At 74.5% G+C, this 57,671-nt stretch carries 48 protein-coding genes and 4 tRNA genes (1 of these 52 running past the window's edge); 36 read left to right on the forward strand and 16 right to left on the reverse strand.

The window, feature by feature from the left end:
* The 15 genes from NF338_RS17475 to NF338_RS17545 form a co-directional block, all read left to right on the forward strand.
* Positions 1-2,672, forward strand: a 2,672-nt coding sequence (locus tag NF338_RS17475) for a fibronectin type III domain-containing protein (protein WP_264031957.1), incomplete at its 5' end; no start/stop codon positions are given.
* A gap of 46 nt (positions 2,673-2,718) precedes the next feature.
* Complete coding sequence (locus NF338_RS17480; protein ID WP_264031958.1) at positions 2,719-3,693, forward strand: AAA family ATPase; 975 nt, start codon at positions 2,719-2,721, stop codon at positions 3,691-3,693.
* Between the two features lie 110 nt (positions 3,694-3,803).
* Positions 3,804-5,141: a DUF58 domain-containing protein gene (locus tag NF338_RS17485; protein ID WP_264031959.1), complete on the forward strand. Its 1,338-nt coding sequence runs from the start codon at positions 3,804-3,806 to the stop codon at positions 5,139-5,141.
* Positions 5,141-7,642, forward strand: a complete 2,502-nt coding sequence (locus tag NF338_RS17490) for a transglutaminase-like domain-containing protein (RefSeq protein ID WP_264031960.1) — start codon at positions 5,141-5,143, stop codon at positions 7,640-7,642. Before NF338_RS17485 ends, NF338_RS17490 begins: the two co-directional genes overlap by 1 nt.
* A complete protein-coding gene (locus NF338_RS17495; RefSeq protein WP_264031961.1) occupies positions 7,639-9,303 on the forward strand; it encodes an RDD family protein in 1,665 nt (554 codons plus the stop codon). Before NF338_RS17490 ends, NF338_RS17495 begins: the two co-directional genes overlap by 4 nt.
* Complete coding sequence (locus NF338_RS17500; RefSeq protein ID WP_264031962.1) at positions 9,300-10,157, forward strand: PP2C family protein-serine/threonine phosphatase; 858 nt, start codon at positions 9,300-9,302, stop codon at positions 10,155-10,157. The genes NF338_RS17495 and NF338_RS17500 overlap by 4 nt, the downstream gene beginning before the upstream one ends.
* A complete protein-coding gene (locus NF338_RS17505; protein WP_264031963.1) occupies positions 10,154-11,812 on the forward strand; it encodes an FHA domain-containing protein in 1,659 nt (552 codons plus the stop codon). The genes NF338_RS17500 and NF338_RS17505 overlap by 4 nt, the downstream gene beginning before the upstream one ends.
* Entirely contained in the window at positions 11,809-13,617 is a 1,809-nt protein-coding gene (locus NF338_RS17510) for a serine/threonine-protein kinase (protein WP_264031964.1), read from the forward strand. The genes NF338_RS17505 and NF338_RS17510 overlap by 4 nt, the downstream gene beginning before the upstream one ends.
* Positions 13,614-14,315, forward strand: coding sequence for a hypothetical protein (locus tag NF338_RS17515; RefSeq protein ID WP_141388447.1), 702 nt, complete (start codon positions 13,614-13,616; stop codon positions 14,313-14,315). Before NF338_RS17510 ends, NF338_RS17515 begins: the two co-directional genes overlap by 4 nt.
* A 125-nt stretch (positions 14,316-14,440) precedes the next feature.
* Positions 14,441-18,925 carry an FtsK/SpoIIIE domain-containing protein gene (locus NF338_RS17520; protein ID WP_264031965.1) on the forward strand — a complete coding sequence of 1,495 codons (4,485 nt, stop codon included), beginning with the start codon at positions 14,441-14,443 and terminating at the stop codon, positions 18,923-18,925.
* 135 nt (positions 18,926-19,060) lie between these two features.
* Entirely contained in the window at positions 19,061-19,333 is a 273-nt protein-coding gene (locus NF338_RS17525) for a WXG100 family type VII secretion target (RefSeq protein WP_021482523.1), read from the forward strand.
* A 179-nt stretch (positions 19,334-19,512) separates the two neighbouring features.
* The gene (locus tag NF338_RS17530) at positions 19,513-19,986 is read left to right on the forward strand and encodes an LpqN/LpqT family lipoprotein (protein WP_087471279.1); all 474 of its coding nucleotides are present in this window, start codon (positions 19,513-19,515) and stop codon (positions 19,984-19,986) included.
* 219 nt (positions 19,987-20,205) lie between these two features.
* Entirely contained in the window at positions 20,206-21,618 is a 1,413-nt protein-coding gene (locus NF338_RS17535) for an FAD-dependent oxidoreductase (protein ID WP_264031966.1), read from the forward strand.
* A gap of 211 nt (positions 21,619-21,829) precedes the next feature.
* A complete protein-coding gene (gene htpX, locus NF338_RS17540; RefSeq protein WP_087471281.1) occupies positions 21,830-22,714 on the forward strand; it encodes a zinc metalloprotease HtpX in 885 nt (294 codons plus the stop codon).
* An 85-nt stretch (positions 22,715-22,799) separates the two neighbouring features.
* The gene (locus NF338_RS17545; protein ID WP_264031967.1) at positions 22,800-23,189 is read left to right on the forward strand and encodes a hypothetical protein; all 390 of its coding nucleotides are present in this window, start codon (positions 22,800-22,802) and stop codon (positions 23,187-23,189) included.
* Here NF338_RS17545 and NF338_RS17550 read toward each other — a convergent pair.
* From NF338_RS17550 to rarD, 3 genes are read right to left on the reverse strand one after another with little or no spacing between them, the layout of a single operon-like run.
* Positions 23,158-24,066 (reverse strand): HAD family hydrolase, encoded by a 909-nt coding sequence (locus tag NF338_RS17550; RefSeq protein ID WP_264031968.1) that lies wholly within the window; start codon positions 24,064-24,066, stop codon positions 23,158-23,160. The two genes, NF338_RS17545 and NF338_RS17550, sit on opposite strands and share 32 nt — an antisense overlap.
* Entirely contained in the window at positions 24,063-24,557 is a 495-nt protein-coding gene (locus tag NF338_RS17555) for a YajQ family cyclic di-GMP-binding protein (RefSeq protein WP_087471284.1), read from the reverse strand. Before NF338_RS17555 ends, NF338_RS17550 begins: the two co-directional genes overlap by 4 nt.
* A gap of 57 nt (positions 24,558-24,614) precedes the next feature.
* Positions 24,615-25,640, reverse strand: a complete 1,026-nt coding sequence (gene rarD, locus NF338_RS17560) for an EamA family transporter RarD (protein WP_264031969.1) — start codon at positions 25,638-25,640, stop codon at positions 24,615-24,617.
* Between the two features lie 142 nt (positions 25,641-25,782).
* Between rarD and NF338_RS17565 the strand changes: the two genes are divergently transcribed.
* From NF338_RS17565 to NF338_RS17595, 7 genes are all read left to right on the forward strand, one after another.
* Positions 25,783-25,864, forward strand: a tRNA-Tyr gene (locus tag NF338_RS17565).
* A gap of 207 nt (positions 25,865-26,071) precedes the next feature.
* Positions 26,072-26,144 (forward strand) — tRNA-Thr (locus NF338_RS17570).
* Positions 26,145-26,206: 62 nt separating this feature from the next.
* Positions 26,207-26,283, forward strand: a tRNA-Met gene (locus NF338_RS17575).
* An 86-nt stretch (positions 26,284-26,369) separates the two neighbouring features.
* Entirely contained in the window at positions 26,370-26,540 is a 171-nt protein-coding gene (gene rpmG, locus NF338_RS17580; protein WP_021482899.1) for a 50S ribosomal protein L33, read from the forward strand.
* Positions 26,541-26,568: 28 nt separating this feature from the next.
* Positions 26,569-27,030, forward strand: coding sequence for a MaoC family dehydratase N-terminal domain-containing protein (locus NF338_RS17585; RefSeq protein WP_087471286.1), 462 nt, complete (start codon positions 26,569-26,571; stop codon positions 27,028-27,030).
* The gene (locus NF338_RS17590; protein ID WP_087471287.1) at positions 27,027-27,461 is read left to right on the forward strand and encodes a MaoC family dehydratase; all 435 of its coding nucleotides are present in this window, start codon (positions 27,027-27,029) and stop codon (positions 27,459-27,461) included. The genes NF338_RS17585 and NF338_RS17590 overlap by 4 nt, the downstream gene beginning before the upstream one ends.
* A 237-nt stretch (positions 27,462-27,698) precedes the next feature.
* A complete protein-coding gene (locus tag NF338_RS17595) occupies positions 27,699-29,234 on the forward strand; it encodes a Tat pathway signal sequence domain protein (RefSeq protein ID WP_264031971.1) in 1,536 nt (511 codons plus the stop codon).
* A gap of 19 nt (positions 29,235-29,253) precedes the next feature.
* On the opposite strand, the gene NF338_RS17600 is transcribed toward NF338_RS17595, so the two are convergent.
* A complete protein-coding gene (locus NF338_RS17600; RefSeq protein ID WP_264031972.1) occupies positions 29,254-30,393 on the reverse strand; it encodes a LacI family DNA-binding transcriptional regulator in 1,140 nt (379 codons plus the stop codon).
* 72 nt (positions 30,394-30,465) lie between these two features.
* Between NF338_RS17600 and NF338_RS17605 the strand changes: the two genes are divergently transcribed.
* From NF338_RS17605 to NF338_RS17615, 3 genes are all read left to right on the forward strand, one after another.
* Positions 30,466-32,112, forward strand: coding sequence for an MFS transporter (locus tag NF338_RS17605; protein WP_264031973.1), 1,647 nt, complete (start codon positions 30,466-30,468; stop codon positions 32,110-32,112).
* Entirely contained in the window at positions 32,109-33,416 is a 1,308-nt protein-coding gene (locus NF338_RS17610) for an MFS transporter (RefSeq protein ID WP_264031974.1), read from the forward strand. The genes NF338_RS17605 and NF338_RS17610 overlap by 4 nt, the downstream gene beginning before the upstream one ends.
* 217 nt (positions 33,417-33,633) lie before the next feature.
* Positions 33,634-34,878, forward strand: coding sequence for a UDP-N-acetylmuramate dehydrogenase (locus NF338_RS17615; RefSeq protein ID WP_412847227.1), 1,245 nt, complete (start codon positions 33,634-33,636; stop codon positions 34,876-34,878).
* A gap of 80 nt (positions 34,879-34,958) precedes the next feature.
* On the opposite strand, the gene NF338_RS17620 is transcribed toward NF338_RS17615, so the two are convergent.
* The 3 genes from NF338_RS17620 to NF338_RS17630 all read right to left on the reverse strand — a co-directional run bounded on the left by NF338_RS17620 (position 34,959) and on the right by NF338_RS17630 (position 37,455).
* Positions 34,959-35,963 (reverse strand): L,D-transpeptidase family protein, encoded by a 1,005-nt coding sequence (locus tag NF338_RS17620; protein WP_264031975.1) that lies wholly within the window; start codon positions 35,961-35,963, stop codon positions 34,959-34,961.
* 129 nt (positions 35,964-36,092) lie between these two features.
* A complete protein-coding gene (locus tag NF338_RS17625) occupies positions 36,093-36,494 on the reverse strand; it encodes a GntR family transcriptional regulator (protein WP_264031976.1) in 402 nt (133 codons plus the stop codon).
* Positions 36,481-37,455: a hypothetical protein gene (locus NF338_RS17630; RefSeq protein WP_264031977.1), complete on the reverse strand. Its 975-nt coding sequence runs from the start codon at positions 37,453-37,455 to the stop codon at positions 36,481-36,483. Before NF338_RS17630 ends, NF338_RS17625 begins: the two co-directional genes overlap by 14 nt.
* A 128-nt stretch (positions 37,456-37,583) precedes the next feature.
* Here NF338_RS17630 and NF338_RS17635 point away from each other — a divergent pair, with 128 nt between their 5' ends.
* Together NF338_RS17635 and NF338_RS17640 are read left to right on the forward strand one after the other, a co-directional pair.
* Entirely contained in the window at positions 37,584-38,942 is a 1,359-nt protein-coding gene (locus NF338_RS17635; protein WP_264031978.1) for an aminoglycoside phosphotransferase family protein, read from the forward strand.
* Between the two features lie 64 nt (positions 38,943-39,006).
* On the forward strand, positions 39,007-39,411 hold the full coding sequence (locus tag NF338_RS17640) for a hypothetical protein (RefSeq protein WP_264031979.1): 405 nt from the start codon (positions 39,007-39,009) through the stop codon (positions 39,409-39,411).
* 137 nt (positions 39,412-39,548) lie between these two features.
* On the opposite strand, the gene NF338_RS17645 is transcribed toward NF338_RS17640, so the two are convergent.
* From NF338_RS17645 to NF338_RS17680, 8 genes are all read right to left on the reverse strand, one after another.
* Entirely contained in the window at positions 39,549-40,217 is a 669-nt protein-coding gene (locus NF338_RS17645) for a response regulator transcription factor (RefSeq protein ID WP_264031980.1), read from the reverse strand.
* On the reverse strand, positions 40,214-41,911 hold the full coding sequence (locus NF338_RS17650) for a sensor histidine kinase (RefSeq protein ID WP_264031981.1): 1,698 nt from the start codon (positions 41,909-41,911) through the stop codon (positions 40,214-40,216). The genes NF338_RS17645 and NF338_RS17650 overlap by 4 nt, the downstream gene beginning before the upstream one ends.
* Positions 41,908-42,219 carry a hypothetical protein gene (locus tag NF338_RS17655; protein WP_264031982.1) on the reverse strand — a complete coding sequence of 104 codons (312 nt, stop codon included), beginning with the start codon at positions 42,217-42,219 and terminating at the stop codon, positions 41,908-41,910. The genes NF338_RS17650 and NF338_RS17655 overlap by 4 nt, the downstream gene beginning before the upstream one ends.
* A gap of 51 nt (positions 42,220-42,270) precedes the next feature.
* Complete coding sequence (locus NF338_RS17660) at positions 42,271-43,290, reverse strand: adenosine deaminase (protein ID WP_264031983.1); 1,020 nt, start codon at positions 43,288-43,290, stop codon at positions 42,271-42,273.
* 102 nt (positions 43,291-43,392) lie between these two features.
* Positions 43,393-44,064, reverse strand: coding sequence for a response regulator (locus tag NF338_RS17665; RefSeq protein WP_264031984.1), 672 nt, complete (start codon positions 44,062-44,064; stop codon positions 43,393-43,395).
* On the reverse strand, positions 44,061-45,398 hold the full coding sequence (locus tag NF338_RS17670) for a sensor histidine kinase (RefSeq protein ID WP_264031985.1): 1,338 nt from the start codon (positions 45,396-45,398) through the stop codon (positions 44,061-44,063). The genes NF338_RS17665 and NF338_RS17670 overlap by 4 nt, the downstream gene beginning before the upstream one ends.
* Positions 45,385-46,257, reverse strand: coding sequence for an ABC transporter permease (locus NF338_RS17675; protein WP_264031986.1), 873 nt, complete (start codon positions 46,255-46,257; stop codon positions 45,385-45,387). Before NF338_RS17675 ends, NF338_RS17670 begins: the two co-directional genes overlap by 14 nt.
* Positions 46,254-47,270, reverse strand: coding sequence for an ABC transporter ATP-binding protein (locus NF338_RS17680; protein WP_264031987.1), 1,017 nt, complete (start codon positions 47,268-47,270; stop codon positions 46,254-46,256). Before NF338_RS17680 ends, NF338_RS17675 begins: the two co-directional genes overlap by 4 nt.
* 206 nt (positions 47,271-47,476) lie before the next feature.
* On the opposite strand from NF338_RS17680, the gene NF338_RS17685 reads away from it, so the two are divergent.
* From NF338_RS17685 to rplA, 5 genes are all read left to right on the forward strand, one after another.
* Positions 47,477-47,549 (forward strand) — tRNA-Trp (locus NF338_RS17685).
* A gap of 106 nt (positions 47,550-47,655) precedes the next feature.
* A complete protein-coding gene (gene secE / locus NF338_RS17690) occupies positions 47,656-47,937 on the forward strand; it encodes a preprotein translocase subunit SecE (protein ID WP_082141381.1) in 282 nt (93 codons plus the stop codon).
* 117 nt (positions 47,938-48,054) lie between these two features.
* Positions 48,055-48,900 (forward strand): transcription termination/antitermination protein NusG, encoded by an 846-nt coding sequence (nusG, locus tag NF338_RS17695; protein ID WP_264031988.1) that lies wholly within the window; start codon positions 48,055-48,057, stop codon positions 48,898-48,900.
* Between the two features lie 109 nt (positions 48,901-49,009).
* Positions 49,010-49,441 (forward strand): 50S ribosomal protein L11, encoded by a 432-nt coding sequence (rplK, locus tag NF338_RS17700; RefSeq protein WP_087471300.1) that lies wholly within the window; start codon positions 49,010-49,012, stop codon positions 49,439-49,441.
* A 156-nt stretch (positions 49,442-49,597) separates the two neighbouring features.
* Positions 49,598-50,314: a 50S ribosomal protein L1 gene (gene rplA / locus NF338_RS17705; RefSeq protein ID WP_264031989.1), complete on the forward strand. Its 717-nt coding sequence runs from the start codon at positions 49,598-49,600 to the stop codon at positions 50,312-50,314.
* A gap of 101 nt (positions 50,315-50,415) precedes the next feature.
* On the opposite strand, the gene NF338_RS17710 is transcribed toward rplA, so the two are convergent.
* Entirely contained in the window at positions 50,416-51,702 is a 1,287-nt protein-coding gene (locus NF338_RS17710; RefSeq protein WP_264031990.1) for a glycosyl hydrolase family 18 protein, read from the reverse strand.
* A 453-nt stretch (positions 51,703-52,155) separates the two neighbouring features.
* Between NF338_RS17710 and NF338_RS17715 the strand changes: the two genes are divergently transcribed.
* From NF338_RS17715 to NF338_RS17730, 4 genes are all read left to right on the forward strand, one after another.
* Positions 52,156-52,791, forward strand: a complete 636-nt coding sequence (locus tag NF338_RS17715) for an RNA polymerase sigma factor (RefSeq protein ID WP_047233802.1) — start codon at positions 52,156-52,158, stop codon at positions 52,789-52,791.
* The gene (locus tag NF338_RS17720) at positions 52,788-53,285 is read left to right on the forward strand and encodes a carboxypeptidase regulatory-like domain-containing protein (RefSeq protein ID WP_087471302.1); all 498 of its coding nucleotides are present in this window, start codon (positions 52,788-52,790) and stop codon (positions 53,283-53,285) included. The genes NF338_RS17715 and NF338_RS17720 overlap by 4 nt, the downstream gene beginning before the upstream one ends.
* A 145-nt stretch (positions 53,286-53,430) precedes the next feature.
* Entirely contained in the window at positions 53,431-55,218 is a 1,788-nt protein-coding gene (locus tag NF338_RS17725; RefSeq protein WP_264031991.1) for a S8/S53 family peptidase, read from the forward strand.
* An 8-nt stretch (positions 55,219-55,226) separates the two neighbouring features.
* Positions 55,227-57,671, forward strand: the 5' portion of a protein-coding gene (locus NF338_RS17730; protein WP_264031992.1) for a CHAT domain-containing protein. It continues 123 nt past the right edge of the window; the window shows 2,445 of its 2,568 coding nt (coding positions 1-2,445); it begins with the start codon at positions 55,227-55,229; its stop codon lies off the right edge, out of view.

Consider the following 57,671-nt stretch of genomic DNA (forward strand, 5'->3'; position numbering starts at 1 on the left):
TCGTGACCTACACCGTCACCGACATCGACGGCCTCACCGCCAAGGCCTTCGTCAAGGTCCCCGGCCTCACCGACCAGAGGCCCACGCTCCGACCGGGGACGCAGCTCGAGGTGCTGGCCGGCGAGTCCCTGCCCATCGACATCACCGAGCACGTGCTCGTCGTCGAGGGCAGGGCCCCGCGCCTGACGACCGAGGACGCCGTGAAGGTCACGGAGGGCTCGCGCGAGATCCCGTCGGTGACCCAGATCGTGTACACGCCCGACCCCGCCTACACCGGTCCGGCGTCGGTGTCGTTCGAGGTGACCGACGGCTCCGGTCCCGACGACCCCGAGGGGCACACGAACGTCCTGACCATCCCCGTCCAGGTCCTGCCGCCGGAGAACCTCGCGCCCGAGCTCGTCGGGTCCCCGGCGCTCGACGTGGCGGCGGGCGAGGAGGCCTCGGTCGACCTCGCACGCTTCGCCGCGGACGCCGACGGCGACCCGCTGACGTTCACCGCGTCCCCGGGCGGCGCACAGGGCATCACCGTCTCGGTCGAGGGCAGCACGCTGCACGCGCAGGCCACGCCCGAGGTGCCCAAGGGCTCGGTCGTCCAGGTCCCGATCACCGTCACCGACGGCGAGCACCCCCCGGTCGAGGGGACCGCGACGCTGACCGTCGTGGCCTCGACCCGACCCCTGGTCCGCGCCAACACCGACACGGTCGACGACGCCCACCAGGGCAAGGCCACCACGGTCGACGTGCTCGCGAACGACTCCAACCCGTTCCCCGACGCTCCGCTCAAGCTCGTCGACGCCGTCGTCGAGACCGGCCGCGGTTCGGCGGACCTGGCCGGTGACCAGGTGAGCGTCACGCCGCAGGACGACTTCGTGGGCGTCATGGTGGTCCGGTACCGGGTGCAGGACGCGACCAAGGACCCCGACCGCGAGGTCGAGGGCCGGGTCCAGCTCAAGGTGCTCGGCAAGCCGGAGGCGCCCGCGACCCCGCAGGTCGAGGAGGTCCGCTCCAAGACGGTGGTGCTGTCCTGGGACCCGCCGAACAACAACGGCGCCGAGATCACCGGCTACACCGTGCGGTCCCAGAACGGCTACGAGAAGGCCTGCGGCACCACCACCTGCACCCTCGACGGCCTCACCAACAACGTGAAGTACACCTTCACCGTGTTCGCGACCAACGCCGTCGGCGACGGACCCGCCTCCCCGCCCTCGGCCGAGGCCCGCCCCGACGAGAAGCCCGACCCGCCCGCCGCACCCACCCTCGAGTTCGGCGACCAGTCCCTCACCGTCACCTGGACCAACAAGGCCTACACCGACCGCTCCGCGATCGAGACCGTCGACCTGGAGATCTCCCCGGCACCGCCGGGCGGGGCGGTCCAGAAGACCGCGCTCGTCGGGACCTCGGTGACGTGGGACGGGCTGAAGAACGGCGTCGCGTACAAAGTGCGCGTCCGGGCGAACAACCTCGCCCCCGACCCCTCGGACTGGGGCGAGTACTCGACGGCGGAGACGCCCGCGGGCAAGCCCGCCGCGCCGGGCAAGCCGACCGCGAAGCGCACCTCGATCGGCGACACGTCGCAGATGCAGGTCGCGTGGGCCGCCCCGTCCGACAACGGCGCCGCGATCTCGAAGTACACGATCGAGGCGCTCCAGGGCGGCTCTGTCGTGAAGACCGCCACGGCCGGGGCAGGAGCGACCTCGACGACCATCGGGGTCTCCGCGGACACGACCGGTTACACGTTCCGTGTGCGGGCCCACAACAAGGCGACCGACAAGTTCGGCGACGCCGAGTTCTCGCCCGCGTCCGACCCGGTGCGCGCCTTCGCGGCGCCGAGCACGGTGAGCAACCTCAGGGCCACGGCGAACGGGACGAACAAGCAGATCCAGCTCTCGTTCGGCGCGGCGTCCGGCAACGGGGTGAAGGCGAGCGAGATCTCCTACGAGTACGCGGCCGGGGACGGCTGGAAGACGCTCGCTGACAACAAGATCGTGGGCGGGCTGACCAACGGCAAGGCGTACTCGATCAAGGTGCGCGCCGTCGCCAACGTCGACGGCGCGAACCAGGCCGGCGAGGGCACGACCGCCAACTCGGCCACCCCGTACGGACCGCCGCCCCGCCCGACGGTCTCGGCGAGCGGCGGCAAGGGCCAGGTGACCTTCAAGGTCTCCGGCGCGACGAACGGGCGCAACGTGACGATCACGGTCAGCGGGGCGAAGTCGGGCTCGTTCACGATCTCGCAGTCGGCGGGCTCGGGGTCGGACACGTACACCGCGAGCGGGCTCGGCTACAGCGAGACCGCCAAGCTGTGCGCCGTCGCGAAGGACAGCGAGGGCAACACGTCCGCCGAGGCGTGCGACTCCGCCACGACCGAGGCGCGCCCGGTCCCGACGGTCTACAAGCACTCCGACGCCCAGGGCGAGGAGGGGTGCGGGGACAGTTCGTGCCGCTGGCTCGGCATCGACCCCAACGGCGCGACGGGATCGGTCCAGTACCAGTGCTGGGGCTCGGACGGCGGCTGGCACAGGTTCTCGCCGTCGTCGAGCTACTCCAACGAGTGGTGGACGATCAACCTCAGCAACGGCCGCCAGCGGCTCCAGTGCTACTACGGCTGGCCGGGCCAGCAGGTCCAGGTGAAGTTCTCCGACGGGACGAGCACACCGGTGATGGGCTGGTAGCCCCCCGCCCGCCCTCTCCACAGCACGCAACGAGAAACGGAAACTCATGAGCACGATGACCCCCGAGCAGGCCACCTGGTTCGCTCAGACCTTCGACCGCCTCGTCGGCAACATCGGCCAGGCCGTCCTCGGCAAGGCGCACGTGGTGCGCCTGACCCTGACGTGCATGCTCTCCGAGGGCCACATCCTCCTGGAGGACGCGCCGGGCACCGGCAAGACGTCGCTCGCCCGCGCTCTCGCGGCGAGCGTCCAGGGCACGAACAACCGCATCCAGTTCACGCCCGACCTCCTCCCGTCGGACGTCACCGGCGTGACGATCTACGACCAGAAGACCGGGCAGTTCGAGTTCCACCAGGGCCCGATCTTCGCCTCGATCGTCCTGGCGGACGAGATCAACCGTGCCTCGCCCAAGACGCAGTCCGCGCTCCTCGAGGTCATGGAGGAGGGCCGGGTCACGGTCGACGGCGTCGGCCACGAGGTCGGCCGCCCGTTCATGGTCATCGCGACCCAGAACCCCATCGAGCAGGCCGGGACGTACCGCCTGCCCGAGGCGCAGCTCGACCGCTTCCTCATGAAGGCGTCGATCGGGTACCCCGACCACGCCTCGACGGTCGAGATCCTCTCCGGCGCGTCCGTCCGCGACCGGAGCAAGACGCTCCAGCCGCTCATCACGACGCAGGCCGTCACGGAGATGGCCGAGCTCGGCGCGCGCGTGCACGTCGACGGAGCGGTGCTCGAGTACGTCTCCCGGCTCGCCGAGGAGACGCGCAACGCGCCCGAGGTCCGCGTCGGCGTCTCCGTCCGTGGCTCGCTCGCGCTCGTGCGCTGCGCGAAGGTCTGGGCCGCGGCCCACGGCCGCAACTACGTGCTCCCGGACGACATCAAGGAGCTCGCGCAGCCGGCGTGGGCGCACCGCCTCGTGCTCGACCCGGAGGCGGAGTTCGCCGGCGCCACGAACGAGGCCGTGCTCGGCCGGCTCCTCGCCGACGTCGCGGCGCCGCAGGAGCGACGCTCCGCCTGACCGGACGCGCGGCGCTCCCCACGCCGCCCGCCCCTTCCGCCGCTCCGTGCCGCCGCGCGGACCACCGACCGGCGGACCGTCCTCCCCCGTACCGACCGAGAGCACATCGCATGAACGCCTCACACGGCCCCTCGACCGGCCGCCCGAGCACCCGCTCCGGCAGTCCGGGCGGCAGGACCGGCACGCCACCCGCGTCGTCGGCCCTCGCCGGACTGCTCCGTCCCCTCGCGGCGCCCCTCGCCCGGGTCGCCGCGCCGATCGGGCGCGCGCTCGCTCCGGTGACGCGGGCGGTCGAGCCGGTGACGTCGGCGGTCAGCCCGTTCGGCTGGGCCGCGCTCGTCGTCACCGTCGGGGCGTGGTGGGCCGGGCTGGCCTTCTCGTGGCTCGAGCTGCTCGTGGTGGCGATCCTGCTCACGGTGTCGCTGCTCGCCGCGGTCGCGTTCGTGCTCGGCCGCTTCCGCTACGCCGTCGTGCTCGACCTCGCGCAGCAGCGCGTCACGGTCGGCGACCGCGCCGTCGGCCGGCTCGACGTGCGCAACGACTCGGGTCGGCCGCTGCTCCCGTCGGTCATGGAGCTGCCGGTGGGGCAGGGCATGGCGACGTTCCCGGTCCCGCGCCTGCGTCCCCAGGGGAGCCACGAGGAGATCTTCACGGTGCCGACGCACCGGCGCTCGGTGATCTCCGTCGGTCCGGTGCGGTCGGTGCGGGCGGACCCGCTCGGGCTGCTGCGCCGAGAGGTCGTCTGGACCGAGCCCGAGGAGCTGTTCGTCCACCCGCGGGTGAAGAACCTCTCGGGCTCGTCCACCGGGTTCCTCAAGGACCTCGAGGGCCGTGTCACGACGGACATCTCCAACTCCGACGTCTCGTTCCACGCGCTGCGCGACTACGTCCCGGGCGACGACCGCCGGCACATCCACTGGAAGACGACGGCCCGCACCGGGCAGCTCATGGTCCGCCAGTTCGAGGAGACCCGCCGGTCGCACCTCGCCGTCCTCCTCTCCACCCGTGCGGAGGACTACGCGCACGACGACGAGTTCGAGCTCGCCGTGAGCGCGTGCGGGTCGCTCGGGCTGCAGGCCATCAAGGAGGACCGTGGCGTCACGGTGCTCGTCAACGACGGCAACCTGCGCGGCGACCACCGCACCCGCCTGCTCGACGACCTCGCCCGCGTCGAGACGCGCGCACAGCGGACGTCGCTCGTCGACGTCGCTCGCGTCGCGGGACTGACGATCAGCGACGCGTCGGTCGTGGCGTTCATCGTCGGCAGCAAGGTGACGCCCACGGAGCTGCGGGCGGCGTCCGCCCGGCTTCCCCAGGACGTCCGGGTGATGGCGATCCAGTGCGTGCCCGGCGCGTCGCTCAGCCGGCACGCGATCGCGGAGCTCGTCGTCCTCACCATCGGCGAGCTCGGCGAGCTCCCCCTCGCCCTGCGGAGGCTGAACGACTGATGAGCGCTCCCAGCACCACGACGCGCGGCTCGCGCCGCGCCACCCCGGTCGGCACGCCGGCCCCCTCCTCCGGCACGTCGCAGCGCAACACGACCCGGCTGCGCGGCGCCGACGCTCCGCGTGCGCTCACGGCCCTCGGTGCCGTCGACGCGCTCGCGCTGGTCCTCGTCCTCGGCGCGGTCGCGGTCGGGTTCGGGCCCGTGTGGGGGTCGACCGGGTACCTCGTCCCGGCCGTCGGCGGCGCCGTCGTCGGGCTCCTGGTCGCGTGGCTCGGCGCCTGGCGCCGGTGGTCCGCCGCCACGGTCCTCGTCGTCGGCGTGGTCGCGTACCTGCTCCTCGGTGGCGCGCTCGCGCTCCCCGCCGACGCGATCGGCGGCGTCGTCCCGTCGCTGCAGACCCTCACCGACCTGCTCCGTGGCGCCGTCACGGGCTGGAAGGAGTTCGTCACCACGGTCCCGCCGCTGCACTCCTTCCCGGAGCTCGCGGTCGTCCCGTACCTCCTCATGCTCGCCACCGCGCTGCTCGCGGGGACGATCGCGTGGCGCGCGCGCCGCGCCGAGTGGGCGCTCGTGCCCGTCGTGGTCGCGTTCGTCGGGGTCATCCTCCTCGGGACCGTCATCGCGGCGTTCCCGGTGGTGCAGGGTCTCGTCGTCGGCGGCGTGGGCCTGCTGTGGGCCGGGTGGCGGGTCACGGCCGCGCGGCTCGGTGCGCACCAGATCACGACGGAGGCGAGCAAGGCCGCGACGCAGCGGCTCTGGTGGCACCGGGTGCGGACCGGGGCCGCGATGCTCGTCGTCGGCGGCGTCGCGGCGGCGTTCGCCGCGCCCGTGCTGCTGCCGGACGAGCCGCGCACCGTGCTGCGCGAGACGGTCGTGCCGCCGCTCGACCTGCACGAGTACGTGAGCCCGCTCACCGCGTTCCGCAAGTACGCCAAGGACATGCGCGAGGACGAGCTGTTCACCGTGCGGGGTCTCCCGGCGGGAGCCAAGGTCCGCCTCGCCGGTCTCGACACGTACAACGGCGTCGTCTACGACGTCTCCAGCGGGCTGCCGGGATCGGGCGTCTACACGCGTGCGGGCGAGGAGATCGCCACCGTGGCGTCCGGGACGCCGACGCGCGTCGACGTCCAGGTCGGGGACTACGCCGGCGTGTGGGTGCCCGACGTCGGCACGCTCGAGGGCATCACCTACGCGGGCGACCGCGCGCGCGAGCTCGGTGAGACCACGTACTACAACTCGACGACCGGGACCGCCCTGACGACCGCCGGGCTGCGTCCCGGCGACTCGTACACGCTCGACACGCTCGTCACGGTCGAGCCCACCGAGGACGACCTGCGGGCGGGGGCCATCGACCAGTCGATCGAGGTCCCGAGACCGCCCAAGGACGCGCTGCCCGCGTCGCTCGCGGGCAAGGCCGCGCAGTTCATGGGGGAGGAGACCGAGCCGGTCGACCAGCTCTTCGCGCTCCGCGACGGCCTCGTGGCGAGCGGCGTCTTCTCCAGCGGGCTGGACACCCAGCCGCCGTCGCGTCCGGGCCACTCGGCGGAGCGCATCGACACGCTCCTCGCGGACGAGGAGATGGTGGGCGACGACGAGCAGTTCGCGGTGGCGCTCGCCCTCATGGCCAACCAGGCCGGCATCCCGGCGCGCGTGGTCATGGGCTTCTACCCCGACATGGAGAAGAACCCGCTCGAGCCGGGCGAGCCGTTCACGGCGACCGGGACCGACGTGCACGCGTGGGCGGAGGTGCCGTTCGTCGGCTACGGGTGGGTGCCGATCACGGCGATCCCCGACGAGGACAACAAGATCCAGCCGGAGCCCAAGAGCCTCCAGGTGCCCAAGCCCCCGATCCTCGAGGACCCGGAGCCGCCGGAGGAGCCCGCCGAGGCCGAGGCGGGGAAGGTCGACGACGAGGAGAAGGAGAAGGCCGAGAGCGACGGCTTCGACTGGGGCCAGGCGGCTCTCGTCGCCGTCGCCGTGGTCGTGCCCCTGGCGCTCCTCGCACTGCCCGTGATCCTCGTGCTCGCCTACAAGGCGCGCCGCCGGGCCCGACGCCGCGCGGCGGCACGTCCGGTGGACCGCGTGAGCGGCGGGTGGCGCGAGGTCCTCGACACCGCGACGGACCTCGGGACCCCCGTCCCCGCCGGCTCCACGCGGCGCGAGGGGGCAGGCGTCCTCTCCCAGGCGTACGGCGCGACGGCGACGATCCCGCTCGCGCACCGTGCCGACGCGACCGTCTTCGGCGAGGGCGAGCCGACCGAGCAGGAGATCGAGGCCTTCTGGGCCGACGTCGACACGGTCGTCGGGGGGCTACGCTCCTCCGTGAACCGTCGGGCCCGCGTCCGTGCCGCACTCTCGTTGCGGTCCGTGCGCGCGGCCTCCGGTTCCTCGGGTCTGCGCCGGTGGCTGCCCGGCCGCCGCGCCGGCACGAAGGGTGGCGCCGTGCCCCCGGCGGCAGGGTCGTCGTCGGAGCCGACGAGACGACAGGGAGACGAGTCATGAGCGACGTGACGTGCGCCGCCTGCGGGTCCGCGCAGTCCTCGGGGTCCGCGTTCTGCGCGGTCTGCGGGCAGCCGTTCCCGCGGACGGGGCGCCCGGTCGCCGAGCCCGCGGCGGGCCCGGTCGGCAGCGTCCAGGCGGTCGCCGCGCGCGCGGCGAGCGACCTGCCGTACGCGGCCGCCCCCCACTCGGCGCCGGACACCACGACGGAGCCCGAGGTCTACGCGGCGACCCAGAAGGCGTTCGGCCCGGCCGTCGCGGCGCCGTCACCGTCGTCGCTCGCGACCGCCCCGTTCGCGGGGAGGGGACGGCGCTTCCTCGCCTACGTGGTCGACGTCGCGGTCCCTGGCCTCGTCGCGCTCGTGGTCGTCGTCGCGGGTCTCGCGATCGTCGGGACGCCGCTCGGCAGCGTCCAGGTCGTGACGCAGGACGAGGCCGCCGCGCTCCTCGGCAAGATGCTCGTGGTCTACGTCGTGGCTGCCGTGCTCGCCCTCGCCTGGTGGGTGGGCGTCTGGTTCTGGGAGGGCTCGACGGGCAAGACGCTCGGCAACCTCCTCACGGGCATCCGCACGGTCGACGCCGGCACGCGCGAGCCGATCGGCTTCGGCCGGGCCGCGCTGCGCTGGATCATCGTCGGCGTCGTGCCGGCGGGCGGGATCCTCGTCGTCCTGCTCAGCCCGGGCTTCGACTCCTCGGGCCGGTCGCAGGGCTGGCACGACAAGGCCGGCCGCTCGCTCGTGCTCGACGTGCGCGGCGTCGCCCCCACGTCCTCGTCGTCCTCGGGCTACGAGGGGGTGTCCTCGCTCATGGCCGGTGCGCCCGCGGGCGCCGGCCACGGCGCGGCCGGGGCCTACGCCCCGACGCCCCAGCCGGGATACACCCCCGCACCGGCTCAGCCCGGGTACGCCCCCGCACCGGCCCAGGCGGGGTACGCGCCCTACCCGCCCACCCCGGTCGGCGGCCCGGGTCCTGCGGCCCCGGCCGCACCTGCCGGCCCGGGCGCGTTCGCCCCGTCGGCACCGGCCCCGGCGGGCCCCGCACCGGCCGCGCCCGTCCCGGACCCGTGGGCCTTCCCGTCCTCCCCGGCGCCCGCGGGCGACGGTCTGATCACCGGCGTCCCGGGCGTCGGGAGCGGGCCGGCCCCGGCCGCGCCGCCGGTCCCCGCCACGCCCGCACCCGTTGCACGGCCCGCCGCGGTGACCCCCGGCCCGGTGGCGACGCCCGCCGCCGCAGCGCCCGCCCCCGCGCCCACGCCCGAGCCCGCCGAGGCGGAGTGGGACAGCACGCGCATGACGGCGCGGGACGTCCGTGCCATGGACCCCGCACCCGACGTCTCGGTCGTCATCGAGCTCGAGTCCGGAGAGCGTCGCGCCGTCGACCGCCCGACCCTGCTCGGCCGCAACCCGCAGGCGCCCGACGCCGGGCCGTGGAACCTCGTCGCGGTGGACGACCCCACGCGGTCGGTGTCCAAGACCCACGCCGAGCTCCGGGCGGACCCGAGCGGCCTGTGGCTCACGGACCGCGGTTCCACCAACGGCACCGTCGTCTCGGTGCCGGGCGCCCCGCCGCGCGTCGCCGAGCCGGGGACCCGCGTGCGCGTCCCCGTCGGCGCGACGATCCACGTGGGCGACCGCCGCATCGTCGTCCACCCCGGTGCCGCATGACGACCGAGCTGCCGGCCGAGGTCCACCTGGCCTGGGGCGCGGCCTCGCACCGCGGCGCGCGCCGGCTCCTCAACGAGGACCGGTTCCTCGTCTCGCGCTCCGTCTTCTTCGTCGCCGACGGCATGGGCGGCCACGAGGCGGGCGAGGTCGCGAGCGCGACGGCCGTCGAGGCGCTCCGGCCGCTGGCCGACCTCGACGTGATCACGCCGGACGAGGTCCGGACCCGGATCGCGGTCGCGCAGGAGAACGTCCAGGCGATCGTCACCGAGCCCGGCCGGGGGGCGGGCACCACCGTCACGGGTGTGGTGGTCTCGGAGCAGGACGGGAACCCGTACTGGCTCGTCGTCAACGTGGGCGACTCGCGGACCTACCACCTCGCCGGCGGGCACCTCGAGCAGGTGAGCGTCGACCACTCGGAGGTGCAGGAGATGGTCGACGCCGGGCTGCTGACGCCCGCGGAGGCGCTCACCCACCCGCGTCGGCACGTCGTGACGCGCGCGCTCGGCTCGCGCAACGCCCCGCAGGTGGACTTCTGGTACCTGCCGATCGAGCGGCACGACCGCGTCCTGGTCTGCTCGGACGGGCTGACGGGCGAGCTCACGGACGAGCGGATCGCGGAGGTCCTGCTCTCCACGCCCGACCCGCAGGCGGCCGCGGAGCGTCTGGTCCACGAGGCCATCGCGGCCGGTGGGCGGGATAACATCACAGTCGTCGTCGTCGATGCGACGGGCGTGTCCGACGACACGAGCGGCGGGAGCACGACACCGCGCGACCACGCCGGGGCACCGGGTCCGGTCGTCGACGAGGACACGCTGCCCAGGGATGTTCGTCTGCAGATCGGGGGTCTGACGTGACGCTGCGCTACGTCACGGGAACCGCACGCGCCATCGTGCGAGGCGGCACGGTCGTCGTGCTGCCGGGTCCGGTGGAGGCTTCGCTCGTCGAGCAGGTCTGGGACCAGCTCGGCACCGACGCGGGGGTCGTCGAGGTCCTCCAGGTGCTCACCGGCGCCTTCGGCTCGAGCCTGCGGACGGTGCCTCCGTTCGTGGTGGCGGTGGTCGCGGACCGTCGCGTCCACGTCGCCGCGCGCGGCCGCGTCACGGTGACCCTCGAGCTCGACGGCGGCGAGCGCGTGCGGGTCGAGGGCGAGGGCGTCACGACCTGGTCCGAGCGTGTCCTGGACGACGTCGTCGAGCTGCTCGTGCGCGCCGACACCGGCGTCGTCGGCACCCTCGACGAGGCACCGGCAGGCGAGCCCCTGCTCGGGGGCGCGACCTCTCTCCCGCTGGTCTCCGGCGTCGTCCTCGCGGGCGCCGTCGCGTGGCCCCTCGCCGAGCGTCCCGCCCCGCCCGTGGTCGAGGACCTCCCGGTCGACGACGGGCCCGCGGCCGACCCCGCGCCGGCGGACCGCACCTCCTGGGGCACGACCGTCGGGTCGGCGCCCGACGAGGTCGCGCCCGCCGTGGTGACCGCGGCGCCGCTCGGCGCGACGCTCCGCCTCCCGGAGGAGACCATCGCGCCCGAGCCGGAGTCCGCCGCCCCGGTCCTGCCGGTGCTCGCGGACCTGCCGGCGACGGCCGAGCTCGAGGCCGCCGCGTCGCCGGCGGAGGACGCCGACGACGACTACGCCCACCTGTGGGGGTCGACCATCCTGCGGACCGTCGAGGACGCCGCCGTGCGCACGGAGGACGACGAGGAGCACGACGAGCCCGCGTCACCGAGCCCCGTGACGCCGCCCGTCCCCCCGGCGCCCGACGCCGGGGAGCCGCCCCTGCCGCCGCCGGCCGCGACCGGCGACGGCCTCATCGCGGGCGTCCCGCGGGAGTGGACGGGCGCGACGCCCGCCGCCGCGCACCGCGCCGCGACCGTCGCCGACCCCGACGACGAGCCCACGGAGGCCGAGGGCGAGCCGTCCCCCGGGTTCGACCACGACGGCCACACCGTCCACTCGTCCGCCATCGCCGACCTGCGCGCGGCCGCGCAGGACGCGGGCGGCGGTGCTACCCCGGTGCCGCCTCCGCCGTCGTTCAGCGCCCCGCCCGGGCCGGGGCAGCAGCAGATCCTCGCGCGCACGTGCGCCCAGGGCCACGCGAACCCGCCGTCGCGGGACACGTGCGCGGTCTGCGGCGGGCCGCTGGAGGGAGACGCCGAGCTCGCGATCCGTCCGCCGCTCGGGCGGGTCCTCGTCTCGACGGGGCAGGCGGTCGAGCTCGACCGTCCCGTCGTCGTGGGCCGGCGCCCGCGCACGCCCCGGTCGCAGGCGGCGGACCTGCCCCGCCTGGTGACGGTGCCCAGCCCGCAGCAGGACATCTCGCGCTCGCACCTCGAGATCACGCTCGAGGGGTGGCACGTGCTCGTGAGCGACATGGCGACGACGAACGGCACCACGCTCCTGCGCGCGGGTCAGCCGCCGCGGCGCCTGCACCCGTCGGAGCCGGTCCTGGTCGTCGACGGGGACGTCGCCGACCTCGGCGACGGCGTGACCCTCGTCTTCGAGGGGATCCGGTGAGCACCAAGCGCGCGCCGTCCCCACCGCCGGAGATCACGGGCTTCGAGTACGTCTCGCTGGTCGGCTCGGGCGGGTTCTCCGACGTCTTCCTCTACCAGCAGCAGCGCCCCCGCCGGCGCGTCGCGGTCAAGGTCCTGCTGCAGGAATGGTCGAGCCACTCGCAGCGGGCGGCGTTCGACGCCGAGGCCGACCTCATGGCGACGCTCTCGACGCACCCGTCGATCGTCACGATGTACGAGGCGGACATCGCCGACGACGGGCGCCCGTACCTCGCCATGGAGTACTGCTCACGTCCCAACCTGGGGGCGCGGTACCGCACCGAGCGGCTCTCGGTCGCCGAGGCGCTGCGCACCGCGGTCCAGATCGCCGGCGCCGTGGAGACGGCGCACCGCGCGGGCATCCTGCACCGTGACATCAAGCCCGCGAACATCCTGGTGACCGAGTACGGCCACCCGGCCCTCACGGACTTCGGCATCTCCTCCACGGTCGACGACGCCGCGCGCGCCGAGGGCATGTCGATCCCGTGGTCCCCGCCCGAGTCGTTCGCCGAGCCGCCCCGCAGCGGCATCGCGACCGACGTCTGGGCCCTCGCCGCGACGACGTACACGCTGCTCGCGGGCCGGACGCCGTTCGAGGTGCCCGGTGGGTCGAACTCGAGCGCCAACCTCATCTCGCGCATCGAGACCTCGCCGCTGCCTCCGACGGGCCGCACGGACGTCCCGGCCTCGCTCGAGCGCGTGCTCGCGACGGCGATGGCGAAGAACCCCGGGTCGCGCTACCCCACGGTCCTCGCGTTCGCCCGCGCGCTCCAGCAGGTGCAGAACGAGCTGTCGTACGCGGTCACCCCGATCGACCTGCTCGACGACACGGGGCACGTGCAGGAGGAGGAGCCGGACGACGACGCCGGGACCCGCCTGCGCCAGGTCGTGTCGATCGACCCGGCGGGGCCGGGCGGGACGTCGTCGGGGCCCGTCGCGCCGAGCCGGCCCACCCAGCCGACGACGCCGCTGCGGCCGGGCCAGCCGGGCGCCCCGTGGCCGGGTCAGACCGTCGCGCCCGGAACGGCCGCCCCGTCACCGCAGCCGGGCCCGCACGCCCCGCAGCAGCCCTACGCGCCCGCGGCCTGGAACCAGGGCGCACCCGCGCACACCGCGGGCACCGCGCCGACCTCCGCCGTCGGCGCGGGCGGGCACGCGCCCGTCGCCGAGCTCACGGACCCGTCCCGGATGTACCCCGGCGCCCGGCGCCCGGGCGTCTGGAACCAGCCTCCCGTCGAGGACACGGTCCACCGGCCCGCCGGGCCGGAGGCGGGCGGGCCGGCCGTCGCGCCGACGGAGGAACGGTCCGGTCGGGGCGCGCTGTGGGCGACGCTCGCGGGCGTCGTCGGGGTCGCGGTCGCGGTCGGCGGCTTCTTCCTCCTCCGCCCGGACGCCACCGTGGACGACACGGACCCCGACGGGGGCGGCGAGGAGACGGTCGCCACCGACGACGACTTCCTGCCGTCAGACAACCTCGGCGACCTCGTCCCGCCGGTCAACGACCTCGTGGGCACCTACGACCCGGCGCGCGAGGTCGCGACGTTCACGTGGGCGTACGACTCGGTGAAGGCGCAGGACGGCGACTCGTTCGCCTGGAAGAAGCTGGACCCCATCGAGGAGACCCCCTACAAGGAGATCTTCGACGAGACGACCGTCGAGCTGCGGGCGAAGCCGGGCGAGCAGGTCTGCATCGAGGTCGTCGTGATCCGGGACGGTAGGCCGTCCGCGGCGCCCGGGAAGTCGTGCGTGACGGGGGAGGCGGCGTGAGCGAGCTCGCGGTCGAGTTCTGCGGGGAGTGGTTCCGCCCGTCCGTGGACGGGGACCCGTTCGACATCGGGCGGGACGGCGACCTCGCGATCGAGGACAACCCGTACCTGCACCGCCGCTTCCTGCGCATCTCGCACGAGGGCGGCATCTGGTGGCTCGCGAACGTCGGGACGCTCATCTCGGCGACGGTGTGCGACTCGGGCGGCGGGGTCCAGTCCTGGCTCTCGCCGGGCAACCGCCTTCCGATCGTCTTCCCGACGACGTCGATCGTGTTCACGGCCGGGCCGACGACGTACGAGCTCACCGCGCAGCTGCGCGGCGCTCCGTACCAGGAGATCCGCTCGGAGGACACCGAGTCGGGCGGCGCGACGACGATCGGCATGATCACCTTCACCACGAGCCAGAAGCAGCTCATCGTGGCGCTGGCCGAGCCGATGCTGCGTCGCGACGGCACGGGCCTGTCGGAGATCCCGTCGTCCGCCGCTGCCGCGGCCCGGCTGGGCTGGGCCACGACGCGCTTCAACCGCAAGCTCGACAACGTGTGCGACAAGCTCGACCGGATCGGGGTCAAGGGCCTGCGCGGCGGCCCCGGCGCGCTCGCGACGAACCGTCGCGCGCGCCTCGTCGAGTACGCCGTGGCGTCACGCCTCGTGACCTCGGCCGACCTGCCCCTGCTCGACCTCACCGACGACGGCTGACGGCGTCGGCCGCGGCGGGCGCGCTCGACGCGTGCCCCGACCGGTCGTGCCCTCGGCACCGTCGCCGGCCCGTCGGAGCCTCCCGGCCTGCCCGTCCCTCTCCCCGGACCTGAACAGGAACCTTCGTGCGAATCAAGCTCACGCTGCACCGACCCGACGCCAGCACGACCAACGTCGCCGTCACGGCCGACGCGACGGCCACCGTGCGCGACGTCGCCGAGGCGCTGTTCGCGGGCGACCCCACCCGGTCGGGCACGGCCGTCCCGGACCGGCTCACGCTCCAGGTCGGCACCTCGTCGTCGGGGTCGGGGCAGGGGCGCGTGCTGTCGCCCACGAGCGACCTCACGGAGGCCGGGCTGCGGTCCGGGTCGACGGTGTCGATCGTGCGCGTCTCCGAGCAGTTCGACGCCCCCGGGCAGGACCGCGGCGCGGCCGTCGCCGTCCTGCGCGTGCTCGAGGGGCCGGACGCCGGTCGGGAGTTCCCCCTCCCCGTGGGGACGAGCTACCTCGGCCGCGACCGCAACATGGACATCCGCCTGAGCGACCCGCAGGTCTCCAAGCGGCACGCCCGTGTCACCGTCGGCGAGTCGATCGAGATCACGGACACGAACTCGGCGAACGGGCTCGTCATGGGCGGGCAGCGCATGATGCGCTCGACGCTCACGTCGTCGGACACGGTGACGATCGGGAGCACGGTCGTGTCGGTCGTCGCGCTGCACCGCACGACGAGCCTGGCGCCGACGAGCCCGGTCGTGGAGTTCAACCGCTCGCCGCGCGTGGTCGCCCGCTTCCCGGAGCGCAAGCTCAAGGCGCCCAAGCCGCCGCAGCCGCCGGAGCCCCAGCGCTTCCCCTACCTCGCGATGGTCGCGCCGCTCCTCATGGGCGTGATCCTCTACTCGGTCACGAAGAACGTCCTGTCGATCGTCTTCATCGGCCTGAGCCCGATCCTCATGCTCGGCAACTACCTCGACCAGAAGGTGCAGGCCAGGCGCAAGCTCAAGGCCCAGCGCGAGCAGTTCGAGGCGGCGGTCGTCGCCATGCGCGACACGATCGACCGCACCCACGCCGTCGAGCGTGCGGTGCGCCTCTCGGAGGCGCCGTCGGTGGGCGACACGGTCGACGCGGTCCGGCGCCTGGGCGGGCTCATGTGGACGCACCGCCCCGAGCACGAGGCGTTCCTCGCCGTGCGCATCGGGCTCGGCACCGCGCCGGCGCGCACCCAGCTCGAGCAGCCGGGCGAGAACAACACGCTGCCCGAGTACTGGAACGAGCTGGAGAAGCTGCACGCGCAGTGCGCGACGATCTCCGGCGTCCCGGTCGTCGGTCGCCTGCGCACGGACGGCGCGCTCGGCGTCGCCGGGGCGGGGGCCGCCGTCGACGCGGTCGCCCGGGGGATCCTCGTCCAGCTCGCGGGCCTGCACTCGCCGTCGGAGCTCGTGCTCGCGGCGGTGACGTCGCAGCGCTCGCGCGCCGACTGGGAGTGGCTCGAGTGGCTGCCGCACACGGGCTCGCCGCACAGCCCGCTGGGGGGCGACCACCTCGCCGACAACCCCGGCGCGGCGCAGGCGCTGCTGTCGCAGCTCGAGGACCTGGTCGAGGCGCGGGGGGCCGACCTCGACACGCACGCCGAGCTGCGGGGGCCGATCGACCCGGAGGAGGGCGAGGACACGCCCAAGCCGGTGCTGCCGACGGTCGTCGTGCTCGTCGAGGACGACGCCCCGGTCGACCGCTCTCGGCTCACGCGCCTCGTGGAGCGCGGCGCGGACGCGGGCGTGCACGTCGTCTGGGTCGCGCCCTCGGTCGAGCAGCTTCCCGCCGCGTGCCGCACGTTCGTCCTCGTGGACACCGCCGACGCCGCGGGCACGGCCGCGCCGGGCGCGAGCGCGGGCGCCACGAGCGGCGAGGTCCGGGTGGGCCGGCTGTCCTTCCCGGTGGCGTGCGAGACCGTGGACCTCGCGACCGCCCACGAGGTCGCGCGCATCCTCGCCCCTGTGGTCGACGTCGGCGCGCCCGTCGACGACGACTCCGACCTCCCGCGCTCGGTCTCCTACCTCACGCTCGCGGGCACCGCGCTGGCCGAGGACCCGGGCCGTCTCATCGACGCGTGGCGCGAGAACGGGTCCCTCACCCCGCGCGACGGGTCCCCGCCCGTGCGCCGCAAGGTTCCGACGAACCTGCGCGGCCTGGTCGGGCACTCGGGCACCGAGCCGCTCTACCTCGACCTGCGCACGCAGGGCCCGCACGCGCTGGTGGGCGGGACGACCGGTGCGGGCAAGTCCGAGTTCCTCCAGTCGTGGGTGCTCGGGATGGCGGCGGCGCACAGCCCGGACCGCGTGACGTTCCTCTTCGTGGACTACAAGGGCGGCGCCGCGTTCGCGGACTGCGTCAACCTGCCGCACACCGTCGGCCTCGTCACCGACCTGTCGCCGCACCTGGTGCGCCGCGCCCTCACGTCGCTGCGGGCCGAGCTGCGCTACCGCGAGCACCTGCTCAACCGGAAGAAGGCCAAGGACCTCGCGTCCCTGGAGCGGACCGGCGACCCCGACGCGCCGCCGAGCCTGCTCATCGTGGTCGACGAGTTCGCGGCGCTGGTCAACGAGGTGCCGGAGTTCGTCGACGGCGTCGTGGACGTCGCCCAGCGCGGTCGCTCGCTCGGTCTGCACCTCATCCTCGCGACCCAGCGTCCGGCGGGCGTCATCAAGGACAACCTGCGCGCCAACACCAACCTGCGCGTCGCGCTGCGCATGGCGGACGAGGACGACTCGACGGACATCCTCGGCATCCCGATGGCCGCCCACTTCGACCCCTCGATCCCCGGCCGCGGCGCGGTGAAGACCGGTCCGGGTCGCATCACGCCGTTCCAGACCGGCTACGCCGGCGGCTGGACGACGGCCCAGCCCGAGCGGTCGCGCATCGACATCCAGGAGATGGCGTTCGGCTCCGACATCCGCTGGGAGCTGCCGGAGCCCGAGGTCGAGGAGGTCACCGACCCGGGCCCCAACGACATCGCGCGCGTGGTCGCGACGATCTCGCGGGCCGCGACGGAGGCCGCGGTCCCGGTGCCGCGCAAGCCGTGGCTGGCCGAGCTCGCCCCGACGTACGACCTCGCGCGCCTGCCGAACCCGCGCACCGACACGATGCTGCTGCTCGGGGTGGAGGACGACCCGACGACCCAGGCGCAGCCGACCGTCTTCTACGAGCCCGACCGCGACGGCAACATGGCGATCTACGGCACGGGCGGCTCGGGCAAGAGCGCGACCCTGCGGACGATCGCCGTCTCCGCCGCGATCACGGCGCGCGGCGGCCCCGTCCAGGTCTACGCGATCGACAGCGGTGCGAGCGGCCTGCGCATGCTCGAGGACCTGCCCCACGTCGGCGCGGTCATCACGGGCGACGACGAGGAGCGCGTCCAGCGCGTGCTGCGCACGCTGCGCGACCTCGTCGACGAGCGCTCCGCCCGCTACGCCTCGGTCCGCGCCGGCAGCCTCGACGAGTACCGGCGCCTCGCGAACGCGCCCGACGAGCCGCGCATCCTGCTGCTGGTCGACGGCATCGGCGCGTTCCGCGAGTCCTACGAGTTCCGGCCCGCGCACGCGTTCCCCGTGTGGGGCGCGTTCACGGCCATCGCGACGGACGGCCGCCAGGTCGGCGTGCACGTCGTCGTCGCGGGCGACCGGGCGGCGTCGGTCCCGACGTCCCTCGGCTCGACGATCCAGAAGCGCCTCGTGCTGCGCCTGGCGAGCGAGGACGACTACCTGACGCTCGGCGTCCCCAAGGACGTCCTGTCGCTCACGTCCCCGCCCGGGCGCGGCGTGCTCGACGAGAACGAGGTCCAGATCGCGGTCCTGGGCGGCGACCCGAACGTCGCGCTCCAGGCGCGCGAGCTGGGCAAGCTCCGCGACGCGATGACGCGCCTCGGCATCCAGCAGGCGCCCGGCGTCGAGCGGCTGCCCGACAGCTTCGCTCTGGACGCGCTGCCCGAGGTCACGGGGGGACGGCCGACGATCGGCCTCGACGACCTCGACATCGCCCCGGTGGCGCTGCCCGCCCGGGGGACGTTCATGCTCTCGGGCCCGCCCGGGGGCGGTCGCACGACGGCGCTCGTCACGATCGCCCAGGCCGTGCGCCGGGCACGTGCGGGCCGGGTCGTGTACCTCTCGCCACGCCGCACGAGCATCTCGGCGCTCGACGCCTGGGACACGGCGGCGACGTCGCCCGAGGAGGTCGTGACGCTCCTCGAGTCGCTCACGCAGGCGCTCGACGGCGGATCGTTGCGGCCCGGCGCGCTCACCGTGCTCGTCGAGTCGGTGACGGAGTTCACGGGGACGCCGGCGGAGCAGCCGCTCGTCGCGTTCGTGCGGGCCGCCACGCGCGCGGAGCAGCTCGTCGTGGGCGAGGCCGAGTCGTCGACGTGGGGGCAGGCGTGGGCCATCGCGCAGCCGTTCAAGGCGGGTCGCAGCGGCCTGCTCCTCACGCCGGGCGACCTCGACGGCGACACCTTGCTCGGGACCGGTCTCGGCCGGATCCGGCGCGCGGACTTCCCGCCGGGACGCGGCTTCCTCGTCGTCTCCGGGCGGGCGCGCAAGCTGCACGTCGCGCTCCCGCGGTAGCGACGTGACGCCCGCGGGGACCTCATGGGGACACCTCCCCATCGACGGGGCGCGCGGGCCGATGGTTGAGTAAGGCCATCGACAACGGGACGACGTCCACGCAGGGTGGGGGTCGAGAGACAGAAGGAGAACACCATGGCTGGTGGCATGTGGGGCGCGAACGTCGAGGAGCTGCGTGGGCTCGGTCAGACGCTGCAGCAGAAGGCGGACGAGATCCGCACGACCATGCAGAACCTGAACTCGCAGATCCAGAGCGTGCCGTGGGAGGGCCCCGACGCCCAGCAGTTCAAGGGCAGTGACTGGCCGGCGGCGCAGACGCAGCTCAACAACGTCGCGCAGACGCTGACGGACGCGGGCCAGAAGGCCACGCAGAACGCGCAGCAGCAGGAGCAGGCTTCGAACAGCTGATCCGCTGAGCTCCACCGAGGGCGCGGGACCCGAGACGGGTCCCGCGCCCTCGGCGTGTCCGGGCTCGGGACGGTCCCGCCGGCCCCTGGCTTGGCGGTCGAGGCTCAGCCGGTCTGCGAGACTGCTGGCGCGCCCCGCTCCGCCGGAGCGCGACGAGAGCGACCGAGAGGACCTGACGCATGACCGAGCTGCGCTACCCGAGCGACGACTTCCCCGCGCCGGTGGGGGTGCGGGTCGACGCGCCGGACCGCTGGGTCCCGCTGCCGCACGTCGCCCTGCCGCTCGCGCTGGGGCGCGAGGTGGAGGAGGGGGAGTTCAACCCGAACGTCATCGTCGTGGTCTCGCGTATCCGGGCCGAGCAGACGCTGGACGACGTGCACGCCGAGGTGCTGCGCAAGCTCAAGCCGCTGCCACGGCTGCGCCAGCTCGACGGCGGCGACGTGGACGTGGACGGCCTGCCGGGGCGGTGGGTCGAGGCGTCCTTCAAGGGTGGCGGGGGAGCGGTGCTCGTGCAGTCGGTGCGGACCGTGGTCGTCCCGCGCGGGCCCGTGGCGGACCTCGTCCAGACGACGGGGACGTGCACGCTCCTGCAGCACCCGTGGGCCGCGGCGGAGATCCGCGCCGTCCAGGAGAGCCTCCGCCTCGACCGCTGAGCCCCGGCGTTACATTCGCCCGGATCACAAGACGAGGTATCCACCAGGCGAGACCGGTGAGACCCTGGTCATGGAGGAGAGGGCCCGAGTGAGGCGACCCTCACCCCAGTCGTACAATCGAGAGGTCTCCTGCGGCCGGTACCCGAACCGGCCGACGCGGAACGGCCCGTCGGCCGCGCGGGAGAGACCCCCGTCCTCGACCGGAAGGCGCACCGTCCTGTGAGCAGCATCCGTCCACTGCGCGTCGCGATCGTCGGCGCTGGTCCCGCCGGGATCTACGCCGCGGACATCCTGTCCAAGACCGACCTCGACGTGAGCATCGACCTGTTCGAGCGTCTGCCCGCGCCGTTCGGCCTCGTGCGCTACGGCGTCGCGCCGGACCACCCGCGCATCAAGCAGATCATCGTGGCGCTCCACAAGGTGCTGAGCCGCGGCGACATCCGCCTGCTCGCGAACGTGGACTACGGCGTCGACCTCAAGCTGGACGACCTGCGCCAGTACTACGACGCGGTGATCTTCTCCACGGGGTCGATCCGCGACGCGGCGCTGCCCGTCGAGGGCATCGACCTGCCGGGCTCCTACGGCGCGGCCGACTTCGTGTCCTGGTACGACGGCCACCCGGACGTCCCGCGCACGTGGCCGCTCGAGGCCCAGCAGGTCGCGGTCCTCGGCGCGGGCAACGTCGCGCTCGACGTCGCGCGCGTGCTCGCCAAGCACGCGGACGACTTGCTGCCGACCGAGGTCCCGCAGAACGTCTACGAGATCCTCAAGTCCTCGCCGGTCACGGACGTGCACGTGTTCGCCCGCCGTGGGCCGGCGCAGGCCAAGTTCTCGCCGCTCGAGCTGCGCGAGCTGGGCCACGTCCCCGACGTCGACGTGATCGTCTACCCGGAGGACTTCGAGTTCGACGAGGGCTCGATGGCCGCGATCAGCTCGTCGAACCAGACCAAGCAGGTCGTCAAGACCCTCACGGACTGGACGCTCAAGGACCCGAGCGAGAACACGGCCTCGCGCCGTCTGCACCTGCACTTCCTCCACGCCCCGGCAGCGGTCCTCGGCGACGGCAAGGTCGAGGCGCTGCGGACCGAGCGCACCCAGCTCAACGGCGACGGCACCGTCTCCGGCACGGGCGAGTTCCACGAGTGGCCCGTGCAGGCCGTGTACCGCGCGGTCGGCTACTTCGGCTCGCCGCTGCCCGAGATCCCGTTCGACGAGCTCAAGGGCGTCATCCCGAACCGCGAGGGCCGGGTCATCGACATCGACGGCGAGCACATCCCCGGCGTCTACGCGACCGGCTGGATCAAGCGCGGCCCGGTGGGCCTCATCGGCCACACGAAGTCGGACGCGTCCGAGACGATCCGCCACCTCGTCGAGGACGTCACCGGTGCGGGCGACGGCGGCGACGTCGCGGCGGCGGACCTGGCCGCAGGGCGCGTCGCGCCGCTCGGCGACCCCGAGGCGGTCGTGGACTTCCTCCGCGAGCGCCGCGTCGACCACATCGAGTGGTCGGGGTGGGAGCTGCTCGACGCGTACGAGCGTGCCCTCGGCGAGCCGCACGGGCGCGAGCGCATCAAGGTCGTGCCCCGCGAGGACATGATCCGCGTGGCCCGCGGCGAGACCCAGGTCGGCTGACCCCACGGCCTGCAAGGCCCAGGGAACGCGACGACGGCGCCCCACCCCGGAGGATGGGGCGCCGTCGTCGTGCGCGGCAGGGACGACGACGGCCGCGGCCGGGAACGGGACGGTCGCCTCGGGCGTTCACCAGGTGGGCGCCGACGGGGTCGGCGCCCGTCGGGCGCCCGGCGGACCACGCGGGTGCCCGAGGCACGGAAGGGAGCACAGCGTGGGGCGTCAGCACTTCAACGGTCTCAAGACGGCCGGCCTGTTCGGCGTCATGTGGGCCATCGTCCTGGGCCTCTGGGCGCTGTTCGGCGCCAAGGCGAACCTGCTGTGGCTGTTCGTCGGCATCGGCCTCGTGACGACGTTCTACGGGTACTGGAACTCCGACAAGATCGCGATCCGCGCGATGCACGCCCGCCCCGTGAGCGAGCTCGAGCAGCCCGCCATGTACCGGATCGTGCGCGAGCTCTCGACCGAGGCGCGCCAGCCGATGCCGCGCCTCTACGTCTCGCCCACGCAGGCGCCCAACGCGTTCGCGACGGGACGCAACCCCAAGAACGCTGCCGTGTGCTGCACGGAGGGCATCCTGCGCCTCCTCGACGAGCGCGAGCTGCGCGGCGTGCTCGGGCACGAGCTCATGCACGTGTACAACCGGGACATCCTCACGTCGTCGGTCGCGGGCGCGCTCGCCGGGGTGATCACCTCGCTCGCGCAGTTCCTGCTGATCTTCGGCGGCGACCGCGACCGTGGTGGGAACCCGCTCGCGGCGATCGCGATGGTCGTCCTCGCGCCGGTCGCGGCGATGCTCATCCAGCTCGCCATCTCGCGCACGCGCGAGTATGACGCCGACGAGGACGGGGCCAAGCTCACCGGCGACCCGCTCGCGCTCGCGTCCGCGCTGCGCAAGCTCGACGCGGGCACGCAGCGGGCCCCGCTCCCGCAGAACCGCGACCTCGTGGACGTCTCGCACCTCATGATCGCGAACCCGTTCCGCGGCGCGGGCGTCGCCAAGATGTTCGCGACCCACCCGCCGATGGCGGAGCGCATCAAGCGGCTCGAGACGATGGCCGGTCACGGCCCGGGCTACGGCGGCATCACCTACCACTGACGGGCGCGAGGCGGCGTACCGGGCGGGGCCACGGGCGCGGCAGACGCACAGCGCCGACGCGCGGGGCAGGTGGCACGATGACCCCGTGCCCCGCCGCCGGACGCATCTCGCGCGCGACCTCGCCCTCGTGCTCCTCGCCGTCGGCGGGCCCACGCTCGTGCTGCGCCAACGGCACGGCCGCGGGTGGATCGTCGACGACGTGGTCACCGCCGTGACGGTCTCGGGTCTCGTGTGCCTGTCCGCCGCGGTCGGTCTCGCGCTGACGCGGCGCGCGCCCGGCCCGGTCGCGCGCGAGACGGCGCTCTACGTCCTCGTGGGCGTCTTCACCGCCGTCGGGGCGGCCGTCGGCACGTGGCGCGTCCTCGACGACCAGGCGCTCGCGCAGGGCTGGGTCGGCCTGCTCGCCGCGTACGTCGCGGTCGCCTTCCACGTCGGGTTGGCGGTCACGGCGCGGGGGCGCCGCCCGGCGCGCTGACCTCCAGCGCGTCGAGGAGGACGGCGGCGACGCCGTCGTCGTCGTTCGCGGCGGTGCGGTCGGTCGCCGCGGCCAGGACGTCGGGGTGCGCGTTCGCGACGGCGAACGAGCGGCCCGCCCAGCGCAGCATGGGCAGGTCGTTGGGCATGTCCCCGAACGCCCAGACGTCGCGGGCGTCGACGCCGAGCCGGGCGCACCAGCGCGCGAGCGCGGCGTCCTTCGTCACGGCCGGGGCGAGCAGCTCGGCGAGGCCCGCCGCCCCGGAGTAGGCGAGGTGAGCCCGGTCGCCGACCGCGTCGCGCACGCGCGCGAAGAACGTCTCCTGCGCCGTCGTCTGCCCGTCCGCGACGACGACGGGCTGCGTCGCGGGGGCGTCCTCGACCGGCGCGCCGGGGTCCCGCGCGAGGATCTTGCCGACGGGCTGCCGGGTGCCGGTGCCGGGGGTGGCGCCGGGCGCGGCGAGCGTCGACTCGACCACGGCGACGACGTCCGCGTCGTCGTCCGGGGTGGAGCGGAAGCCCGGGTCGAACGTCGGCCCGTCGACTCTCTCGAACGCGAGCGCGACGCCCGGGACGGCGGCGCGCAGGTCGGCGACGAGCGCGGCCGCCTCGTCCGCGGCGAAGCCGCACACGTCGAGCGGGCTCGCGGTGGCCAGGTCCCACACCGCCGCGCCGCCGAGGCAGATGACGTGCCCGTGCCCGCCGACGACGTCGGCGAGCTGGTCGAGCCAGCGCGGCGGGCGCGCCGTGACGAACACCACCTCCACCCCGGCGTCCTCGGCGGCACGCAGCGCGGCGCGCGTGCGCTCCGAGACGGTCCCGTCGGACCTCAGGAGCGTGCCGTCGAGGTCCGTCGCGACGACGCGCGGGAGGGTCACCGGTAGTTCGTGAACTGCAGCGCGACGTCGAGGTCGGCGCCCTTGAGCAGCGCGATGACGGTCTGCAGGTCGTCGCGCGACTTGCTCGTCACACGCACCTCGTCGCCCGTGATCTGGGTCTTCACGGCCTTGGGCGCCTCGTCGCGGATGATCTTGGTGATCTTCTTCGCGTTCTCGCTCGACAGGCCCTCCTTGAGGGTCGCCGCGAGGCGGTACTCCTTGCCCGACGCCTTGGGCTCCTTGTCGCCCGTGTCGAGCGACTTGAGGGAGATGCCGCGCTTGACCAGCTTGGTCTCGAAGACGTCGAGGATGGCGAGCACGCGCTCCGCCGAGTTGGCGACCATGACGATGCTCTCGCCGCTCCACGCGATCGAGGCACCGACGTTGCGGAAGTCGTAGCGCTGCGCGACCTCCTTGGCGGCCTGGTTCAGCGCGTTGTCGACCTCCTGGCGGTCGACCTTGCTGACGATGTCGAACGAGGAGTCGGCCATGGGTAGGTCCTCTCTGGGCCGGGAACGGGTGCTGGGTCCCACCGTAGTCGAGCGGGCTCAGGGTCGGGTCGCGAGGCGCGTCGCGCGTGCCGCACGCAGCCCGTCGACCGAGAGCACGACGAGCGCGACCCACACGAGCCCGAACCCGGCCCAGCGGGTGGGCGACATGGGCTCGTGGAAGACGAGGAGGCCGAAGAGGAACTGCAGCGCCGGGCCGAGGTACTGCAGGAGCCCGACGACGCTCAGCGGGAGCCGGCGCGCGGCCGCGCTGAAGAGGAGGAGCGGCAGGGCCGTGACGATCCCGGCGGACGCCAGCAGGAGCGCGTGGCCGGCACCCTCCGCGCCGAACGTGCCGGCGCCGGTCCCGCTCAGCCAGACCAGGTACGCGAGGGCGACCGGCGTGAGCACGGCCGTCTCCACGGCGAGGCCGGGGAGCGCCTCCACCGTCCGGCCCACGCGGTTCTTCACCAGGCCGTAGAGGCCGAACGACGCCGCGAGCACGAGCGCGATCCACGGCAGGCCGCCCGAGCCCGTGCTGATGACGACGACGGCGGCGACGCCGATGCCGACGGCCGCCCACTGCGCCGGGCGCAGCCGCTCGCGCAGCACGGCGACGGCGAGCAGGACCGTGACGAGGGGGTTGATGAAGTACCCGAGCGCGGCGTCGAGCACGTGGCCGCTGAGGACGCCGTACACGTAGACGGTCCAGTTGGTGACGATGAGGACGGCCGCGACGGCGAGCACACCGAGCGTGCGCGGGGTGCGCAGCGCGGTGACGAACCCGCCGAGCTGGCGCGTCGCGGCGAGGAGCACGAGGCAGAAGAGCAGGCTCCACACGACCCGGTGCGCGATGATCTCGAGCGGCGCCGCGGGCTCCAGGAGCGGGAAGTACAGGGGCATCGCGCCCCACAGGAAGAACGCGCCGGCGCCGAGCAGGAGCCCCCAGCGGTCGGTCGGGGCGGGGGCTCCGCGCCCACGGCCCGACGGCGCGGCCGGGGCGGGCGATGACGGTGCGCCGGCGGGCGTGGGGCCGGGGTTCCCGGTGCCGGGCAGGTGGTCCGGCGCGGGGGCGGGGTGGGTCACCGGACCACTGTACGGACGGACGCGCGGACGGTCGCCGGGACCCGGATTTCGCACCTGGTCCGACGGGGCTGTATCGTTGGCTCGCCCGCACGGCAGGGGCTGCACCACGTGCAGTCCGTTCCGGCGAGCGACAACTCCACACGGCAGGTTGCCCGAGCGGCCAAAGGGATCTGACTGTAAATCAGACGGCTCAGCCTTCGGGGGTTCGAATCCCTCACCTGCCACTGGAGCGACGGGGCGTCACCCACGGGTGGCGCCCCGTCGTCGTCTGCCCGGGGTCGTCGTCGGCGCCAGCACTCCCGGTGCGCGGCACGGCCCGGCGTCGTCGGACGGTGCGCGACGCCGGTGGAGAGCGGTGCTGGAGGGTCCAGGAACGGCGGAACGGCGCCGATTTCGTTCGACGCCGTGTTCCGTGTAAAGTTTTCCGCGCTGCCCCGATAGCTCAGTCGGCAGAGCATCTCCATGGTAAGGAGAAGGTCAAGGGTTCGATTCCCTTTCGGGGCTCTGTGGTGACGCGGGGTCGTCTTGCTGGAATACTGGCGAGACGGCCTCGCGTTCAGTCACGCGGCGGGGTAGCTCAGATGGTTAGAGCGCACGACTCATAATCGTGAGGTCGCGGGTTCGATCCCCGCCTCCGCTACCACTTTCGACAACCTCGTACGGCGGCCGGCGTCGTGCGACCTGCACAGCACATGCGCCCTCCGGAGGCGCGAGAGGTGGCTCACTACCGTGGCAAGCAAGAGCGCTGACGTTCGCCCCAAGATCACGCTGGCCTGCGTGGACTGCAAGGAGCGCAACTACATCACGAAGAAGAACCGTCGCAACGACCCGGACCGCCTGGAGCTCGCGAAGTTCTGCCCGCGCTGCGGCAAGCACACCGCGCACCGCGAGACCCGCTGAGCCTCCGGCTCCGCGCCCGCGCACCGCAGTGAGCGTCAACCTGGCCTACGTCGGCCGCGAGTACCCCGCCAACGCGCCGTACTCGGTGGGACGCGAGAAGCTGCGGGAGTTCTCGGGCGCCGTCGGCGCCACCCACCCCGTGCACCACGACCTCGTGGCGGCGCGGGGTGCGGGCTATCCGGACCTCGTCGCACCTCCGACCTTCGCGGTCGTCGTCGCCCAGCGGGCGGAGGGGCAGCTCATCGAGGACCCGGAGGCGGGCATCGACTTCTCGCGCGTCGTCCACGCGGACGAGCGCTTCACGCACCACCGGCCGATCGTCGCGGGCGACGAGCTCGTGACCGTGCTGCACGTGGACTCGATCACCGAGCGAGCCGGCCTCGCCATGGTCACCACGCGCTGCGAGATCGCCGCGCTCCTGCCCGACGGCGGCACCGAGCCGGTCTCGACCGTCACCTCCACCCTCGCCGTCCGCGGGGAGGGCGCATGAGCACCGACGTCACCCGCCCCGTCCTCGCGGACCTCTCCGTCGGCGACGTGATCGGCACGCGCACGGTCGAGGTCGACCGTGCGCGCCTCGTCCGCTACGCCGGCGCGAGCGGCGACTTCAACCCGATCCACTGGAACGACGCCTTCGCGGCCGAGGTCGGCCTGCCGGGCGTCATCGCGCACGGCATGTTCACCATGGGCGCCGCCGTCGCGCTGGTCGAGGACTGGGCCGGGGACCCGGGCGCCGTCGTCGACTACCAGACGCGCTTCACCCGCCCCGTGCCGGTGCCGAACCCCGGTGTCGCGACGCTCGAGGTCACCGGGACCGTCGGGGCGGTCGACGCCGACGCCGGCACGGTCCGCGTCGACCTCACGGTCACGTTCGACGGCGCGCGCGTGCTCGGCAAGACGCAGGCGGTCGTCCGCGTCTGATCCGCGGTCGCCCCGGGGCGACCACGCGCTCCTGACGCCACGAGGGCGCCGCACCCGACCGGGTGCGGCGCCCTCGTCGTCGCGCCCGAGACTCGACGGTTCCGCGGAGTCGGCTCGGCCGCGCGCCGGGACGGCCGCACGAGATTCGACATCGTTCGCCACGGCACGCCCTCTTTCGCCATGGGAACGCTCCCACTACCGTGGGTCGCGCCCCTCACGACGTCGAAGGAGACGCTCATGACCCAGCACGGTGGCCTTCCGGCACCCCAGGACCCTCGCGATCTCGACCCCACGCCCGCGCCTCCGCGGGGGCTCGACCGACGCGCCGTCCTCGCGCTCGGTGGCGCGCTCGCGCTCGCCGGGCTCACGGCGACCCCGGCGGCAGCCGGACCGGGCGCGACCCTCCCTGCAGCGGCGGGCGCCGTCGGGCAGACGGCCGGTGGCCCGGCGCGGGGCCGCACGGCGTCGGTCCAGCGCGCCCACGGCTTCCTCGCCGCGGCGACCGACGCCTACCCCGACGTCAACCCCGGCCCGCGGCTCGCGCAGTCGTACGCCGACCAGCTCGGCCTGTTCTCCACGGCGTTCGTCTACGACAACGCCCTCGCGATCCTCGCGACGCTCACGGCCGGCCGGCGACACCTCGACCGCGCCCGGGCGCTCGGCGACGGGCTCGTGTTCGCGCTCGAGAACGACCCCGACCACGCCGACGGCCGCCTGCGCCAGGCGTACAACGTCGGGCCCTACACCTTCTACGACGGCACGCCGCAGGAGCACGGACTGGTGCTGCCCGACGGCACGGCGAACGTCGGGTGGCAGTTCGGCTTCCTCGGGACGGCGGTGGGGGACATGGCGTGGCCGGGCATCGCCCTGCTGCACCTGCACGCGGTGACGCGCGAGCGGCGATACCGGGACGCCGCGCTGCGGATCGGCGAGTGGATCGTCGCGAACACGTGGTCGCAGGCTCCGCTCGGCGGGTTCTCGTTCGGCGTGGACGGCGCGAACGTCCCGATCCCCAACGGCTCGACGGAGCACAACATCGACTGCGTCGCGTTCTTCCGCCAGCTCGGGTCCGTGACGCGCGACCGGCGCTGGGACCGTGCCGCCGAGCACGCGCGCGCGTTCGTCGACCGCATGTGGGAGCCCGGCGGCGGCTACCTCTACACCGGCACGAACGACGGCACCGAGATCAACCGGGACCCGCTCCCGCTCGACCCGCAGACGTGGGGCTGGCTCGCCCTGCGCGAGCGGGGCTACGCCCGCGCGCTCGACTGGGCGGACGACGCGCTGGCGGCGCGCGACGTCGCAGGCGAGGGCGTGTCGCAGCTCCCCGTCGGGACGGTCGTCGAAGGGGTGACGTTCTCGAGCGCGAGCCTGACGTCGGCCGCGTCGTACAACGGGCTGCCCGTGCACCAGCAGGGCGTGTGGCTGGAGGGGACGGCGCAGCTCGCGTCGGCCCTCGCGGACCGCGGGGCACGCGGGCGCGGTGGCCGCGACGACCGGCGGCGGGGTCGCCGCGGCTGCGAGCGGGACGACGACCGGGTCCGCGCCGAAGGCCTGCTGCGCGAGGTGCAGGGCGTGCAGGAGAGCGTCGGGGCCGGTCAGACGATCGGCGGCGCCGCGCTGCCGGAGCGCGGGGGCGTCGTCGCCGCGTCGAGCCTGCTCGACTCGGGGTTCGGGTTCGGGTACTTCCAGGTCCAGCACGTCGGGGCGACGTCCTGGTACCTCATGGCGGCCGCGCGGGCGAACCCGCTCCAGCCCGGCCGGCTCGGCTGACCGGTCCGAGCGGCCGGTGTCAGGTGGTGGGGGCGGGGCCTGTCGTCGTCCCCACCACCAGCTCGACGTCGAGCTCGACCGTCGTCGGGGCCTCGCCCGCGAGCTGGCGGATCACGGCGAGACCGAGCTCGGACCCCTTGCGGGCGAGCGGCTGGTGGACGCTCGTGAGGACGTCCGGGGCGAGCCAGGGCAGGTCCAGCCCGTCGAACCCGGCGACCGAGACGTCGTCGGGCACGCGCAGGCCGAGCTCGCGCGCGGCGAGGAGCGCGCCCGCGGCGAGCAGGTCGGAGTGGGCGATGACGGCGGTCGGGCGCGTCGCGGGGTCGGCGGCCGCGGTCGTCCCGTCCGCGGCGGTGCTGCCCAGCAGGGCGAGCGTGGCGGAGCGGCCGTGCTCGACGAGCGACGCCTCGGTCTCCCAGCTCGCGACCGGTTCGACGACGTCGCGCACGCCCGCGAGCCGGTTGGCCGTCGGCGTGCGGTCCACCTGGGCGAGCCGCCACGCGTCGATCGGCCCGCTCCGGTCGGAGCTGTCGAGGGGGAGCGAGACCTCCGCGATGCGCGTGTGGCCGAGGTCGACGAGGTGGCGCACGGCGTCGGCGGTCCCGACCCGGTCGCGGATGGCGACGAGCGGGGTGCCCTCGACCGGGCGTCCCTCGCCGATGACCACCGGCACGCCGCGGCGCTGCAGCGCGGCGAGCGTCGCGTCGTCGGACCCCACGCCCCACACGAGGACGGCGACGTCCATGGCCGCGCTCTCGACGAGCGGGTCGACGGCGCGGGCCGGGTCGTCGGACGGGATGCCGGGGATGAGGAGCACGCCGAGGCCGTTCTCGCCGAGCGTCGAGACCAGGCCGTCGAGCACCTGCACGGCGACGGGGTCGCGGAACGCGCGGCGGAGCTGGTCGCCGACGACGACGCCCACGACGCCCGACCGCCCCGACCGGAGCTGGCGGCCGAGCGGGTTGGGGCCCGTGTACCCGAGCTCCTTCGCCGCGTCGAGCACGCGCGCCCGGGTCTCCGGGGTGATCGGTCCCGCGCCGGAGAAGGCGAGCGACGCCGTCGAGACGGAGACGCCCGCTCGCTCGGCGACCTTGGCGAGCGTGGGGCGGTGGGCCGACGGTGCGGCCGCGGGCTCCCGGTTCCCGGGGGTGTCGCTCATCACGCTCCCTGCCTCCCGCGCGCGCGGGATTCTCGATTGACGCGCGGCCAGCGTACCCGCACACTGGTGACCATGCCTCGAATCGATTCGAAGCGCACCCTCGTCCGTCGGATCGAATCGATTCGAGGAGGTGCTGCGCAGTCACCGACCGACCTCCTGTCCGACCCCCGCGCCCTGACCCGGGCGCGCTGGGTCCTGCTGGGCGTGTTCGCGCTCAACGGCGTCATGATGTCGAGCTGGCTCGCGCGCATCCCCTCGGTGCGCGACGCGCTCGGGCTCACCCCCGCCGACCTCGGCGTCGTGCTGCTCGCGGGCGCCGTCGGTGCCCTCGCGACGGTCACCGCCGCCGGTCCCTTCGTCACGCGCTTCGGCGGGCGCGTCGCCTTCGCCGTCTCCGCGGTCCTGTTCGGCGTCGCGTTCCTGCTGCTCGGACTCGGCCCCGCGACCGGCTCCGTCCCCCTGCTCGCCGCGGGCATCTTCGTCAACGGCATGGCCTTCTCGCTCGGCAACGTCCCGATGAACGTCGAGAGCGCAGGCATCGAACGGCGGGTCGGGCGCACGATCCTGCCCCAGTTCCACGCCGCGTTCTCCATCGGTGCCGTCATCGGCTCGCTCGTCGGCGCCGCGTGCGCCCACGCGCAGGTGCCGGTGCTCGTCCAGTTCGTCGCGACGGGCACGGTCGCCATGGTCTGGCGCCTCGCCGCGATCCCCGCGACGGTGCACGACACGCTCCCGACGCGCGCACCGGCGGACGCTCCTGCTCCGGTCGACGCGCTCGGCGACGCGGTCGTCGACGTCGAGACAGCCGGGCTCCGCGCGCGCCTCGCCCGCCGCGGCGCCCGGCTCGGGGCGGCGCTCTCGGCCTGGCGCGAGCCGCGCACGCTGCTCATCGGCCTCGTCATCCTCTCCGCCGCGCTGTCCGAGGGGTCCGCCAACGACTGGCTCTCGCTCGCCGTCGTCGACGGGTTCGCCCAGACGGAGGCCGTCGGCGCCGTCGTGTTCGGCACGTTCGTCGCGGCCATGACGGTCATGCGCCTGGCAGGCACGCGCCTCATCGACCGCTTCGGCCGCGTGACCGTGCTCCGCGCCTCGGGCGTGGCGTCGATCGCCGGGCTGCTCCTCTTCGGGTTCGCGCCGACGCTCCAGCTCGCCGGGGTCGGGGTCGTGCTCTGGGGCTTCGGCGCGGCGCTCGCCGTGCCCGTCGGCATCGCCGCGGCGTCCGACGAGCCGCTGCGAGCCGCGAGCCGCGTGTCCGTCGTCTCCGCCTTCGCGTCGATGGCGTCGCTCGCCGCTCCGCCCCTGCTCGGGCTCGCCGCCGAGGCCATGGGCGCGCGCCACGCGCTCGTGCTCATCGTCGCCGCGATGGTCCTCAGCGTCCTCCTCGCGCGCCAGGTCACGCCCCTGCGCACCCCCGCGGCGCTCAGCGCACGGACGTCCCGCCCGGGGGCGGGCACGGACGACGGCGTACCGTCCGGGGTGGAGGATGGCCCCGAGGCCGACGCTGCGGTCGCCGCGGACGTCCCCGACCGGACGGGCGACCCCGGCCGGGACGACGCAGCCGGCGCCGTCCCGGGCGAGGCCGACGACGCACGCCGTCCCCGCCGGTCCCGCCAGCCCCGGGCGACGTCCCGCACCGGGACGTCCGGCACCGCCCACCGTGCCTCCGCACGCCGTCCCCGAACCCGCCCGTCGCACCGCCGCGAGGAGACCTCCGCATGACCACCGCCCGTCCCGACCGTCGCGTCGTCGCGCTCGCCACCTGGGCCGTGTTCGCGGTCTTCTTCCTCAACGGCTTCAACTTCGCGACCTGGGCGTCCCGCCTGCCCGCGGTCCGGGACTCGCTCGGCTTCACCGAGGCGCAGATGGGCCTCCTGCTGCTCTTCATGGCCGTCGGGTCGCTCCTCGCGCTGCCCCTCTCCGGCATGGTCGTCCAGCGGCTCGGCGCGTCGAAGGCCGTCACGCTGTTCGCCGTGACGAACGTCGTCGGCCTCGTCACGGCCGTCACGGGCGTGGCGACGGGGGAGGACGTCGTCGTGCGCGCCGGGCTCTTCCTCGCCGGCATCGGCACGGGCGTGTGGGACGCCGCGATGAACCTCGAGGGGGCCGCCGTCGAGCAGCGGCTCGGCAAGGCGATCATGCCCCGCTTCCACGCGGGCTTCTCGTTCGGCACCATGGCCGGCGCGGGCGTCGGAGCGCTCATGGCCGCGCTGCACGTCCCGGTCCAGGTGCACCTCACGGCCGCGGTCGTGCTGAGCCTCCTCGGCGTGCTGTGGTCCGTGCGGTTCTTCCTGCCCGCAGGGCAGGTGGAGCACGTCGTCGACGCGGCCCAGGACGCTGCCGGGTCGGACCCCGCCGCCGCGGCCGGGAGCGGCGCACCCCTCACCGCGTCGGAGAACGCGCGCGGCGCGCTCAGCGCGTGGACCGAGCCCCGCACGCTCCTCATCGGGCTGGTGGTCCTCGCCGCCGCGCTCACGGAGGGCGCCGCGAACGACTGGGTCAGCCTCGCCGTCGTCGACGGCTTCGAGACGTCCGACGCGATGGGCGCCGTCGGCCTCGCCGTGTTCCTCACGGCCATGACCGGGATGCGCCTCCTCGGCACGGGCCTGCTCGACCGCTACGGCCGCGTCACCGTGCTCCGGCTCGGCGCGGCGCTGGCGCTCGTCGGCCTGCTCCTCTTCACGCTCTCGCCGAGCATCTGGCTCGCGCTGCTCGGCGTGGTCGCGTGGGGCATGGGCGCGGCGCTCGGCTTCCCCGTCGGGATGAGCGCGGCCTCCGACGACCCCGCGCGCGCCGCCGTGCGCGTGAGCGTCGTCGCGACCATCGGCTACTCCGCGTTCTTCATGGGACCGCCCCTCATCGGGTTCCTCGCCGAGCACGTCGGCTACCGCGCCGCGCTCCTCGTGATCGCCGTGCCCGTGGTCGTCGGCCTGCTGGTCGTCGGCGCCACCCGCCCCCTCCCCACCGCCGCGGGCTCCGCAGGCCAGCAGGCCGCCCGGAGCGCCGAGGAGACCCGCGACCACTGACCCGCCCCCGCGCGAGGCAGGACCGCCGAGCAGGTGGTTCGGGCTGGTCCCGGGAGTCTGACGAGCCGTGGTCGCCTGCTCGGCGTGCCGGGACCACCTGGTCGGCCGGCCGCCGGGCCGAGGCCGAGCGTGGGAACGGTGACGGCGGCGGGGCGGGACGGGGGCGAACTACGCTGGGGCGGTGACGTGCGAACCCCTCACCCCCGTCGACCGTGACCTGCCCGAGATCGTCCGGACCGCGCCCGGGCTGCGGCCCGACGCCGTCGGCGCGCCCTCGTTGGCGGAGCTGACCACGCTGCGCGTGGGCGGTCCGGCGGACCGGTACGTCGAGGCGCACAGCGAGGCCGAGCTGCTGGAGACGGTGCGCGCCGCGGACGACGCGGGGGAGCCGCTCCTCGTGATCGGCGGCGGCTCGAACCTGCTCGTCGGCGACGAGGGGTTCGGCGGGGTCGTCGTGCGCGACCTGCGGCGCGGGATCACCGTGGACGCCGAGGACTCGTGCGGCGGCGCGAGCTTCCACGCCCCGGCGGGCCAGGACTGGGACGAGCTGGTCGCGCGCGCGGTCGCGGAGGAGTGGGTGGGCGTCGAGGCGCTCTCGGGCATCCCGGGCACGGTCGGTGCCGCGCCCGTCCAGAACATCGGCGCCTACGGCCAAGAGGTCGCGGGGGTGATCTCGACCGTGCGGGTGTGGGACCGCCGGCGGTCGCGCGTGCGCACCCTGGCGCTGGGCGAGCTCGCGTTCGGGTACCGCACGTCGCTGCTGAAGCGCAGCATGCACGCCGCGGTGAGCGGTGACGGCGAGGCGGACGGCCCCTGGTACCCGTCGCCGCGGTACGTCGTGCTCGACGTCGGCTTCCAGTCCCGGCTCGGCTCGCTGTCCGCCCCGGTCGCCTACCCGGAGCTCGCCCGCACGCTCGGTGTGCAGGTCGGCGACCGGGCTCCGAGCGCGGACGTGCGCGACGCCGTCCTCGTGCTCCGGGCGCGCAAGGGCATGCTGCTCGACGGCGTCGGTCCGGACGTCGCGCCCGTGGCGGCGGGGGACGCCGCGCCGGGGGAGAAGGGCCCGGACCACGACCGCTGGAGCGCGGGGTCGTTCTTCACGAACCCCGTCGTCCCGGCGGAGCAGGCCGACCTGCTCCCGGCAGAGGCCCCGCGCTACCCGGTGCGCTCGGCGACGCCGTCCCGCACGACGGGCCCGAGCCTCGGGGAGATCGACCCGACGCTCGTCAAGACGTCGGCGGCGTGGCTCATCGAGCACGCGGGCTTCACCAAGGGCTTCGGCGTCCACGGCCCGTCGAGTCTCGCGCGGCTGTCGACGAAGCACACCCTGGCGCTCACCAACCGGGGCGGCGCGAGCGCGGAGGACCTGGTCGAGCTCGCGCGCGCGGTCCGTGACGGCGTGCTCGACGCGTTCGGCGTCGAGCTCGTCCCCGAACCGGTCCTCGTCGGCGTCTCCCTCTGACCGACCCACCGGTTGTGGGCATGGAATGGGCCCGGTTCCGAGGCGGGAACCGGGCCCATTCCATGCCCACAACCCGTGGGTCAGTAGACGAGGACCGGGGTGCCCGGGTCGGCGTGCCAGGTGTCCCAGAGCCAGTTCATCGCCGAGTTCGCGACGCGGACGCACCCGTGGGACGCGGGCCACGGCGGGATCGAGCCCGAGCCGTGCACGGCGATGCCGCCGGTGAAGAACTTGGGGCGCCACATGTCGCCGAGCTCGAGGCTCGACGAGTGGTTGCCGTCGACCTGCCGCCCCACGTGGAACTCGCCGCGCGGCGTGCCCGCGCGGTAGGTGCGGCCCTTCGCCTCGTACGACTCCCCGTTGCCCGACGACGCGTTGACGACCGTGACGACCCGGCCGTCCTCGACGGCGAGCAGGAGCTGGCGGTCGAGGTCGATCTCGATGACCTTGCCCGACCCGCTGCGCGGCTGCGGCGTGACGCCCTGGTCGAGCGCGGCCTGCGTCGCGGGGCCCACGACGCCGTCGCGCGAGAGGCCGGCGGCCTTCTGCAGCGCCCACACGGCCTGCTGCGTGCCGCCGCCGAAGTCGCCGTCGGGTGCGCCGATGAAGTAGCCGAGGTCGGCGAGGCGCTGCTGCAGCGCGACGACGCGGTCGCCGGTCGCACCGCGGGCCAGCTCGGCCGGCTCGACGGGTGCGGGCGGCGGCTCGGGGGTCGGTTCCGGTGCGGGCGGGGGCGTGCTCGGCTCGGGGGCAGGGGTCTCGGTGGGCGTCGGCTCGGGCGTCGGCGTCTCCGCCGGCTCGGGCGTGGTCTCCGTCGGGCTCGGGCTCGCCGGCTCCGTCGTCGCGGGCCCGTCCGCGGTGGCCGACGGCGTCCGGCCCGGCTCGAGGTCGGGCAGCCCGGCCTGGCAGCCGGCGAGCGCCAGCGCGGCGACCAGCGTGGAGACGACGGCGAGCGACGCCGCTCGACCGCCGCGCCCGCGTCGTCCCGGTCCGCGCCCCGCGGCCGTGAGAGCGACGCACGCCGCGTCCCCCGCCGTCGTGCGCGTCGCAGCGCCCGTCCGCGCGCCCGCGGAAGCTCCGTCCACCTGTTCCCCCTCACGTGTGCCGCGGCATCCGCCGCGGAGCACCATCATGCGCCCGGTCCGTGCCTCGGACGTCCGTGCTGGGCGCCTGTCGACGGATCGTGACCCGGTCGTGACGCGGAGCCGGGTCGTTCAGCGCCCTGCTTCTCCCGATTCGGGTGGCTCGTGCAGGAGCGCCCCGCGGACGACGTCGAGGATCGCGTCGTCGGACAGGCCGGCGTCGCGTCCGGCGCGGACGAGTTCGTGCGCGGCGTGGCGGGCGGCGACGTCGCTCGGGGAGACGCCGTCGGCCACGACGGTCCCGGCGCGGCGCCGGGTCGTGACGACGCCGGCCGCCTCGAGCTCGCGGTACGCGCGCGCCACGGTCCCGGGTGCGAGCCCGAGGTCCGTGGCGAGGGCGCGGATCGTGGGCAGCCGGTCGCCGACGCGCAGGCGTCCGGCGGCGACGTGCGCGACGACCTGCGACCGGATCTGCTCGTACGGCGCGAGGCCCGACCGCAGGTCGATCTCGACGCGCAGCTCAGAGGACGGCATGGCCGCGCCCCGCCGCGATCGGTGCGCTCGTGCGCTCGTCCGCCCACGCGTCCGGGTCCGGGGCGGGCCGCACGACGACCGCGATCGCCGCCAGCGCGAGCGCGACCGCGACGACCACGAGGACGACGGCGCCCGGGTAGCCCGCCCGGGCCGCGGCGTTCGCTCCGACGCCGAGCATCCCGGCGGCCGTGAGCCCGAGCGCGAGCTGCGTGCCGCGCAGGACGCGGTGCGCCGACGCGCGGCGCAGCCCGACGTCCCACGTCTCCTCGACCTGTGCGACGGCGGGCCGTCGCGCGACGAGCCGCAGGACGCCCTCGGCGCCCGCGACGAGCAGCACGGCCGCGAGCGCGAGCCACGCACCGTAGAACGCGCCGGGGTAGGGGCTCGCGGTCGAGGCCGTGTCGCCCAGGACGCGGGTCACCGACCGCCCGTCGTCGCCGGCCGTGAGCGCCCCGACGGCCGCGAGCAGCACGACGAGCGCCCCGAGCGACCAGGCGAGGCGACGCAGGCCGTGCGGCGCGACGTCGGCGACGGTCCGGGGTCGCAACGTGGCCGCGCGGACCGAGGTCCGCTGGCGCGGCCAGGTACGTTCCCCGACGGCGTGCGCGCCGAGGAACGTCAGCCCGACGACCGCGGGGGAGAGGCCCACGAGCACGCCCTCGGTGAGGCCCCCGACGGAGGTCGCGGCGGCCTGGGTGACGACCGCGCCGGCGATGAGCGCGGCCGTCATCGCGGCGACGCTCACGGTCGTCGCGTGCCGCCGGGCTGCGCGGCGCACCGGGTCCTCCGTGGCGAGCCCGTGGAGCGACGGCGCGCGTGTGCGCGTCGCGGCCCGCACGGCGAGCACCACCGCGACGCCGAGCGCCACCAGGAGGGCGAGGGCGGCGCCGGTCCACGCGAGGTCGTACGTCGCGGGGAGGAAGAGGTCGACGCCCTGCGGCTCGTCCGATGTTTGTATCAACACATCAGTACATTGACACGCGGTCCTCGGCCCCGTCAAGACCCCCGCTCCCCGAACCGGCCGCCGGGATGAGAGCTCTCTCATCCCGGTCTCACCCGAGACCCACGCGAGCGAGGTTGCCTGGCACCATGACGCTCGCCCCACCCGTGCCCGACCAGCGTGCCTGGCTCGACCTGCTCACCGCCCCCGAGGCGGGGGAGCTGCTCGCCGTGGCGCTGGGTGCCGACGGCGCGAGTCTCGACACGTGGCGCGTCCATCAGGTGCACGCGCGCCCGGGCGCGGAGGTCACGGTCGGCTACGACGTCGTCGCGCGCCGGGCGCTCGCGGCCGGCCACGGCGAGAGCGTCGCCTCGGCGGACGCCGCCGAGTACCTGCTCGTCACGACGGCGCCCCTGTCGCCGGACGCGGTCGGGGCAGGGGTGGTCCGCCTCGCGGACGGTCCGCGCGTCGTGCACGTGTGGCGGCACCCCGCCGACCCGCTGCTGCCCGGTCTCGCGGCGGCGTGCGACGCGGTCGAGCTCACGCGCCGCCTCGCAGAGGCGGGGGCGCTCGCGGACGGCGAGGCCGTGGAGTCGGTGACGATGGTCGCCTACCGCCCGCTGCGGCGCGCGGTGCTGCGCGCGCGGACGTCCGCGCGCACGGTCTACGTCAAGGTCGTTCGGCCCGACCGGGCGCGCTCGCTCGTCCGTCGGCACGACCTCTTCCGGTCCACCACCGTGGACGCCCCGCGCTGCCTGGCGTGGCACGACGACGGCGTGGTCGTCCTCGAGGAGGCGCACGGCCCGTCGCTCGCGGAGCACCTCGCGGCGCTCGGCCCGGACGGCCAGCCCACCGCGATCGACCCGCGCGAGCTCCTGCGCGCGCTCGACGCCCTTCCGGCCCGCGCGACGACGCTGCGCCGCCGCCCCGCGTGGTCCGAGCGCGTCGAGCACTACGCGGCGTCGGCGCTCGCGGTGCACGGACTGGACCCGGCCCGCACGGACCGCGTCGCCCGGGCGGTCCGGACGGCCGTCGCGACGCGCGACCCCGGGCCGGTCGTCGCGACCCACGGCGACTTCTACGAGGCGAACGTCCTGCTCGACCTGGCGGCTCCCGGCGACCCCGCCGCGCCGGGTGGCGCACGCGTCGGCGTCCTGCTCGACGTCGACACGCTCGGCCCCGGGCACCGCGTGGACGACCTCGCGTGCCTCGTCGCGCACCTCGCCGTGCTCCCGTCGCTCGCCCCCGCGGTGTACGGGGGCGTGGGGGCGCTCGTCGACCGGTGCCTGGCCGTGTTCGACGAGCGCGTCGACCCTGCGGCCCTGCGGGCGCGCGCGGCCGGCGTCGTGCTGTCCCTCACGACCGGTGCGGCGTCGCGCGACCTCGCCGACGCGTGGCTGCGGGTCGCGGAGGGGCTGCTGGACGCGGCCCCCGGGACGGTCGCCGCCGAGCCCGCCCCCGTTCCTGAGAGCACTCTCATCGGCGCCTCCTCGGCATCTCACGCGTGACCGAGAGGCTCGGAGCATGCACGGCCGAGGGGTCGTGCGCACCATCGGACGAAGGAGAAGGATCATGAAGGCACGCAGCGCATGGATCGTCACCGGGGCGCTCGGCGCGGTCGGTCTCGGAGCGACGGTGGCGACCGCCCAGGGCGCGTTCGACGCCCCCGAGCCGGCGACCGTCTCGCCGTCGGTCCAGGTGGGCACGTCGTCGAGCACGCCGACCGACGCGCCCGCCACGTCCGCGACGCCCAGCCCGACCGACGTCCAGAACGGGACGTCGATCACGACCGTCACGGCGAACACGTCCGCCTCCCCGAACACCGCGGGCTCGGCGAACACGTCCGGCTCAGCCGTGACGAGCCAGACCCCGAACACGCCCAACACCCCGCCCACGGCGAACACGGCGAACACGCCGCAGACGCCGAACACCCCGCCCAGCCCGGTCACGCCGCCGTCGCCGCAGTCGGCCGACTGACCTCGGCGCCCGACGGGCTGCCGCGCCGCACCCGGGTCTGCCGGTCGCGAGGGGCCACCTCGCGACCCGCGGGCCCGGGTTCGTCGCGCCGGGGGAGCGTCCGCGCCCGAGGGTCCGGCAGGTAGCGGTCCGGCCGGTCAGCGGGCGGCGTCGGCGAGCCGGTAGCCCATGCCGCGCACGGTGACGAAGTGCTCGGCCCCGAGCTTGTTGCGCAGGTAGCGCACGTACACGTCGACGACGTTCGACCCGGGGTCGAAGTCGTACCCCCACACGCGCGACAGGAGCTGCTCGCGGCTCAGCACCTGGCCGGGGTTGCGCAAGAACGCCTCGGCGAGGGCGAACTCGCGCGCCGAGAGGTCGACCTCGCGCTCGGCGGTGCGTGCTCGCCGCGTACGCAGGTCGAGGCTGAGCGCGCCGTGCGTGAGCACGGTGACCTCTCCGGCGGGCTCGGTACGCAGGCGCAGCCGGATGCGCGCGAGAAGCTCCTCGAACCGGAACGGCTTGGCCATGTAGTCGTCGGCACCGCCCTCGAGCCCGGCGACCGTGTCCGTGACCGACGTGCGCGCGGTGAGGATGATGACGGGGATCGCGTTGCCCGTCTCCCGCAGGCGGCGCAGCACGGTGAAGCCGTCCTGGTCGGGGAGGCCCAGGTCGAGCACGAGCAGCGAGAAGTCGCCGGTGCTGGCGAGGTCGAACGCCTCCCGCCCCGTCGCGACGGTCGTGCTGGCGTAGCCCGCGGAGCGCAGGCCCTTCGCGACGAACGAGGCGATCCGGGTCTCGTCCTCCGCGACGAGGATCTGGCTCACCGGGTGGTCCTTCCGTCGGGGGTGGGGTGCGTGGGCGGCTTGCCCGGGCCGACCGCGGCCGGTGTGCCCGGCGCGGGCCCCGACGCCCGGGGAGGCGGCGGGGGCAGCGCGGGCGTGACGGCCGACGGCGCGCTGGGCACGGTCGGCGCGGTGGGCGCCACCCGGGTCGGCGCGGACGGCCGTCCCGGTGCGGCGTCGTGCACGCCGGACGGGCCCTCGACCTGGTCGGGGCGTGCGGCGACGACGGGGACGAGCGGGAGGTCGAGCGTGAACGTCGACCCGACGCCGGGCGTCGACGCGACGTGCACCCGGCCGCCGTGCCCTTCCGCGATCGCCGCGACGATCGCGAGCCCCAGCCCCGCGCCTTCCGGGTGCGCCTCACCAGGCGTGGTGGCCTGGGCGAATCGCTCGAAGACGCGTGCCTGCTGCTCGGGGGCGATCCCGACGCCCTCGTCGCGGACCCACACGCGCACGCGTGCGCCGTCGTCGGACACGGCCGAGCCGAGCGCGACGACGGACCCCGGCGCCGAGAACTTCACCGCGTTGGCGGCGAGCTGGAGGAGCGCCTGGGTGAGGCGCTGCGCGTCGGCGCGCACGGCGACGTCGGCCCGGGCGTCGACGAGCCAGCGGCGGTCCCCGAGCGTGCGGACCTTGTCGTGCACGTCGTCGAGGAGGCGGCCGAGCTCCGTGTCGACCGGGCGGACGAAGTCGGGGCGACCGGCCGTCGCGAGCGTCACGAGGTCGTCGACGAGGCGGTTCATGCGGTCGAGCTCGTCGAGCGCGAGGTCGCGCGTCTCGGACGCGTCGGACGCGTCGTGCGGGTCCATGAGCTCGAGGTGCCCGCGCACCACGGTGAGCGGGGTGCGCAGCTCGTGCCCGACGTCGTCGATGAGCCGCCGCTGCGAGTCGAACGCCCCCTCGATCCGGTCGAGCATGCCGTTCACCGTGCGCGACAGGTCCGAGAGGTCGTCGTTGCCGGTCACCGGGATGCGCGCGGACAGGTCCGTCTCGCCGATGTCCTGCGCGGTGCGCGAGAGCGTGCGGATCGGCTGGAGGAGGCGCCCGGCGACGACCCACCCCACGACGCCGATCAGCACGAGGGCGCCGAGCGCCACGACGGCGTAGGTCCGGAAGACCTGCGCGAACTCGGCGTGCTCGGCCGAGCGGTCGTAGGCGAGCACGAGGGCCGCGGGCGCCTGGCCGGCCGCCGCACCCGTGCCGCCGACGGAGCGGACCGGAGCGACGAGGGCGCGGTAGTCGGCCGTCGCGGTCCGCGGTGAGCGCAGCACGACGTCGTCGCCCGCCACGAGCGGCGCGAGCGCGGCGACGAGCTCCGGGTCGTCCTCGAGCCGCAGCCGGACGTCCTGCTGCGAGACGAGCGGCGTGCGGCCCTCCCGGAGCCCGAGGATGCCCTCGTTGTGCGCTGGCACGGTGAGCTGGATGGAGGCGACGACGACGTCCTCCGGCGACGTGAAGGGCTCCCCGGTGACGGGGTTGACGCCCGAGGCCGCGAGCCGCTCCAGCTCGTTCGCACTGCGGGTCAGGCTCTCGTCGATGCGGTCGTCGAGCTGGCCGCGCTGCAGGAACCACGCGGCGCCGCCGGCCAGGAGGAGCGCGAGGGCGGAGAGCCCGAGGAACGCCGCGAGCATGCGCGTGCGGACGGTCAGCCCCGCGCCGCGCGTCCGGCGGCTCACCCGTCGCCCCGGTCGGAGCCGCTGCGGTCGTCGTCGTCGTCATCGTCGTCGTCGCTCGACGGCGGGGCGGGCGTGACGCGGTCGTCGTCGTCATCGTCGTCGTCCCCGTCGTGATCGTCATCGGACGTGGTCGGCGACGGGTCGGGCGTGGTCGTCGGCGTGGTGGGGGTCGCGGGGGCGGGCGTCACGACCACGGCGCCCCCGACCTCACGGTCCTGCGGGCGCGCGGCCAGCGCACCGGCGGCGGCCGCGCCACCGAGGACGAGCACGAGCGCCCCCACGAGCCACGCGACGGTCCGACGAGTCATGAGGCCAGTATCGGAGAGCAGGATGAGACGCACATGAGAAGGTGGCGGCCGTCAGCCCGCCGCGAGCCAGTCGTCGACGCCGGCCAGCAGCCGCTGCTTCGTGCCCGACGACGCGCGGCTCGCCCGGATCGACGACCGCGCCAGCGCGGCGAGCTCGTCGTCGGAGAACCCGTGCTCGTGGCGTGCCGTCTCGTACTGCGCCACGAGGCGGGACCCGAAGAGCAGGGGGTCGTCCGCGCCGAGCGCGACGCGGGCACCGGCGTCGACCAGCGCCCCGAGCGGAACCTGACCGGCGTCCTCGTAGACGCCGAGGGAGACGTTGGACGCGGGGCACACCTCGAGCGCGATCCCGCGGTCCACGACGTCGTCCAGCACGCGCCGGTCCTCCGCCGACCGCACGCCGTGGCCCAGGCGGTCGGGGACGAGCTCGCGCACCACCTCGTGCACGTGCGCCGGCCCCAGCAGCTCGCCCCCGTGCGGCACGGACGCGAGCCCCGCCCGCCGTGCGATGGCGAACGCGCGCGCGAACTCCGCCGTGTCCCCGCGGCGCTCGTCGTTGCTCAGGCCGAACCCCACGACCTCGCCCGCACCCTCGCCCGCGTACTGGGCCGCGAGGCGCGCGAGCGTGCGCGCGTCGAGCGGGTGCCGCATGCGCGACGCCGCGACGACCACCGCGACCTCCGTCCCGGTCGCGGCGCTCGTGGACCGCGCCGCGTCGAGCACGATCTCGACCGCCGGGGTGATGCCGCCGACGAAGGGCGCGTACGACGTCGGGTCCACCTGGATCTCGAGCCGGCCCGACCCCTCCGCGGCGTCGTCCTGCGCGGCCTCCAGCACGATCCGGCGCATGTCGGCCTCGGAGCGCACGCACGCGCGCGCGGCGTCGTACAGGCGCTGGAAGCGGAACCATCCGCGCTCGGTCGGGGGCAGCCGCAGCGGGTCGCCGTCGACGAGCGCGTGGGGCAGGCGCACGCCGTACCGCGCGGCGAGGTCGCGCAGCGTCTCCGGGCGCATCGACCCGGTGAAGTGCAGGTGCAGGTGAGCCTTGGGGAGCGTCGCCAGGTCTCGCACACCGGGAGTCTGTCACGCGGACCCGGCCCGCGCCGTCGGGCACGGGCCGGGTCCCGACGGCGGCCCGCCCCCTGTGCGGTCCCCGTCACGCCGGACGTCGGGTCACGTCCCGGTGAGGAACCCGCGCTGCATGGCGACCGTCACCGCGGCGGTCCGGTCGTCCACGCCGAGCTTGGCGAACGCGCGGAGCAGATGGGTCTTCACCGTCGCCTCCGCGATGAACAGCTCGCTCCCGACGGCCGCGTTCGACAGCCCGCGCGCGACGAGACGCAGCACCTCGATCTCGCGGCCCGTGAGCCGGTCCGCCCCGCGGACCGACGTGACGAGCCGGGTCGCGACGCTCGGCGCGAGGACCGTCTGCCCGCGCGCCGCAGCGCGCACCCCTGCGACGAGCTCGTCGCGCGGCGTGTCCTTGAGCAGGTAGCCGGTCGCCCCCGCCTCGACCGCGCGCAGGATGTCCGCGTCGGTCTCGTAGGTCGTGAGCACGACGACGCGCGGGGCGCCCGCCGCGCCGCCGCGCCCGGCACCCCGGCCGGGCGCGCCGACGATGGCCGCCGTCGCGCCGACCCCGTCGAGCACGGGCATGCGCAGGTCCATCAGCACGACGTCGGGCGCCAGCTCGCCCGCGAGCGCGACCGCCTGCTCGCCGTCGCCCGCCTCGCCGACGACCTCCAGGTCGGGCTCGGCGGCCAGCATGCCGATGATGCCCGAGCGCACGACCGGGTGGTCGTCCACGACGAGCACCCGGACGACGTCGTTCCCGGCCGGGCTCATCGGGCGCCTCCCGCCCGCGTCGTCGCCCGCGTGCCGGTGGACGGTCCGTCCGGCGACGCACCGGCGGGCAGGCGGACCGCGACGCGCGTCCCGCCGCCGGGGGCCGGCCCCACCTCGAGGCTCCCGCCCTCCGCGGCCACGCGCTCCCGCATGCCCCGCAGGCCGTAACCCTCGGTGAAGCCGGACGCGTCGGCGGGAAGGCCGCGCCCGTCGTCGGTCACCTCGAGCACCGTCCCCGCGTGGTCCTGCCGGAGGTCGACGCGCACGGCCGCCGCGTCCGCGTGGCGCCGGACGTTCGTGAGCGCCTCCTGGGCGGACCGCAGCAGCACGACGTCGTCGGCGCTCGACAGACGCGGGGCCTCTGGCGCCGCGAGCTCGACGCGTGTCCCGGTCTCCTCCGCGAACCGGTCCGCGAGCCGGCGCAGTGCCTCGCTGAGCGTGCCGCCCTGGAGCGGGGCGGGGGCGGAGGCGGCGACGAGGGCGCGGGCCTCCGCGAGGTTGTCCCGCGCCGTCGACTCCACGAGGGCCAGGCGCTCGCGCGCCGCGTCCGGGGCGTCCCGGTCGAGGTCGGCGCTCGCGGCCTGGGCGAGCATCACCACGCTCGTGAACCCCTGGGCGAGCGTGTCGTGGATCTCCTGGGCGACGCGCTCGCGCTCGGCGAGCACCCCCGCCTCGTGGGAGGCCCGGCCGAGCTCGGCCTGCGTCGCGCGCAGCTCGTCCACGAGGCGCGCGTGCCGCTCGGCTTGCCGCATCGTGTGCGCCGTCCACAGCCCGAGGCTGATCGAGAACGCCAGCGCGACGCCCATCTGCGGGGCCGTGCTGGCGAGCGCCTCAGGAACAACACGGCCCGTCGCGGGGTCCAACGCGAGCGCGAGGGCCGTCCCGGCCGCGAGCACGGCGCTCAGCACCACCTGGGCCCAGACGTGCTCGGAGAGCATCCAGATCTGGGTGAACACCGCGAACAGCAGGAGAGTGCCGAGGGTGTCCTGCGCGACGACGACGACCGTGCACGCGATCGCGACGACCAGATACAGGTGGGCGGTCAGCTGGTCGCGCGACCGTGCGGCCCGTCGGCCCCAGCCGACGTACCCGAGGACGATCGTCCCGAGCGCCGCGAGCGACACCGCCAGCGCCGTCCCGCGGACGAAGGCGGTGAGCAGCGCGAGCGCGCTGAGCGCGACGATGACGTAGAACGCCACGTCCCACCAGCGCACGTCGCGCTCCCACGTGCCGTCGAGCTGGGCGGTCGCGGCGCCGGCGGCCGCGTCGTCCGCGCCCCCCGCGACCGTCCCCGCGACCGTCCCGCTCGTCGACGGCGTCTCAGCCGTCGTCACGGCGCCGCCACCGGAACGACCGCGCACCCACCACGAGCCCCACGACCAGCCATGCGACCAGTACAGCAGCGGTCGCGCCGTGCTGCCACGACCCCGACGGCTCGAGCGCCGCCGCCTGCTCCGGGAGGAACACCGAGCGCATGCCCTGCGCCATCCACTTGAGGGGGAACAGCGACGCGACGGTCTGCATCCAGGACGGCAGCGCGAAGAACGCGAAGAACACGCCCGAGATGAACTGCAGCACGAGCACGACGGGCGTGACGACCGCCGTCGCGGACCTGCCCGAGCGCGGCAGCGACGAGAACGCCACCCCGCACACCGCGCCGGTGGCGCACCCGAGCACGAACACCCACGCGAACGTCGCGAGGCGCGCGCCGCCGTCGGGCATCTCCCACGGCATGGGGACGTCGTAGACCGTCGCGGCGAGCAGGAGGAGCAGCCCGGTCTGCACGACCGACGTCAGCAGGACGAGCCCGATCTTGCCGTAGAAGTACGCGGACGGCGGCAGCGGGGTGGAGCGCAGCCGCTTGAGCGAGCCGTCGTCGCGCTCGACGGCGATCGAGATCGCGAGCGACTGGAAGCTCGTGAGCATGACGCCCGTCGCGATCATGCCGGGCAGGAAGTACTGCGCGAACGGCACGGAGTAGTCGGCCGTGGACTGGTCCTCGCCGCCGAACACGGTCGCGAAGATCGCGAGCATGAGGAGCGGGTACGTGAAGATGAAGATCACGGCGTCGCGCTCGCGGAAGAACGCGTGCAGCTCGGCGCGGGTGCGCTCGATCCCCAGCCGGCCGGCGCCGGGCAGGGCGGCGGGCCGGGCGGAGCGCGTGGGCCGGGCGGCGGTCGGGGCGGTGGTCACGGGCGGGCCTCCTCGGGGACGACGGCGGTCGTGCCGTCGGGCGTGGGGTCCTCGGCGGGTGCGTCGAGGGGACCGGGTGCGGCTGTGCGGGCCGGCGCGGCGGCGGGCGCCGTGGCCGGCTCGCCGATGAGCTCGAGATAGACGTCCTCCAGGCTCGGGCGGGTCACCGCGAGGCCGGGGACCTCGCCGTCGGGTCCGGCGTACCGCGCGGCGAGGGACGCGACGAGCGCGGTGGGGGAGTCGGTGCGCTCCGACCGCCAGGCGCCGTCGTCGAGCCAGCGGACCTCCGGCCGGCGCGCCTCGGGGCCGCCGAGGCGGTCGGGCGCGTCGAGCGCGACGACCCGGCCCGCGCGCACGACGGCCGCACGGTCGGCCAGGTGCGCGGCCTCGTCCAGGTAGTGCGTGGTGAGCAGGATCGTCGTGCCGTCCTCCCGCAGCGAGCGGACCAGCGCCCAGAACGCGCGGCGCGCCTGCGGGTCGAACCCGGTCGTCGGCTCGTCGAGGAACAGCAGCTCCGGGCGACCCACGATGCCGAGCGCGACGTCCAGACGCCGCCGCTGGCCGCCGGAGAGCTGGCGCGTGCGGGTCCGGGCCTTTTCCCGCAGCCCGACGGCGTCGATCACCTCGTCCGGGTCGCGCGGCGCCGGGTAGAACGTCGCGAAGTGCCGGACGATCTCGGCGACCGTGAGCTCGGCCTGGTCGCGCGAGTCCTGGAGCACGACGCCGATGCGCGAGCGCCAGGCGCGGCCCGCGGTCTGGGGGTCCTCCCCGAGCACGCGGACCTCGCCGGCGTCGCGGCGCCGGAAGCCCTCGAGGATCTCGACGGTCGTCGTCTTGCCGGCGCCGTTCGGTCCGAGGACGGCGAAGATCTCGCCGCGCTCGACCCGCAGGTCGACGCCGTCGACCGCCTGCTTGGCGCCGTAGCTCTTGCGCAGGCCGCGCACGTCGACGGCCGGGCCGCTCGGTCCGGGGCCGGCGGCGCGGGAGCCGGTGGGGAGGGGTGTCGTCGTCATGGGACCAGCCTGTCGGCGGAGCCCCGCCGCCCGCGACGGCCGTTCGTCCGGACCTCGTGTCCACCGATCGGTGGACGGCGGTTCGACCAGGGGCCTCGCGTCGCGTACAGTGATCCCTCGGTGGTAGACGCCCGCCACGCTGGTCCGCGCCCGAGACACGTGTTTCGTCCCGGGGCCGGGGGCTCGTACGGCGTCGTCGAGCACGAAGGGTAGTGGCGCAATTGGTAGCGCAGCGGTCTCCAAAACCGCAGGTTGCAGGTTCGAGTCCTGTCTACCCTGCACGGCGTGGCTCTCGTGGGACCTTCCCGGGAACCGCGCGCGGCCCGGCACCGGGTCGCACCGAGGGTTCGAGCAGGTCCCGTACGTGAGCGATGGGGAAGAACGAGTGAGCGAATCGCCGTCAGAGGCCGTGGGTGCAGGCGGCGCACGCGCCGACGAGGTGAAGAAGAAGGGCGGTCCGTCCGCGGACAAGAAGCCCAACATCTTCGCGCGCATCGCCCTTTTCGTGCGCCAGGTGGTCGCCGAGCTCCGCAAGGTCGTCACGCCGACGCGCTCGGAGCTCATCACCTACACGACGGTGGTCCTGGTCTTCGTGGTCGTGGTCATGGCCTTCGTGACCGTGCTCGACCTCGGGATCGGCAAGGCCGTCATGTGGGTCTTCGGCTAGCGAGCGCACCTCCGCCCGGTCACGCCGGGCCCCACCACGGCAGCCGGCGCCCCTCGGGGCGCCGTCGGCGCTTCCAGAAGAAGTCATCGAGCAGTTCGTCAGAAAGCAGGTTCGTTCGTGTCCCAGGAGTCGCTGGACCAGACGGAGAACGTCGACCCGACGCAGCCCGAGGGTGCCCAGGACGACGTCGAGGAGACCACGGACGTCCCGGCGGTCGACGAGGCTGACGAGACGTTCGAGGACGCGTCGGACGAGGACGTCTCGGACGACGAGTCGGACGAGGACGAGGACGCGTCTGAGGGCGAGGCGGACGAGGACGCGTCGGACGACGAGCGCCCGGTCGACGAGGACGGCGACGTCATCGAGGACCCGGTCGCGGAGTTCAAGCGCACGCTGCGCACGCAGCTCGGCGACTGGTACGTCATCCACTCCTACGCGGGCTACGAGAACCGTGTGAAGGCCAACCTGGAGAACCGCATCCAGAGCCTGAACATGGAGGACTACATCTTCCAGATCGAGGTCCCCATGGAGGAGGTGGCCGAGATCAAGAACGCGCAGAAGAAGATCGTCCGACGTGTGCGCATCCCCGGCTACGTCCTCGTCCGCATGGACCTCACCGACGAGTCGTGGGGCGCCGTGCGCCACACCCCCGGTGTCACCGGCTTCGTCGGCCACACCCACCAGCCCGTGCCGCTGACGCTCGACGAGGTCTTCTCGATGCTCGCGCCGATGCTGGCCCCCGCCCCGGAGCCCGGCAAGCCCGCCCAGGCCGCCGCGAAGGCTCCCGTCGAGGTCGACTTCACGGTCGGCGAGTCGGTCACCGTCACGGACGGCCCGTTCGACACGCTGCCCGCCACGATCTCCGAGATCAACGTCGAGAACCAGAAGCTCAAGGTCCTCGTCTCCATCTTCGGCCGGGAGACCCCGGTCGAGCTCTCGTTCAACCAGGTCGCCAAGATCTGACGCGCGGGCGGCCCTCGCCGCCCCCGCGTGAGCGCGGTACTTCAGGAAACACTGCAACCGGGTCATCGCCCACGGCGTCGGTCCACGAGAAGAAGGACAGGGAAGAGTCATGCCTCCCAAGAAGAAGGTCTCCGGCCTCATCAAGCTCCAGATCCAGGCCGGTGCGGCGACGCCCGCCCCGCCGATCGGCCCCGCGCTCGGTCAGCACGGCGTGAACATCATGGAGTTCTGCAAGGCCTACAACGCGGCGACCGAGTCGCAGCGCGGCAACGTCATCCCCGTGGAGATCACGGTCTACGAGGACCGTTCGTTCACGTTCGTGACGAAGACCCCGCCGGCCGCGGAGCTCATCAAGAAGGCCGCGGGCGTCCAGAAGGGCTCGGCCACGCCGCACACCGTCAAGGTCGCGAAGATCACGGCCGACCAGGTGCGCGAGATCGCCCAGTCCAAGCTCGAGGACCTCAACGCGAACGACCTCGACGCCGCGTCGAAGATCATCGCGGGCACGGCCCGCTCGATGGGCATCACCGTCGAGGGCTGACGCCCTCCCCGCCGACCCCTGGATCGTTCCCCACGATCACGACCTCCCGGGGAGCGATCCGGGGTTCGGCACACCAAGAACGTCCGTCCACGACCGTGGACGGCAGTGGCAGGGTCCGCGCGGACCCGCTGACCACGACTGCAGAAGGAGAAGCAGATGGCAACGCGCAGCAAGGCGTACCGCAACGCCGAGGAGAAGATCGACCGCGAGCGTCTCTACACGCCGCTCGAGGCGGTCCGTCTCGCCAAGGAGACGTCGACCGTGAAGTACGACGCGACCGTCGAGGTCGTGTTCCGCCTGGGTGTCGACCCGCGCAAGGCGGACCAGATGGTCCGCGGCACGGTCAACCTGCCGAACGGCACGGGCAAGACGGCCCGCGTCATCGTCTTCGCGAACGCGGCGAAGGCCGAGGAGGCCCGTGCGGCCGGTGCCGACGAGGTCGGCGGCGACGACCTCATCGAGAAGGTCGCCGGTGGCTACACCGACTTCGACGCCGCCGTGGCGACGCCGGACCTCATGGGCAAGGTCGGCCGCCTGGGCAAGGTGCTCGGTCCCCGTGGCCTCATGCCGAACCCGAAGACCGGCACCGTGACGATGGACGTGGCGAAGGCCGTGTCCGACATCAAGGGCGGCAAGATCGAGTTCCGCGTCGACAAGCACTCGAACCTGCACTTCATCATCGGCAAGGTCTCGTTCGACGAGAAGGCGCTCGTGGAGAACTACGCGGCCGCGATCGAAGAGGTCCTGCGTCTCAAGCCGTCGTCCTCGAAGGGCCGGTACATCACCAAGGCCACGCTGACGACGACGATGGGCCCCGGCATCCCGCTGGACCAGTCCAAGACGACGAAGCTGCTCGAGGACGACGCGGCCTGACGGCAGTCCTCCCCGCGGGTGGTTCCCCACCCGCACCACGCACGACGGCGCGGCACCCTGCGAGGGTGCCGCGCCGTCGTCGTCTCACGAGGACGGTCGGGTCAGCAGGCGCCGAGGTCCTTCCAGACGCCCCACTGCCCGCTCTGCGTCGGGTTCTCGTTCGTCGTCCACCACTTCGCCTCGTAGGTGCGGCCCTGGAGCGAGACGCGGTTGCCGCCGGTGTACACGGCCGAGGCGGACCACGCCGGGGCGGTGCAGGTGCCCGGGTCGGTGGGGTCCGTCGGGTCGGTCGGGTCCGTGGGGTCCGTGGGGTCGGTCGGGTCGGTCGGCGTGGTCGGGCCGCTGGCGAGGCGCGAGCCGATGACGGACGCGACCTGGTAGCCGTTCGTCTTGTCCCAGTTGATCGACCACGTCATGACGCCGCCGATCTTGCCGTACGGCGTCGCGGGCTTGAACGACCCGCAGCCGGTGCCGACCTCGAGGCAGTCGACGGCCTTCACGACGTTGGCGAGCGGCTGGTAGCCGCCGCCGGCGGCCTTCTGGACGGCGGGCACGCCGATGCCGACCTGGTCGGGGCGCAGGCCCATCTCGAGCTGGATGCAGGACAACGCGGTGAGGAAGTCGACCGTGCCCTGCGAGTAGACCTGCTGGTTGCAGCCCATCATCGAGCCCGAGTTGTAGTACTGGGTGTTGACGATCGTGAGGATGTCCTTGATCGCCAGGGTGAGCTGGTAGTACCCCATGCTCGTCGCCTGGTAGTCGATCGTCTGCGGCGCCATCGTGAGGACGAGGTTCGGGCCGACCTTCGCGGAGAGCTGGTGCAGCGCGCTCGACATGTAGGTCGCGTTGATGCCGTGCTCGAGGTCGATGTCGACGCCGTCGAAGCCGTACTCCTGCATGAGCCCGTACGCGGTGTCGGCGAAGTTCTTGGCCTCCGTCGCGTTGGAGACGATGACGTTGCCCTTCTCGCCGCCGACGGAGAGCACGACCTTGCGGCCCTGCGACCGGATCGTCGCGATGTCGGCCTTGAACTGCGCCTCCGTGTAGCCGCCCAGCTCCGCGCTGGAGAGGTTGAACGTGATGCCGCCCGGCGTGCCGGTCAGGTTGTCGGCGAAGGCGATCGCGACGAGGTTGTACGCCTGCGGGATCTCCGACAGGCGCATCGTCACCGAGCCGTTGTCGAAGTTGTGCCAGTAGCCGGTGAGCCACTGGGTGCTGCCCGCGGACGCGGCGGCGGGTGCGGCGACGGCCGGCGCGGGCGCCGCGGTCGCGGGCGCGGCGGCGAGGGCGCCGCCCGCGGCGACGGTCGCGGTGGCGACGACGGTGGCGAGGGCGCGCAACGCGCGCCCGGTGCGGCCGCGCGTGCGGCCGGAGAGGACTGTTCTCACGGAAGTGCTCCTCGTGCTCGGGCGGGCCGCGACGTCGCGCCCCGCCGGTCCGCACCCGCGGTGGGTGCAGGGGTCGTCTGCACGCTAGGAGCCCACGCCGCGCCGTGGCATGAGGGATTCCCCGGCAGTTCCCGGGCCTCGCATACGGGGGAACACCTAGACGGCGACACGGCCGGGCGGCGATCCTGAGCCCGTGGGCGGCGTCGCGCAGACCCGTGGGCGACGGATGTATCAGACGGGCGACCCGTCCCTCTTGTCCGGGTGGAGGAGTGTCGGCCCGACGCTCCGACTCGCGTGTCGAAGGAGCGAGATGGGACGCAGCCGCACGAGCCAGGAGGGGTGTGACCAGTGACGATGGTTGTCGACCCCACCGGCCCGGCCCTAGAATCAGGCGCTTCCGGGGACCCCCCGCTGATGCCTGACCGGACGAGCGCGCCGAGGACGGTGCCCCCCATGACGAGAACGACCGACGAGGTGGCCGACACCGACGAACCGGGCCTGAGCCTGGGGGACCGGGGTGCGTTCGCGCTCCTCGAGTACCGGGACGGTCGCCCCCACGCCCTCGGCGAGTTCGTCCGCGAGGCGACGCCGCTGCTGTGGCACACGGTGCGGGCCCAGGGCGTCGAGCGCGAGCAGGCCGACGACATCGTCCAGACCGTGTGGGTCGCGCTCGTACGCAACGCGATGACGATCAAGGAGCCGCACGCCGTCCTGAAGTGGCTGCTCATCACGGCCAAGCGCGCCGCGTGGGAGGCCGTGCGCAAGCACCGCGACGAGGCCAAGCGCCGCACCGAGCTCCCCGACGACACCGACGAGGGCGTCCCGGAGCTGCCCTCGGGCGACCCGACGCCGGACGTCGAGGTGCTCCGCAACGAGCGCGACCGCACGCTGTGGGCCGCGCTGGACCAGCTGCCGGACCGCTGCCGGCGGCTCCTGCGGCTCGTGTCGCTCGCCGACCGACCCGACTACAAGGCCATCTCGGCCGCGATCGGCATGCCCGTCGGGAGCATCGGCTCCACGCGCGGCCGCTGCCTCGCCAAGCTGCGCGACATCATCGACGACCAGGGGGAATCGTGGGAAGCATCATGAGCACCGAGCCGACGCACAGCCCCGACGAGCCGCTCGACGCCGTCGACCTCGCGCTGCTCGCGGAGCTGGCGCGCATCGCCGAGGAGATCGACCCCGTGCCCGACGGCCTCGTGGAGCGGTCGCTGTTCGCGATCACCCTCGCCGGGCTCGAGGCCGAGGTCATGGAGCTGGAGTACGTCCAGGTCCCCGAGATGTCCGTGCGGGGCGACGCGCCACCCGTCGAGGCGCGCACCATCACGTTCACGTCCGAGTCCGTCACGGTCATGATCTCGCTGTCGGCGACCGACGACGGGCACATCCGCATCGACGGCTGGGCCGCCCCGGCGACGGCGCTGCGCGTCGAGCTGCACCGGCCGGGCTCCGTGAGCGAGACCACGAGCGACGACGACGGCCGCTTCGTCTTCGACGCCGTCGACCGCGGCCCGGCGAGCCTCGTCGTGCGCCGTGCCGACGGCGCCGGCGGCGCCGTGAGCACCCCGGTCGTCGAGCTGTAGCCCTCGTCGCGCCGCGGGCGATCCCTCGCTCGCGGCACGACGACGTCCTGCACCCATCCCTCTCCGCGCACCCGTGCGCGCGCCGCTGCCCGTCGACGTCGACGCCCGCGGCACCGACTGAACGCCATCCCTCGAGGAGGAGCACGTGAGCGAGACCCCCGAACCCCCCGTCGACGTGACCGGCCCCGGCTACTACGGCGACAGGCCGAACCGGCTCCAGTGGCGCACGCGCACGATCGACCCGGTCAGCGCACCGCGCCGCGCGGGGAAGCAGTCCCCGCACCCGACGTGGTACGTCGGCGACCGCATCCTCATCCCCGAGTCGCCGTTCGACCGCGAGGGCAACCGCTCGCTCCGGTGGCTCGAGCGCGCGGCGGCCGACCGCGGGCTGCGGGTCGAGGTGCAGGAGGAGAGCATCGAGGACGCCGAGCTCGTGCGCGAGGCCGACCTCGACCCCGAGACGACGCGCGACCTGCTCAAGACCTTCGGCTACTCCGTGCGTCTGCACTACCGCGACGACCGCCAGGGCGCGCTCCCCGACGCCTGGGGACTGATCGAGGAGCTGCGGGGGCGGCTGTGCCCCGACGACGGGTACAGCCCGCGGCTGGCCCTGGACCACATGATCGCGCCGACGCCGTTCATCGGCGGCCAGCCCTACACCCAGCCGTTCCCGTACACGCAGCCGCTGCCGTACACGCAGCCGCTGCCGTACACGCAGCCGCTGCCGTACACGCAGCCGCTGCCGTACACGCAGTCGCTCGGTGCGGGGACCGCGGAGTACGCCGTGCCGGGATCCGGCGGACGGACACCGGTGAGCTGGATCGGCCCGGTGCCGCGGCGCAGGCTTCCCGCTGGCGCGAACCCCTACGTCTCGGGCGACGGGGTGCGGCGTCCTGTCGTCGCGGTGCTCGACACCGGCGTGGGCGAGCACCCGTGGTTCGACGACGACCTGGAGACGCGGGGGACGATCGTCGTGCGCGATCCGGAGCTCCTCGGGCAGCCGCTCTCCACCCTCCCCCCGACGGAGTACCCGTACGAGGATCCCGAGATCGGAGGCGTCTCGGTCTCGCCGCTCACCGGGCCGCTCGACGCGGTGGCCGGGCACGGGACCTTCATCGCGGGCCTCCTCCACCAGCTGTGCCCGGACGCCGTCATCCTCGCCCCGCGTCTCTACGGAGGGTCGGGGGTCGTCCCCGAGCGGGAGCTCCTCCGCTCGCTGCGGAGGCTGCTGCTCTGGCACGTCCTCGGGCTGACGGGCCGCGACGGCTACGCGCCGATCGACGTCCTGGTGCTCTCGCTCGGCTACTACCACGAGCGTCCCGAGGACGCAGACTTCGACGCCCCGTTCGGAGCGCTCATCCGAGCACTCCGTCGCTACGGGGTCATCGTCGTCGTCTCGTCGGGCAACGACGGGCAGACCCGGCCGACCTACCCGGCCGCGTTCGCCCCGCGCATCGACCGGAAGGTGAGCCCGCCCGTCCCGTTCGACGGGGTCGCTCTCCCCGAGGACGAGCCGCCGGTGCTCGCCGTAGGAGCCCAGAACCCGGACGGGACGGTGTCGCTCTTCAGCAACGACGGTCCGTGGATCACGTGCACCCGGCCCGGTGCCTCGTTGGTCTCGACCATCCCGCGGACCATCGACGGCGCTGTCGCGCCGTCCCGGCACGTGCGCGAGCTGTGGGGCCCGGGCTTCCGCGCGACGATCGACCCTGAGGGCTTCCAGGGCGGGTTCGCCACGTGGAGCGGGACGTCCTTCGCCGCACCTGTGCTCGCCGGTGAGCTGGCGGCCACGCTGCTCGACCGCATCGCCGACGATCCGACCGCGCCCGGTGTGGTGGACCCGGGCCGGGGTACGCCCGAGCGCTGCGCCTGGCTGTGGCCGTCCATTACCCTGGCGACGGGTCTGGTCCCGACCCCGGGTGACGACGCATGAGGTGATGAGTGGTCAGCAACCAGGCGGTGCTCGAGTCCCGCCTGGCGGCCGCACAGGCGACGAACGCCCGTGGGCGCCACCGGCGCGCTATCCGTGCCTTCGAGGAGATCGTCGCCGAGGTCGAGGCGCAGGGGGACGGGGCGACTCGCGAGGCCGTGTACGTGGCCGCCCGGGCAGGCATGAGTCGCGCCGTCGCGGAGTTCGAGCTGTCCGGTTCGCTGGACGACGCCCTCGGGCGGCTCGCGCTCCTCGAGGAGCGTGGGGCCGCCCTGGGCATGTACGACCTGCGGTTCGTCGTGCGCGCCCAGCGCGGGCTCCTCCGGCTGCGGACGGGCGACGTGCGGGAGGCGCTCGTCGAGATGGAGGAGGCGGCCACGGGCGTCGACGACGCGCGACCGCTCGACGCCGCGGTGCTCATGCTGAACCTCGGGTCGCTGCGCCTCGAGCTCGGCGACGCCGAGGGAGCGAGCCGTGACCTGGACGACGCCGTGCGCCGGGGCGTCGCGCTCGGGGACGACCTCCTCGTCTCCAAGGCGCGCCACAACCTCGGGTACGCGGAGTACCTCCGTGGCGATCTCCCCGTCGCGCTGCGTGCGATGGACGAGGCTGCCGAGCAAGCGCCGGACCGGCACGCCGCCGTCGGCCTGATCGACCGCGCGCAGGTCCTGCTCGACGCCGGGCTGCTGACCGAGGCCGACGACGCGCTGCGCGAGGCTCGCGAGCACCTCTCGCGCTACCGCATGCTGCGCGACCTCGCCGAGGTCGAGCTGGTGCGGTCGCGCGTCGTGCTCGGCCTGCGCCGGTACGCCGACGCCCGTCGCCTGGCCCGGTCGGCGTCGCGCCGGTTCGACCGGCTGGGGAACACCCCGTGGATGCTGCGCGCCCGCGTCGCCGAGCTGCAGGCGGCGCTCACGGAGCACCGGTCGGACGGCGTGACGCCGACGACGGCACGGCGGCACGCCGGCTGGGCGCTCGCCCTCGCGCGCGAGGGCGAGGCGCTCGGCGGAGCCGCCGGCCTCGGCGTGACGATCCCGGCCCAGCTCCTCGCCGCCGAGTGGCTCGTGACCGCGGGGGACGTGCCCGCCGCCCAGGACGTCCTGGCGCAGGTTCCCGGGCGGCTCGACCGCGCCCCGCTGCCCGTGCGGCTGCAGTACGAGGCCGTGCTCGCCCAGCTCGCGTTCGCGGCCGGTGACCGTCGCGGCGGCGTGCGGGCCGTGCGGCGCGGCCAGTCGGCCCTCGCCGAGCACCGCGCGCGGCTCGGCTCCGTGGACGCGGTGACGGCGTCAGCCGTGCACGGGGTCCGGCTCGGCAACGTGGACGTGGCGGCGGCGCTGCGGACGCGGCGTCCGGGGACGATCTTCGACGCGGTCGAGCGGGGTCGCGCGGCGTTCGCGGGCACCGGCCGCGTGCGCCCTCCGTCGGACCCGGTCCTCGCGGACCTCCTCGCCGCGGCGCGCCGCGAGGTCGAGGCCGCCCGCGCGCTCGGTGCCCCCTCGGACCCCTCGCACCTCGCCCGCCGTCAGGACCACCTGAGGTCTGCGCGTCGGCTGCAGGACGACGCGCGGCGCCGCGCCTGGCAGCACGGGGGAGAGGCCGCCACCCCGCTGGCCACGACGGAGCGCCGGCTCCGGGCCGCGCTCGCCGCGGCGGGCTCCGACGCCGTGGTCGCCGACCTCGTGGTCGAGGGCGACGAGGTCCTCGCCGTCCGCGTGTCCGCGGCGGGGACGCGGCTCGTGCGGCTCGCGCCGCGCGCGACGGTCGCGGAGCGCGTGCGCCGCGCGCGGGCCGACTTCGCGGTCCTCTCGAACGTGCTCATCCCCGTCCCGATGCGGGAGGCGGCGGTCGCGTCGCTCACGCGCACCCTGACCGCGCTCGACGACGCGCTCGTCGTCCCTCTGGAGGCCGACGGCGACCTGCACCTCGCCGCGCGCGACCTCCTGCTCGCGCTCCCGTGGGCCTCTCTGCCGTCACGGCGCGGGCGACGGACGTGGGCGAACTCGTGGGTGGACCTGCGGGTCGGAGACCCGACGCGGCGTGCCGACGAGGCGCTCGTCGTCGCGGGCCCCGGGCTGCGGTTCTCGGGTGCGGAGGCCAAGCTCGTCGCGTCGGTCTGGGAGGGCTCCGAGGCCCTCGCGGGCGAGGACGCCACGTGCGAGGCGGTGGTCGAGGGGCTCCGGACCGCCGGCGTGGTCCATCTCGCGGCGCACGGGACGCACGAGACCGACAACCCGCTCTTCTCCTCGCTACGGCTCGCCGACGGGCCGATGTTCGCGCACGAGCTCGACGGCATCGACCTGCACGGCGTGGTCGTCGTCCTGTCGGCGTGCGAGGTCGGGCTCTCGACGCCGCGCATCGGCGGCGAGTCGCTCGGCCTGACGAGCGTCCTCCTGCGGCTCGGCGCGCGCGCCGTGGTCGCGAGCGTCGCCCCGCTGCGCGACGACGTCGCCGCGCGC

The sequence above is a fragment of the Cellulosimicrobium sp. SH8 genome, from assembly GCF_025818875.1.
Classification (GTDB): domain Bacteria; phylum Actinomycetota; class Actinomycetes; order Actinomycetales; family Cellulomonadaceae; genus Cellulosimicrobium; species Cellulosimicrobium cellulans_D.

Bases quoted from the DNA above. Each gene is read 5' to 3' on its own strand.
- NF338_RS17480 (WP_264031958.1), top strand. From the start codon at position 2,719: ATGAGCACGATGACCCCCGAGCAGGCCACCTGGTTCGCTCAGACCTTC.
- NF338_RS17485 (WP_264031959.1), top strand. From the start codon at position 3,804: ATGAACGCCTCACACGGCCCCTCGACCGGCCGCCCGAGCACCCGCTCC.
- NF338_RS17490 (WP_264031960.1), top strand. From the start codon at position 5,141: ATGAGCGCTCCCAGCACCACGACGCGCGGCTCGCGCCGCGCCACCCCG.
- NF338_RS17495 (WP_264031961.1), top strand. From the start codon at position 7,639: ATGAGCGACGTGACGTGCGCCGCCTGCGGGTCCGCGCAGTCCTCGGGG.
- NF338_RS17500 (WP_264031962.1), top strand. From the start codon at position 9,300: ATGACGACCGAGCTGCCGGCCGAGGTCCACCTGGCCTGGGGCGCGGCC.
- NF338_RS17525 (WP_021482523.1), top strand. From the start codon at position 19,061: ATGGCTGGTGGCATGTGGGGCGCGAACGTCGAGGAGCTGCGTGGGCTC.
- NF338_RS17530 (WP_087471279.1), top strand. From the start codon at position 19,513: ATGACCGAGCTGCGCTACCCGAGCGACGACTTCCCCGCGCCGGTGGGG.
- NF338_RS17555 (WP_087471284.1), bottom strand. From the start codon at position 24,557: ATGGCCGACTCCTCGTTCGACATCGTCAGCAAGGTCGACCGCCAGGAG.
- NF338_RS17590 (WP_087471287.1), top strand. From the start codon at position 27,027: ATGAGCACCGACGTCACCCGCCCCGTCCTCGCGGACCTCTCCGTCGGC.
- NF338_RS17595 (WP_264031971.1), top strand. From the start codon at position 27,699: ATGACCCAGCACGGTGGCCTTCCGGCACCCCAGGACCCTCGCGATCTC.
- NF338_RS17600 (WP_264031972.1), bottom strand. From the start codon at position 30,393: ATGAGCGACACCCCCGGGAACCGGGAGCCCGCGGCCGCACCGTCGGCC.
- NF338_RS17605 (WP_264031973.1), top strand. From the start codon at position 30,466: ATGCCTCGAATCGATTCGAAGCGCACCCTCGTCCGTCGGATCGAATCG.
- NF338_RS17610 (WP_264031974.1), top strand. From the start codon at position 32,109: ATGACCACCGCCCGTCCCGACCGTCGCGTCGTCGCGCTCGCCACCTGG.
- NF338_RS17625 (WP_264031976.1), bottom strand. From the start codon at position 36,494: ATGCCGTCCTCTGAGCTGCGCGTCGAGATCGACCTGCGGTCGGGCCTC.
- NF338_RS17635 (WP_264031978.1), top strand. From the start codon at position 37,584: ATGACGCTCGCCCCACCCGTGCCCGACCAGCGTGCCTGGCTCGACCTG.
- NF338_RS17640 (WP_264031979.1), top strand. From the start codon at position 39,007: ATGAAGGCACGCAGCGCATGGATCGTCACCGGGGCGCTCGGCGCGGTC.
- NF338_RS17655 (WP_264031982.1), bottom strand. From the start codon at position 42,219: ATGACTCGTCGGACCGTCGCGTGGCTCGTGGGGGCGCTCGTGCTCGTC.
- NF338_RS17665 (WP_264031984.1), bottom strand. From the start codon at position 44,064: ATGAGCCCGGCCGGGAACGACGTCGTCCGGGTGCTCGTCGTGGACGAC.
- NF338_RS17680 (WP_264031987.1), bottom strand. From the start codon at position 47,270: ATGACGACGACACCCCTCCCCACCGGCTCCCGCGCCGCCGGCCCCGGA.
- rplK (WP_087471300.1), top strand. From the start codon at position 49,010: ATGCCTCCCAAGAAGAAGGTCTCCGGCCTCATCAAGCTCCAGATCCAG.
- rplA (WP_264031989.1), top strand. From the start codon at position 49,598: ATGGCAACGCGCAGCAAGGCGTACCGCAACGCCGAGGAGAAGATCGAC.
- NF338_RS17715 (WP_047233802.1), top strand. From the start codon at position 52,156: ATGACGAGAACGACCGACGAGGTGGCCGACACCGACGAACCGGGCCTG.
- NF338_RS17720 (WP_087471302.1), top strand. From the start codon at position 52,788: ATGAGCACCGAGCCGACGCACAGCCCCGACGAGCCGCTCGACGCCGTC.